The sequence below is a fragment of the Roseateles puraquae genome (genome assembly GCF_002205845.1).
In the GTDB taxonomy this organism is placed as follows: Bacteria; Pseudomonadota; Gammaproteobacteria; order Burkholderiales; family Burkholderiaceae_C; genus Pelomonas; species Pelomonas puraquae.
In genome coordinates, this window is sequence record NZ_NISI01000007.1 from 282,566 (window position 1) to 337,180 (window position 54,615).

Here is a 54,615-nt window from a genome sequence, read left to right on the forward strand (position 1 = left end):
CTGGTTCGTGGCCTACGTGGGTGCGGCCATCGTGCGCGGCCTGGCGGTGGGCACGGGCGTGCTGCTGGTCACGGCCTGGTTTGCGCCGCCGGGGCTGGACAACCTGCTGTGGGTGCTGGTGTTCACCGTGCTCGGTGCCGGCCTGATGGGCACGCTGGGCCTGATCGCCGGCCTGTGGGCCGAGAAGTTCGACCAGCTCGCCGCCTTCCAGAACTTCATCATCATGCCCATGACCTTCCTGTCGGGGGTCTTCTACTCGGTGCACTCGCTGCCCGGCTTCTGGCAGGGCGTGAGCCATCTGAACCCGTTCTTCTACATGATCGACGGCTTCCGGCGGGGCTTCTTCGGCGTCAGCGATGTGTCGCCGTGGCTGAGCTTCGCGGTGGTGGCCTCCGCCTTTGTCGTGACGGCGGGCGTGGCGCTGTCCCTGCTGCAGCGCGGCTACAAGATCCGGTCCTGAAGCGGGCTTTGCGCGACGTCGAAAGGCGGCCGCGCCAACCGTTTCTACAATCACGGGTTTCCCAGAAGGACCCGTGATGGCCGACCCGACTCCCCTCGAAGTACGCGATTTCATTGCCGCAGGCCTGCCCTGCGCGCATCTGGAAGTCGAGGGCGACGGCCGACATTTCTTCGCGACCATCGTGTCGGCGGAGTTCACGGGCCTGACCCGCATCAAGCGCCACCAGCGCGTGTATGCGGCGCTGGGCGACCGCATGCGCGAGCAGATCCACGCGTTGTCGATGAAGACGCTGACGCCCGAGGAGTGGACGCAATGAGCGGCCTCACCCTCGCGCTGTCCAAGGGCCGCATCTTCGAAGAGACCCTGCCGCTGCTGCGTGCCGCGGGCATCGAGGTGCTCGAAGACCCCGAAACCTCGCGCAAGCTCATCCTGCCGACCAACCGCGACGGCGTGCGCGTCGTGCTGGTGCGCGCCAGCGACGTGCCGACCTATGTGCAGTACGGCGGCGCCGACCTCGGCGTGGCTGGCCGGGATGTGTTGCACGAGCAGGCCCTGGCCCAGGGCGGCTCGCACGGCCTGTACCAGCCGCTGGACCTCAAGATCGCCCGCTGCCGCATGAGCGTGGCCACCCGCGCCGACTTCGACTACGCCGCCGCCGTCAAGCAGGGCTCGCGCATCCGTGTGGCCACCAAGTACACCGAGATCGCCCGCCAGCACTTCGCCGACAAGGGCGTGCACGTGGACCTGATCAAGCTCTACGGCTCGATGGAACTCGCGCCGCTGACGGGCCTGGCCGACGCCATCGTCGACCTCGTCTCCACCGGCGGCACGCTGCGCGCCAACAAGCTGGTGGAGGTGGAGCAGATCATGGACATCTCCTCGCGCCTCGTCGTCAACCAGGCCGCGCTCAAGCTGAAGCGCGACACCCTGCGTCCCCTCATCGACGCCTTCGCGGGCGCCGTCGCCGCATGAGCCTCATCCGCCAACTCTCGACCGCTGCTGCCGACTTCCAAACCGAGTTCGAGCGCCTGCGCCATTGGTCGGCCGAGACGGACGCTGCCATCGAAGGCCGCGTGGCCGAGATCTTGGCCGACGTCCGCCAGCGCGGCGATGCGGCGGTGCTCGACTACACCGCGCGCTTCGACCGTCTGACGGTCGACGGCATGGCCGCGCTGGAGATCACGCAGGCCGATCTTCAGGAAGCGTTGGCAGCCATTCCGGCTGCCCAGCGCGAGGCGCTGCAGGCCGCCGCCAAGCGGGTGCGGGCGTATCACGAGCGCCAGCTCGAAGCCTCGGGCCGCAGCTGGAGCTACCGCGACGAAGACGGCACCCTGCTCGGCCAGAAGGTCACCCCGCTGGACCGCGTCGGCATCTACGTGCCCGGCGGCAAGGCGGCCTACCCGAGCAGCGTGTTGATGAACGCCATTCCGGCCCATGTGGCCGGCGTGCAGGAGATCATCATGGTGGTGCCCACGCCGGACGGCGTGCGCAACCCGCTGGTGCTGGCCGCGGCGGCGGTGGCCGGCGTGCACCGCGCCTTCACCATCGGCGGCGCACAGGCCGTGGCCGCGCTGGCCTACGGTACCGCCACCATCCCGCGGGTGGACAAGATCACCGGCCCGGGCAATGCCTACGTGGCCTCGGCGAAGAAGCATGTGTTCGGCCAGGTCGGCATCGACATGATTGCCGGCCCGAGCGAGATCCTCGTCATCGCCGATGGCACCACGCCGCCGGACTGGGTGGCCATGGACCTCTTCAGCCAGGCCGAGCACGACGAGCTGGCGCAGAGCATCCTGCTGAGCCCGGACGCCAGCTTCCTGGCCGCCGTGCACGCCAGCATGGAGCGCCTGCTGCCCACGCTGCCGCGCGAAGCCATCGTCCGCGCGTCGCTGCAGGGCCGCGGGGCGCTGATCCATACGCGCTCGATGGAAGAGGCCTGCGAGATCAGCAACAGCATCGCGCCCGAGCACCTGGAGATCAGCGCCGCCGAGCCGGCGCGCTGGGAGCCGCTGCTGCGCCATGCCGGCGCCATCTTCATGGGCGCCTACACCAGCGAAAGCCTGGGCGACTACTGCGCCGGCCCCAACCACGTGCTGCCGACGGCGAGCACGGCGCGCTTCTCGTCGCCGCTGGGCGTGTACGACTTCCAGAAGCGCAGCAGCCTCATCGAGGTCAGCGAGCAGGGCGCCCAGGTGCTGGGCGGCATCGCGTCGACGCTGGCGCACGGCGAAGGCCTGCAGGCCCATGCGCGCGCCGCGGAACTGCGGCTGAAGTAACAGCTCAGGCCGCGTCCACCGGTGCGGTCTTGAAGGGGCTGCGTTCCGGCGGCTCGTCGTGTTCTGCCGTCTTGGTGAGGGCGGTGGTGATCCAGTTCAGCGCCGACACCCGGTGGCGCACTGCGCAGCTCAGTGGCTCGGGCTTGGCGCCCATCTTGGCTTTGGGTTCGAGCGCGGTGCGGCCAAGGCTCAGACGCGACGAGCCGAAGGCGATCGCATCCTGCACGGTGGATTGCAGCAGGCTCAGGTACAGCGGCGCCTCGGCGTTGGCGGCGCGGTCATAGCCGATGTAGTAGCCGAGCGTCGTGTCGCCGTCGTGCACGCTGGTCACGAACCCCAGCCAGCGGCCGTCTGCGTGCTCCGCCACCCGGCAGCGGAAGCGGGCGCCGAGCGCCTGCGCCATCGCCGGCAGATAGCCCGGTGTCAGCGTGGCCAGGCGCAGGCCCTGGGCGGCGTGCACCTGCCCGTAGAGGGCGTGCAACTCGTCGGCGCGCGCCTGCATCTCTGCGGCGCTGGCCTCGCGCAGTGTGACGCCGGCGGCCGCGCAGTCCTTCAGCAGCTTCTTGGCGGCGCTGCGGTAGCTGGAGGTCATGCTGGCCAGGTAGTCGTCCCAGCTGCGCCACTCGGGCCGCAGCGTGAGCACCATGTCGGGTTCGGTCTCGACGCTGCGGTAGCCGAGCAGGCGCAGCGTAGGCGGCACCGCGTCACCGGGCATGCCCAGGTCCTTGATCAACGCGAGGTCGGACTGGCCATCGAGCTTGTCGGCGCGACGCAACCGGTAGATGGCTTCGCAGATGCCATGCCAGAGCTGCCCGGGGTCGGTGTCGGGCGCCAAGGCCATCGAGCGCGGCCCCCACACGAGCAGATTGCCGCAGACGAGCAGATGCTCCCGCAGCCCCGCCATGGGTGCGGCCACCAGACGCTGGCTGCCCGGCTTGCGCAGCTGCGCGCCGCCCACGGTGACCCGCTGCAGCAGCAAGGCCGCCACCGGGCGGCCGTCGTCGTAGGCCAGGGCATAGCGGGGCTCCAGGTTGTCGGGCGCATGCGCTTCCAACACCCGGAGGTAGTCGCGCGACAGGAAGATGGACTGGGTGGCGAGCTCATCCCAATGCGCCGGGTTCAGGAAGTCCACCCGGTCGGCCAGCGCCAGCTGCAGGCCCGAAGGCCGGCGGCGCGCCGCGCGCCGGGCCTTGATGTCGTGCAGCGCCTGAGCGGGGTGCACTGGCGCCGGCTTGAGCTTGCCCAGCGCACGGCCCGTGCGCTTGAGCTGGGCCGCAGCGGCCAGGAGGGGCTTCTTGACGAGTCGCGATGCGGACATCGATGCGCAGAGAGTGGTGAGACGCGCAGGCTAACCGAGTCTTGGGCTGAGGCTGGGCATTGCACTTGGCAGGCGATCGGCTACGCTGGCGCATGGGTCTGGGTCGACGCCACCTGTTGATCGCCGGGGCGGTGCTGCCTTGCTGGGCAGCCGGTGCCGAGCCGCGCATGTTGCGCATCCCGCAGGTGTCCGCGCGGGCCGAACTGCCGCGCAGCTACCCGGCGCTGCTACTGGAGCAGGCGCTGACCGCGGCTGGGCTGCCTGTGAGCCTGTCGCAGACTCGCGAACCCATTCCGCAGAACCGCGCCTTTCTGGCGCTCGGGCGGGGCCCGGATCGGCTGGACGTTGTCTGGTCGATGACGTCCGTCGAACGCGAGGCCCGGGCGCGCGCCATCCGCGTGCCGCTGTTCAAGGGCCTGTTCGGCTGGCGGCTCCTGCTCGCCCGGCCGGCGATGGCTGAGCGCTTGCGTCAGGTGCAGACGCTCGATGAGCTGCGGGCCTTCGTGATGCTGCAGGGTCAGGACTGGCCGGACACCGCCATCCTGCGCGCCGCCGGCCTGCAGGTCATCGCGTCGCCCACCTACGAGGCGATGTTCAAGCAGCTGCGCCTCGGCCGGGGTGACGCCTTTCCCCGGGCCATCGAGGAGATCTGGTGGGAGCAGGCCTTGCACGGTGAAGGCTTGGTGGTGGTGCCCGAACTGGGCCTTCACTACCCGACGGCGGTCTACTTCTTCGTCGACCGCGGCGACGAAGCGCTGGCCCAGGCGATCGAGCTCGGACTGCAGCGCCTGCGAGCTAGCGGTGCCTTCGACCGGCTCTTTCTCAAGCACCACGGCGACGACATCGTCCGCGCCCAGCTGGACCGTCGCCGCATCTTTGAACTCGCGAACCCGCGGTTGCCGCCGCAGACGCCGTTGGATCAGGCCGAGCTGTGGTTTCGTCCCTAGGGTTAACGTGACACGAAGTTCGTGCAACACGAACTTCGTGATACGCTGCCCGCCATGAAGAACGTGACCGTGTCGATGGACGATGCCGTGGCCGAGTGGGCTCGGCTGGAAGCCGCGCGGCGCAATACCAGCGTGTCGCGCCTGCTCGGCGAGCTGCTGGCCGAGAAGATGCGCCACGACGACGCGTACGAGCGCGCGCTGCAGGACTGGCAGCACCGCGAGCGCACCTGGTCGTCGGACGGCCAGCCCTACCCGGGCCGGGGCGTGCTGTGAGCGATCCGGTCTTCGTCGACACCTCGGTGCTGCTGTTCAGCGAAGACGGCGCCCGCCCTGCCGAGCGCGAGCAGGTGCTGGCCTGGCTGCGCCAGCTGTGGGCGACGCGCACCGGCCGGGTGTCGGTGCAGGTGCTCAACGACTTCTACCTGCTGGCCACCCAGCGCGTGTCGCCGCCCATGCCCCAGGGCGACGTGCGCGCCGAGGTGCGCCGCTACCAGCACTGGCGACCCTGGCAAACCGATCAGGCCACGGTCGAGTCGGCCTGGTCGCTGGAAAGCCGCTTCGGCTTGCCGTTCGCCGACGCCCTGGTCGTGGCCAGCGCCAAGGCCCAGGGCTGCACGCGCCTGCTGAGCCTGTCCCTGCCGCACGACGCTCATTTCGACAGCGTGCAGGTGCTCAACCCTCTGGTGGCCCCCGTGCCCAATGCCGCATGACCGATCGCCTGCAGCAAGCCCTCGCCCGCATCCGTCCCGACGTGCGGGCGGCCCATGCCTACGTCGTGCAGCCGAGCACCGGTGTCGTCAAGCTCGACATCATGGAGAACCCGTTTCGCCTGCCGCCCGAGTTGCAGCGCGCGCTGGGTGAGCGCCTGGGCGCGGTCGCCATCAATCGCTACCCGGCCGAGCGCACCGCCGAGCTGGCCGCGGCACTCAAGGCGCATGCGGGCGTGCCGGCCCACTGCGGCATCACGCTGGGCAACGGCTCGGACGAACTCATCAGCCTGCTGACGCTGGCCATCGCCCAGCCCGGCGCCACGGTGCTGTCGCCGCTGCCGAGCTTTGTCATCTACGAGATGTGTGCCGGCCAGCAGCGGCTGAACTTCGTCGGCGTGCCGCTGCGAGCCGATGACTTCGAGCTGGACGAGGCCGCCATGCTGGCCGCCATCGAGCAGCACCAGCCGGCGCTGGTCTACCTCTCCTACCCCAACAACCCGACCGGCAACCTCTGGGATGCCGCCGTCATCGAGCGCATCGTCGCAGCGGCGCCGGGTCTGGTGGTGCTGGACGAGGCCTACCAACCCTTCGCCTCCCGTGACAGCCTGGACCTGATGGCCCGCCATCCTCATGTGCTGGTCATGCGCACGATGAGCAAGTTCGGCCTGGCTGGCGTGCGCATCGGCTACCTGCTCGGCGCGCGCGAGGTGGTCGACCAGATCGAGAAGCTGCGCCCGCCGTTCAACGTCAGCGTGCTCAATGCGGAGGCGGCCCTGTTCGCCCTGGACCACGCCGAGGTCTACGCCGCCCAGGCTGCTGTGCTGCGGGCTGAACGCGAGCGCGTGTTTGCGGCGCTGCAGGCTCTGCCGGGTGTGCGACCCTGGCCCAGCCAGGGCAATATGATTTTGGCGAGAGTGGCCGATGCAGGCGCCACCTTTGCCGCGCTGAAGGCGCGCGGCGTGCTGATCAAGAACGTCTCGGCCGCCCACCCCTTGCTTGCGAACTGCCTGCGCATCACCATCGGCACGCCCGACGAGAACACCCGCCTGCTGGCCGAACTGCCCCTCTGCCTATGAACACGCCCCGCATCGCCGAAGTCACCCGCAACACCCGCGAGACGCGCATCACCGTGCGCGTCAACCTCGATGGCACCGGGCAGTCCAAGCTGCACACCGGCATCGGCTTCTTCGACCACATGCTCGACCAGATCGCCCGCCATGGCCTGATCGACCTCGACATCCACTGCGAGGGCGACCTGCACATCGACGGCCACCACACGGTGGAGGACGTCGGCATCACGCTGGGCATGGCGATCGCGCAGGCCGTGGGCGACAAGGCCGGCCTGACCCGCTACGGCCACAGCTACGTGCCGCTGGACGAGGCGCTCTCGCGCGTCGTCATCGACCTCTCCGGCCGCCCGGGCCTGCACATGGACGTGAAGTTCACGGCTGGCAGCATCGGCCAGTTCGACACCCAGCTCACCTTCGAGTTCTTCCAGGGCTTCGCCAACCTGGCGCTCGCGACCGTGCACATCGACAACCTCAAGGGCCACAACGCCCACCACCAGGCTGAGACCATCTTCAAGGCCTTCGGTCGCGCGTTGCGCATGGCCACCACGCCTGACGCCCGCTCGGCAGGGGTCATTCCGTCCACGAAGGGGTCGCTGTGAGCCGTCGCGTGGCCGTGGTCGACTACGGCATGGGCAATTTGCGCTCGGTGTCGCAGGCCGTCGTGCATGCGGCGCAGGGGCAGGGCTTCGAGGTTGACATCACCTGCGATCCGGCCGTCATCCGCGCGGCCGACCGCGTCGTGCTGCCGGGCCAGGGCGCGATGCGCGACTGCATGGCCGAGCTGGCCGCCTCGGGTGCCAAGGAGGCCGTGCTGGAGGCGGCCGCCACCAAGCCGCTGCTGGGCGTGTGCGTGGGCATGCAGATGCTGCTGGACCACAGCGAGGAGCAGGACACGCCGGGCCTGGGCCTCATCCCCGGGCGCGTGCAGCGCTTCCGGCTGGAAGGCCGGCTGCAGGAAGACGGCAGCCGCTTCAAGGTGCCCCAGATGGGCTGGAACCGCGTGCACCAGCCGCGGCCCCATCCGGTGTGGGATGGCATTCCGGACGAGAGCTGGTTCTACTTCGTCCACAGCTTCTACGCGACCACCGCGCAGCCGGAGCACAGCGCCGGCGAGACCGACTATGGCCTTCGCTTTACCTGTGCGGTGGCGCGGGATAACATTTTTGCCACCCAATTCCACCCCGAGAAAAGTGCTGCGCTGGGCCTCGCCCTGTACCGCAACTTCCTGCACTGGAAGCCTTGACCGACCCGTCCCGGTCCGCACCTTCTCGACCCCTTTCTGACCCTCACCACCGGCCATGCTGCTGATCCCTGCCATCGACCTCAAAGACGGTCGCTGCGTCCGCCTCAAGCAAGGCGACATGAACGACTCGACCACCTTCGGCGAGGACCCGGCCGCCATGGCCCGGCGCTGGCTGGATGCCGGCGCGCGCCGCCTGCACCTGGTCGACCTGAACGGCGCCTTCGCCGGCAAGCCGGTCAACGAGCCGGCCATCAAGGCCATCATCAAGGAGCTGGGCGACGAGATTCCCATCCAGCTGGGCGGCGGCATCCGCGACCTCGACACCATCGAGCGCTACCTGGACGACGGCCTGTCGTACGTCATCATCGGCACGGCCGCGGTCAAGAACCCCGGCTACCTGAAAGACGCCTGCAGCGCCTTCGGCGGCCACATCATCGTGGGCCTGGACGCCAAGGACGGCAAGGTGGCGACCGACGGCTGGAGCAAGCTCACCGGCCACGAAGTCATCGACCTGGGCAAGAAGTTCGAGGACTACGGCGTCGAAGGCATCATCTACACCGACATCGGCCGCGACGGCATGCTGACTGGCATCAACATCGAGGCCACCGTCAAGCTCGCCCAGGCGCTGACCATCCCCGTCATCGCCTCCGGCGGCCTGTCCGACATCGCCGACATCGAGCGCCTGTGCGCCGTCGAGCGCGAGGGGGTCGAGGGCGTCATCTGCGGCCGCTCCATCTACACCGGTGCGCTCGACTTCGCCGCCGCGCAAAAGCGCGCCGACGAGCTGCTGGCCGAGTCCTGACGTGCTGGCCAAGCGCATCATTCCCTGCCTGGACGTGACCGCCGGTCGCGTCGTCAAGGGGGTCAACTTCGTCGGCCTGCGCGACGCGGGCGACCCGGTGGACATCGCCGCCCGCTACAACGAGCAGGGCGCCGACGAACTCACCTTCCTCGACATCACCGCCACCAGCGATGGCCGCGACCTCATCCTGCACATCATCGAGGCGGTGGCCTCGCAGGTGTTCATCCCGCTGACGGTGGGCGGTGGCGTGCGCTCGGTGGCCGATGTGCGCCGGCTGCTCAACGCCGGGGCCGACAAGGTCAGCTTCAACTCCGCCGCGGTGGCCGACCCTGAGCTCATCCGCGCGGCCAGCGATCGCTACGGTGCGCAATGCATCGTGGTGGCCATCGACGCCAAGCGCCGCCAGGGCGAAGACCTCGCGGCGCGCGGCCCGGGCTGGGATGTCTACACCCATGGCGGCCGCAAGAACGTCGGGCTCGATGCCGTGGCCTGGGCGAAGCAGATGGCCGAGTTCGGCGCCGGCGAGATCCTGCTCACGAGTATGGACCGCGACGGCACCAAGAGCGGCTTCGACCTCGAACTGACCCGCGCCGTGAGCGACGCGGTGCCCGTGCCCGTCATCGCCTCGGGCGGTGTCGGCGGCCTGGACGATCTGGCCGACGGCATCACCCAGGGCGGCGCCGACGCGGTGCTGGCGGCCAGCATCTTCCACTTCGGTGAGTACACGGTCGGCCAGGCCAAGGCGCTGATGGCCGAGCGCGGCATTCCCGTCAGGCTTTGAGGTGGGAGAGGTCCGCATCATCGGCGGGCAGTGGAAGCGCTCCAAGCTGCCCGTGCCCGATGCTCCCGGCCTGCGCCCCACGTCCGACCGCATCCGCGAGACGCTGTTCAACTGGCTCGGCCAGACGCTGACCGGCTGGCGCGTGCTCGATGCCTTCGCGGGCAGTGGCGCGCTGGGCTTCGAGGCTGCCTCGCGCGATGCCGCGGCAGTGGTGCTGGTGGAGCGTGATGCCAAGCTCGCCGCCGGCCTGCGGGCTAGCGCGCAGCGGCTCAAGGCCACCACCGTGCAGGTGCAGCCGGCCGATGCGCTGGCCTGGATGCGCAGCCAGCCGCCCGGCGGCTTCGACCTCATCCTGCTGGACCCGCCATTCGCTGCCGACGTCTTCGACCGGGCGCTCGCGGCGGCCCTGCCGCTGCTGGCCGAGGGCGGCCTGATTTACCTGGAGTCGCCCCGCGAGATCGCCCCGCCGGCCGGATTCACCGCCTGGCGCCAGGGCCGCGCCGGTGCCGTGCACTACCAGCTGCTGCGCCGCGACGACAATTCAACGCCATGACGTCTCGCACCACCATCACCGCCGTCTATCCCGGCACCTTCGACCCCATCACGCTGGGCCACGAAGACCTCATGCGCCGTGCCGCCGGCATGTTCGAGCGCCTGGTGCTGGCCGTGGCGGTCGGCCACCACAAGAAGACGCTGTTCTCGCTGGACGAGCGCCTGGCCATGGCGCAGGAGGTGGCCGCACCGCTGGGCAACGTCGAGGTAATCGCCTTTGACGGCTTGCTGCGCGACTTCGTGCGCGCCCACAACGGCCGTGTCGTCGTGCGCGGCCTGCGCACCGGCGGCGACTTTGAATACGAGTTCCAGATGGCCGGCATGAACCGCAAGCTCATGCCGGAGGTGGAGACCATCTTCCTCACGCCGGGTGAGCATCACCAGTACACCTCCAGCACCTTCGTGCGCGAGATCGCGACCTTGGGCGGCGAAGTGGCTGAGTTCGTGTCGCCGGGCGTGCTGGCGCGGCTGAAGACCAGGACGGCGAAATGATGTTGCGGGGTTTTGCACGGACCATGGCCACAGAGGCACGGAGGCACAGAGGCGATGGACCTTCAGACGCCAGCCGCTCTGTGGCTCTGTGCCTCTGTGGCCGCGTGCCTGGGAGGCCGACATGGCTCTGATGATCACTGACGAATGCATCAACTGCGACGTCTGCGAGCCGGCCTGCCCGAACCATGCGATCTCGATGGGGGCGGAGTACTACCAGATCGACCCGGCCAAGTGCACCGAGTGTGTCGGTCATTTCGATGAGCCGCAGTGCGTGACGCTTTGCCCGGTGGCCTGCATCCCGGTCAACCCGGCGCATGTCGAGACGCGCGAGACCCTGATGCAGAAGTACGAGCGCCTGACCGCCGCGCCCGCGGCCTGAGGCGCATTGCAGTGGCGCAGGCCTAACGTCGCTCCACGTAGCTTTCACCGTCCAGCCAGAGCACGCCGCCCGGCTTGGCCGGGTCTGTGATCAGCACTCGCTGCTCGTGCTCGCCGTTGTCGTAGCCGATGCGCAGCAGCAGGCCATCCACGCGGTAGCGGCCACTGCGCTCGCCCGGCCCGCCGCGGGTCACCACGCTCGTGCCCCCAGCCTGCGCGGTGCTGCCCACGGCGCCGGTGCGCACCACGCGGCCATCGGGGCTGAACCGGTACTCGTCCACCACCGTCACCGACTGCTGGCCGCCCACCGCCACATTGCCCACGCCGCTGGTGCTGCGAAAGCGCCCGGACAGGCGCAGGTCGGCCGGCAGTTGCGCATAGGTGTTGTCGAAGGGCAGCTTCTCCCAGCGGCCGTCCTTGCGCACCTGTACCTGGCCACCCTGGCGCCGCCACTGGCTCCACTGCTCGGGGTGGGCCGCGCGGTGGGCGGCCAGGCCGCGTGCGTCGCGCAGGCCCTTCACCTCGGTCAGCAGTTCGCCGCCCTTGAACAGCACCACCGGGTAGATGTCCAGTGCGATGAAGCCGCCCAGGCCCATCTTGGGCCGGGTGTCGAACGCAAAGCTGTCGATGCGGGCCAGCACGTCGGCCGGCACGGGGGCTGAGGTCGTGGCCTCCACCGTGGCGGCACCGGGGCTCGGCGGAGGCGGCTGCGTGGGCAGTGCCGGCGCCTCGGCAGATCGGGCCAGGCGCGCATCGGGCAACTGGGTCAGCGAGGCGGCAGCCGTGCAGGCGTTGGCGCCCTTGTCGCGCGCCATCTGCTCGATCTGCTGCGCGGCCCGATCCAGTTGCGCGGCCAGCCGCGGCTGAGCCCGCAGCGCCGGCAGCTGGGTGCGCACGGCCGCGAGGTCGTTCTCGCGTGCCCAGCGCTGCACCTGGTCCCGCTGCGGCGGCGTGTAGGCCCCGGCGCAGGTGGCATCGAGGCGGTCAAAGCTGGTCACGATGACGGCGGCCTGCAGCAGGGCGCGATCGGGCGTGTCGGCGAGGGCAGGCAAAGCGGCAGCGATGGCGAGCAACAGGGCAGGGCGCATGCCTTGCAGTGGAGCGTCGCCTTGGCCGTTCAGCCAAGCCCTAGTTCAGTATGGCCTTCAGCAACTGCGCCAGCCCAGCGCCGGCCCGCGTCAGCTGCTCGCGCTTGATGGCATCCGCCCGGGCGCTGTAGCCCGGGGGCAGCACCACGTTCCAGTGCGCGCCCTGCCGGGGGGAGATGACCAGGCCGTCGAACGCGAGGCGCGCCTGTTCGAGGGATTGCGTCGCCCAGCGTTCGGCCCAGTCGGCGGGGTCGTCGGCGTCGGTTGGCAGCTGGCGTGCTTCGGCCAGCCAGGCAGCATCCACGCGTTGGGGCCTGAGTGCGTCCGGCACGCTGTCCCACAGGGTGTGCAGCTTCAACGGAGCCGCACCGGTCGTGACGGGCGCAGACGGTGATCGAGCCGCCCGGGTCGCCTGGGGCGCCGCGACGACCCACAGGCTGTTGCCACCCACCGTGAAGCTGGCCGGGTCCAGCCCGGCCTTGTCGGGGTCGACCCGGTGGCCCTGGGCGTCGAGGTAGAGGGCCCCCACGTGCAGCGGCTGGTGGATGTCGCCCACCAGATGCACCAGCACCAGCAAGGCTTCGCGCTTGCTCTTGAACTGCGGTGGCCCGGCGGCCGGCTTGCCTTGCAGCACCCGAACGGCGGTGCGCAGCGCGCCCGCCACGTCATCCGTTCGCGTGCCGATGAAGCCCAGCGCATAACGGCTGCGTTGGACGGCCACGTCGGTGTAGTGCGCCTGGCGGTGGCAGCTGTCTTCGTCAGGGCCGATCTGGCACTGCCTGTCGTTGCGACGCACGTAGTCGGCCATCTCGGCCATGCGCGCCGGTGTTTCCAGCGGTGCGCACTCGGGGTACTTGCCCGGCGAGGGATAGCGGTATTGCTGGGCTGGCGACACACCCTTGGCGCAGTCGGCCCAGAGGCTCGCCAAGGGCAGCGAGATGTCGCCCAGCAGTTCGGTCACACGGGCCTCGGTGGGCGTGCCCTGGATCAGGCGCGCCGCGATCGTGGCGACGGTCTGGTGGCCATCGGGCCCCCAGGCGTGGGTCACCAGTGGCAGGGTGAGCAGGGCAGGGAAGAGGACGTGGCGTCGCAAAGGCATGGGATGGGCATGGTGCGAGTGAACTGGCGCCAGCGTAGCGCGTGGGCTTGATGACACCGTTCGTCATCGCCCTTGCCTTGGCCTTCGGTTAGGCTGCGTCGGTCACTTCAAGTTCAATCAGGGGGAAAGGATGGGTGCCTGGTCGCACGAACCCTTCGGCAACGACACCGCTCTGGACTGGGCCGCGGAGCTCGCCACGGTCAAGAACCTGGCCGTCATCGAGGCCGCCTTTGATGCGGTCAACGAAGACGGCGAGGACTATCTGGATGCTTCAGCCGGCGAGGAAGCCGTGGCCGCCGCCCAGGCGCTGGCGGGTCTGATGTCGCCTGCCATCCTGGCAAACGCATGCCCCGAGTCCGTTCAGGACTGGGCGCGCCAGATGGCCGAGCAGCCCAACCCGGCCTTGAAGCGCAAGGCCCGGCAGGCCCTCCAGCGCGTGCTGTCCGAGTCTTCGGAGCTTCGCGAGCTGTGGGAGGAGACCGACGACTTCGCGGCCTGGCAGGACAGCCTCCGCGGCTTGCAAGCTGTCATCGGCACCTGAGCCTGCTGGCGATTTCAGTCGATCAGGCTGGCCAGCCGCCCCGGCTGGAAATGCAGGTCGATGAAATCCGCCAGTCCGTCGAACACCATCTCCAGCGGCCGCCCCGCCTGGCCGAACAAGGCCCGCAGCACCGCCGGCTGCTCGAACAGCCCGTGCGCGTACAGCCCGAGCACCTGGCCGGATTGCCAGCCCACCGCCTCACCCTTGGCATTGCGCAGCGCGACCTGGGGCGGCGGCAGGCCCGCATGGGCCTGGGTGCGGCCGTGGCGGATTTCGTAGCCGGCGGCCTGCACGCCGGCCAGGGCCTGCCAGGGGCCTTCGAGGGCCGTGTCGAACTGAAAGCCAGTGCTGCGCAGCAGCTTGTCGCGCTCGAACACCGTCACCAGCGGCAGCAGGCCCAAGCCCGGCGCATTGCCGTCCAGGCCGTGCGGGTCGATCAGTGCCTCGCCCAGCATCTGCAGGCCACCGCAGATGCCGAGCACCGGCCCGCGGTGCTGGTTGATGGCAGCGTCGAGCTTTTGCGCGCGCAGCCAGGCGAGGTCGGCTGCGGTGGCCTTGGAGCCGGGCAGGATGATCCAGTCCACCCCGGCCAGGTCGCGTGGCTCGCGGGCCCACGACAGCCGCACGCCGGGCAGCTGGCGCAGGGGCTGGAACTCGTCGAGGTTGGAGATGCGCGGATAGGCGATGACCGCGATGCGCAGCCCGGTGCCGCTGCCGGTCGCGCTGTCGTCGAACACGCCGTCCTCCTCGGGCAGGCCGTGGCCGCGCCACATGGGCAGGGTGGCGATGGTCGGCACGCCGGTCAGGTGCTCCAGCTGCTCGGGGCCGGGCGCGAGCAGGCCGGCGTCGCCGCGGAAGCGGTTCAGCACGAAGCCGCGCACCAGGCCGCGCACGTCCGCCGGCATGAGCTGGTGGGTGCCGTACAGATGGGCGAAGGCGCCGCCGCGGTCGATGTCGGTCACCAGCAGGCAGGCAGCCCGCGCATCGCGGGCCGTGCCGAGGTTGACATGGTCGGTGGGCGCGAGGTTGATCTCGGCCGGCGAGCCGGCGCCTTCGATGACCACCACGTCGTTCTCGCGCAGCAGCTCATGCAGCGCCGCGCGGGCACGGGGCTTGAGGAGGGCACTGCGCTCGCGCCAGGGCATGCGGGAGAGGGCTTCGTCCACCTCGCCCATGACGACCACCTGGCTCTGCGTGTCGGCCTCGGGCTTGAGCAGGATGGGGTTCATGCGCACCTCGGGCACCCGGCGCGCGGCCAGGGCCTGGAAGTACTGGGCGCTGCCGATCTCGCCGAGGCCTTCGTTCAGGCCCGGAACGACACGCGCGTTGTTGCTCATGTTCTGCGCCTTGAATGGCGCCACCTTCAGCCCCTGGCGGGCATACCAGCGGCACAGCGCGGTGGCCAGCCAGCTCTTGCCGGCGCCACTCGTGGTGCCCAGCACCATGACGGCCTTGCCTCGGCTCATGCGTCTTCTCCCTGAATGTCGATCAATGCGAGTTGCAGCGCCTGCTGCGCGGCTGGCGCCTGGGCCGAGACGCGCACCCAGCCCGGCAGGCCGAAGGAGGTGGCGTCGCGCAGGCGCAGGCCGCGCTCGCGCAGGCGGGGCAGCAGGTCGGGCCGCGGCGGGCGCGCCAGCCAGAAGTGGGTGCAGCTGTCGTGCTGCTGCCAGTCGAGGCCGGCCAGCAGGCGGCGTTGGTCGGCCACCCAGCCGCGCAGCGTGACGCGCGACTCAGTGAGCCAGGCCTGCGTGTCGGCGTCGAGGCTGTGCGTCAGCATCGCCACGCCCTCGGCCGACAGCACCCAGCTCGGTGCCAGCGACTGCGCCTGCGCCCAGACGGCATCGGCCTGCGGCGCGATGGCATAGCCGGCGCGGATGCCCGTCAGCCCGAGTGCCTTGTTGGGGCAGATGAGCTGCCAGGCGCCCGGCGGCAAGGGCGGCGCCTCACCCTGCAGGCGCAAGGGCTCGTAGGCGCGGTCGACCACCACCAGCGCCTCCAGCGTCTCCAGCGCCGGCCAGTCGGCACTGCTGGTGCCCGTGGGGTTGCAGGGTTCGCAGATCCACACCAGGGCCACGCCGGTCGGGCGGATGTCCTGCGGCTGGGCGTAGGGGCGCACTGCCATCTGCAGCGCCTGGGCGGCCAGCGCGTAGTCGCCGAAGCCGGGCTGCGGCACCCACACCTCGCGGCGGCCGGTGAGCCAGGCGGCCAGGGTCAGCCGGCGGATGCCTTCCGCGCCGCCCGCGGTGGGCAGGACGAGGTCCTCATCGCCGAGCAGGCGGCGCAGCGCGCGGTATTGCGGGTCGGGGTAGCGGCTGCGGTCGGCCTGCAGCACCGCCTGCAGCAGCGCGGGCGGTGGGCCCAGCGGGTTGGCATTGGTGGAGAAGTCGTGCGTGATCGGCAGCCCATCATCGGGGCCGCCGTGCTCGGGCAGCAGCGGCGTGTTCATGCGTGCAGGGCCCCCGCGAGAGCCGCGATGATCACGCCGCCAACGGCCACGGCGCGGCTGGCGATGCGGCACGCCTCGCCCACGTCGCCAGCGCGCACCGCCTGGCCCTCGGCATGCAGCCGGTAGACGCCCGGTTTGGCGAGCTGGCGGTCCAGGCGCAGGGCCATCGCGGCCATGGGCCAGCCGCTGTTGGGCGAAGGCGTGCGGCGGGCCTCGCGCCACAGGCGCTGCGCGCGGGGCGGCCACAGCAGCAGCGCGGTGAGCCGCGCGGGCAGCCACGACAGCACGTCATCCGCACGTGCCGCCCACTTGCCACACCATTCGCGTTCGTCCCGGTAGCCCCACATCGCATCGGCCGTGTTGGCGAAGCGGTAGACCGCCGCACCCGGCAGGCCGAACAGCGCGAACCAGAACAGGGGTGCGATGACCGAGTCATTGAGGTTCTCGGCCAAGGTCTCGATGGCGGCTTCACGAACCTCGGTGGCACTGAGCTGCGTGGTGTCGCGGCTCACGAGCCGAGACAGTCGCGCGCGGCCCGCGGGCAGCGACTCGGTGAGTGCCGCCTCCACCGCCATGACTTCGTCCGCCAGCATGCGCCAGGCCAGCAGGGGCTTGAGCAGCAGGCCCAGCACCGCGGCGGCCGCGACCAGCCGCAGCGGGGAATCGCCCGGCCTCAGCCCGATCAGCAGCCAGCCGTGCAGCCAGAGTGCGATGAACCCGACGGCCGCCGCGCCGAGGAGCCACGCGAGCGCACCGGCGATGAAACCGGCCGCCGGCGGCAACCGGGTGAGTCGGAACAGGCCGAGGTAGCGCCCCATGCCCACCACCGGATGCGCCCAGGCCGGCGGCTCGCCCCACAGGCGGTCCACCGCGAGTGCGACCAGCAGCGACAGTGGCAGCAGCCAGGCCATGTGCGCGTTCAGCGCAGCGGCGGCAGGCGCGCCACGAGGCCGGTCTTGAGCCGCTCGGGCCGGCGGTCCCAGGGCAGCAGGCCCTCGCCGGGCTCGGCATGCTGGCCGGCCACGGCCAGCAGCGCGTCCACGCAGGCCTCATCGGGTGCGAGCTGCCCGAACACATAGCTGTGCTTGCCCGCACCCTGCAGGGCCACGGTGCAGCTCTGGCGGCAGGCGGCGAGGCAGGCCTGGCCCTGGATGGCCAGCGGCAGGTCGCGCGCCAGCGCCTCGTTCTCGACGGCCTCCAGCAAGGCCTGGCCCCGCCCGTCGGCGCAGGTGGTGCAGATGATGAGTGCGCTCAATCCTCGATCCCCCGCTGGGCGGGCACCCCGGCCTTGAAGTGGTGCTTGACCATCTGCATCTCGGTCACGGTGTCGGCCAGCTCGATCAGCTCGGCCGGCGCGCCGCGCCCGGTCAGCACCACATGCACATGCGGGGGCCGTTCGCGCAGGCAGGCCAGCACGGCGTCGAGCGCGATCCAGCCGTAGCGCAGGGGGTACATGATCTCGTCCAGTACCACCAGGAAATGCTCGCCGCCACGGATGGTGGCCTCGGCCCGGGCCCAGCCCTCGCGCGCGAGGTCGGCGGAGTGTTCGAGGTCCTTGCTCTTCCACGAGAAGCCATCGCCCAGGCCGATGATGGGCACGCCGAGCTGCTCGAAGACGCGGTGCTCGCCGAAGCGGGCGCTGGGCACCTTCATGAACTGGTAGATCAGCACCGGCTTGCCGCGGCCATGGGCCCGCAGTGCCAAGCCGAAGGCCGCCGTGCTCTTGCCCTTGCCATCGCCCGTGTGCACGAGCACGAGGCCGCGGCGCTCGCCCGTGGGCACGATGCGTTCGCGATGGACCGGGGGAGATTCGATTTCCATGACAGTCACTCAGGGGTTGGCAGCTGGCCCGTCGCTCGGCCGCTGAAGAATGCAGCGACCGCCTCGGGGTTGGAGGGAAAGTAGTGGTGCACGTAGCTCGCCCGCAGCCCGCCGTGCTGGTACAGGGCCTCGGCGGTGCGGCCGCCGTTGGGGTTGGTTGCCGTGGCCAGCGCGGGCAGCGGGGTGTCGAGCGTGGAGAAGTGAAAGCTGTGGCCCCGCAGCGGCCCCTCCGGCCAGTCGATGGCCTGCAGGCCGAGGGCGGCCAGACGTGACTGCAGCTGGGCCCGGCCCGGCATCAGGCCGGCCATGCGGTGGGGCGTGCCGTCGACCTCGTTGAGCTGGTCCAGCAGTGCCAGCATGCCGCCGCATTCCGCCAGCACCGGCTTGCCCGCTGCCAGATGCGCGCCGAGGTCGGCGGCGAGGGTGGGGTGGGCGGCCAGTGTTGCGGCATGCAGCTCGGGGTAGCCGCCGGGCAGCCAGACGGCGTCCGAGGTCGGGAGCGGCTCGTGTCGCAGCGGCGAGAAGAAGTGCAGTTGCGCCCCCATCGCCCGCAGCAGATCGAGGTTGGCCGGGTAGATGAAGCCGAAGGCGGCATCGCGTGCGATGGCGATGCGTCGGCCGGCCAGCAAAGCAGGCAGGGGCGGCTCGGCGATGTCGACGATAGGCACCGGCGTGAACGCGAAGCCGGGTCGCAACGCCGCATCCCAGGCGTCGGCCCAGGCTTCGAGCTGCACGTCCAGATCCGGCTGCTCCAGCGCCTGCACCAGGCCGAGGTGGCGCTCCGGCAGGCTGAGCGCCGGGTTGCGGGGCAGCGCTGCGATCAGCGGCAGCTCGTCGGGCAGGCCTTCGCCCAGCATGCGGCCATGTGCCACGCTGCCGATCCGGTTGGCGATGACGCCGGCATGCCGCAGCGTCGGGCGGAAGTTGGCCAGGCCCGTGGCGAGCGCCGCGAAGGTCTGCGCCATGGCCGAGGCGTCGATGACGCACACCACCGGCAGGCCGAAGGCGGCGGCCAGGTCGGCGCTGCTCGGGTCGCCGTCGAACAGGCCCATCACGCCTTCGACGAGGATCAGGTCGGCTTCGCGTGCCGCCTGTGCGAGCAGGCTGCGGCAGTGTTCGAAGCCGCCCATGAAAAGATCCAGCTGGTAGACCGGCGTGCCGCAGGCCCGGGCCAGGATGCCGGGGTCGAGGAAGTCCGGCCCGGTCTTGAACACCCGCACGCGCTCGCCGCGCCGCGCATGGCTGCGTGCGATGGCGGCGGTGATGCTGGTCTTGCCCGAGCCGGAAGAGGGCGCACTGATGAACAGCGCGGGGCAAGCGTGTGTGGAAGGGCTCATAGCGGCAAGGCCACCCAGCGGCCATCGAGCTGGGCGATGTGAAGGCGCGGGCCGAAGACGGCCCGCAGCGCGGCGTGGGTGGCGGAGTCGGCCGGGGCGCCGGTGTGCACGATGCGGCCATCGGCCATCAGCACGACATGGTCGGCCTGCAAGGCCAGATGCAGTTCGTGCAGCACGCTGACCACGCCGTGGCCGGCCGCCACGCGCTCGCGCACCAGCGCCATCCAGTCGGCTTGGTGGGGCGGGTCCAGGTGGGCGAGGGGCTCGTCCATCAGCATCATGGGGGCCTGCACGGCCAGCACGCGGGCCAGCAGCACGCGCTGGCGCTCGCCGCCGGACAGCGACCCCAGACGCCGCTCACGCCAGGCCCAGCTCTGCGTGGCCTGCATGGCGGCCTGCACAGCGGCATGGTCAGCCTGCGCGGGCGGTGCCAGCCAAGGCCGGTGAGGCAGGCGGCCGAGCTGCACCACGTCCTCTGCGGTGAGATCGTCGGCGCCGCTTTCGTGCTGGCCCATCCAGGCCAGGCGTTGGGCGCGTTCGCGGGCGGGCCAGTCCTGCAGGGCTCGGCCGTCAAGCATGACCTGGCCCTCGCAGCGTTGCAGGCCGGCGATGGCGCGCAGCAGCGTCGACTTGCCCGCACCGTTGGGCCCGACGATGGCCGTCCAGCGGCCACGGGTCAGCGTGAGGTCGATGCCGTGCACGAGGTCGCGTCCGTCGATGCGGACGCGGTCGATGCGAGCGTGGAGCGAGCTCATCGCCTGGGCCCCGCGCGCCGGTGCATCAGCACGAGCAGATAGAGGCCGCCGAGCAGGGCCGTGACCAGGCCCACCGGCAGCTCCTGCGGCCGGATGAGGGCGCGGGCGAGCACGTCGGCCGCCAGCAGCAACGCACCACCCGCTGCGGCAGACAGCGCAATCAGCCAACCATGCAACATCGGGCACAACGCGCGCACCAGATGCGGCGCGACGAGCCCGACGAAAGCGACGATGCCCGTCTGCGCCACCGCCGCGCCGGTGGCCAGCGCGAAGGCGCCGATCAGCAGCAGCCGCGCCAGTCCCAGGCGCACGCCGAGGGAGGCCGCCGTCGATTCACCCAGGGTCAGCGCATCCAGCGCAGGGCTGCCGAGCAGGCCGACGAGGCCGGCCGTGATGCCGCAGACCGCCATCACCCACACGCTGTTCCAGCCCAGCAGGCCGGTGTTGCCCAGCAGGAAGGCCTGCATGGCCCGCAGGATGTCCGGGGCCCAGAGCGTGGCCAGGCCGGTGAACGCATTCAGCACCACGCCCACCACCACGCCCGCCAGCAGCAGCCGCAGCGTCTGCTCCACGCCACGCGCCAGCACCAGGGTCAGGCCCACGCCCACGAGCGTGCCAACGAAGGCGATGCCGGTCAGGCCGATGCGGTCCAGCAGCGAGGACGTCTGCGGCGACAGACCCGTGAGTGCCAGCGCCAAGGCCACGGCCAGGCCGGCGCCCGAGGCGCTGCCCAGCAGATAAGGGTCGGCCAGCGGATTGCGGAACAGGCCCTGCGCCATCGCGCCGGCCATGCCCAGCAGGGCGCCGGCCCACCAGGCGCCCAGCGAGCGCGGCAGGCGGATCTCCCACAGGATGACGCTCATGTTCGCGTCTTGCAGGTCAGCCCAGCCGGTGCTGCCGATGAGCACGCCCGCCACGATGCCGGCCCCGCCGAGCACCAGCAGCAGCGCGAGCAGCAGGCCAGGGCGCAGGTTCATATGTTGGTGCTCCGCGCAGACACGGGAACACCGCCACAGAGGCACAGAGGCACAGAGAGACCGGGCGTGGTGATCGAGGCGACGGACCCCTGCGGGAGCACGGAAAGCCGAAGGCGTGCAATCCCGAGATGAGCCCGAGCGCCTCTGTGGCTCTGTGTCTCTGTGGCCATGTGCCGTGCGCGTGTCATGCGCCAGCCTTCTCTCGCAGGCAGCGCGCCATGATCTGCGCGGCCTCGGCCATGCGGGGGCCGGGGCGGGACAGGATGTCGCCTTCCTCCGGCTTGAAGACGCAGACACGGCCGCGCCGGATCGCATCGATGCGGTCCCAGCCCGGCCTCGTGGCGAGTCCTTCGGCGCTGCGGGTGCCGATCATGATCAGCCCCGGGTTGGCCTTCACGACGTACTCGGGGTTGATCTTGGGGAAGGGGCCGAGCTGGGCCGGGATGATGTTGCCGGCGCCGAGCCGCGTGAGCGTCTCGCCCATGAAGGACGACTCGCCCGCCGCCCACAGGCCGCTGGCCACCTCGTAGTACACGCGGATGCCCCGAGCGGAGGGCGGCACGCTGGCCGCGGCGGCCGAGACGCCGGCATCGATGTAGCGCCACACGCGCTGGGCATCGCTCACGCCCAGCACCTGGCCGAGGGTGTTGAGCACGCGCTGCACGTCCTTGTAGGAACGCGGCTCCAGCGCGATGACCTTCAGGCCGAGCGCTCGCAGCCGTTCGGACACCCGCGAGGCGGTGGCCAGCAGCACCACGTCCGGCTTGAGTGCCGCGATCATCTCGACATTGGTGTCGTCCAGCCCGCCCAGCTTGGGCAGGGCGTTCACGCTGGCAGGGAAGTTGGAGTAGCGGTCCACGCCCACGAGGCGGGCGCAGGCGCCGAGCTCGCAGACCGTCTCGGTCAGCGACGGCAGCAGGCTCACCACGCGTTGCGGCGGGGCCGCCAGCGTGGTGATCTGGCCGAGGTCGTCCTTGATCTCGATGGCACCGGCCGGCAGCGCGAGCGCCGCGGTCAGCGCCAGCAGCCAGGGGCGAAGCAACTCAAGCATGGGTCATGTCCTCCACGGGTCGGCTCCAGGCCTGGCCGGCCACCATCAGGGTCAACTGGCCGCAGCGACGGGCGATGTCCTGGTTGAGCCGGCCGAGTTCGTCGACATAGTGCCGCGCCTCCCGGCTCATCGGGCTCACGCCCCAGCCGACCTCGTTCGAGACGAAGATCACCTGCGCACGCAGGCGCGGCAGCACATCGAGCAACGCGGCGCGCTCGGCCGCCCAGCCGGCGAGGTCGGGCTCGCCGTCCATGGGCATCAGCCAGTTGACGAGCCACAGGGTCAGGCAGTCGACCACGAGCAGATGTTGTGCATCGTCGGCCGCTTGCAGCGCGGCGCTCAGGGCCAGCGGCGCCTCCAGGGTGTGGAAGTGCGCCGGCCGCATCGCGCGGTGATGTTCGATGCGGGCCCGCATCTCGTCATCGGCGGCCAGCGCGGTGGCGACCACGCTGACCCGGCCGGGCCAGCGCAGCGCCAGCGCCTCGGCTTGCCGCGACTTGCCGCTGCGCTGACCGCCGACGATGAGGTGGTGGGCGCTCATCGAGACGACCTCAGAGCTTGGGGCTCCAGCGCAGCGACACCAGGGCGGTGCGCGGCGCCGAGGCGTAGCCATAGGCGGTGCTGGTCTCGCGGTCGAAGGCGTTGTCCAGGTTCAGCTGCAGCTTGAGGTCGCGGCTGAGCGCGTATTGCGCGTTCAGGTTGACGAGACCGTAGCCGCCCAGGCGGCGGGTGTTGGCGGCGTTGTCGAAGCGCGGGCCCGAGGCCTGCACACCGGCGCCCAGCACCCAGTTGCCCAGGGCGGTGTCGGCGTTCAGCGTGGCCAGGCGCTTGGCGCGACGGGCCAGCAGCAGGCCGGTGCTGGCATCGGTGGGCTTCTGGAAGTCCATGGTCGCGCGCAGATTCACGCCGACGACTTGCGTCGCGCCGGCCAGGCTCAGGCCTTGCAGCTTGGCCTGCGACACGTTCTGGTAGCAGCCGAAAGCACTCTGGCAGGTGCCTGCCGCGCCGAAGATGATGAGGTTGCTGACGCGGTTGCGGTAGGCCGTCGCGCTGAGTTCGCTGCGGGCGTCGTTCCACTTGAGGCCGAACTCGACATTGCGGCCCCGCTCGGCCTCCAGCGGCTTCACGCCGGGCTTGCTCAGGTCCGGGCCGTAGACGGTGCCTTGCTGATAGATGGTGGGCGCGCGGAAGGCATTGCCCACCGAGCCCACCACGCGCAGCCCGGGCGTGATCTCGTAGCCGGCCAGCAGCGTGCCGGTGTCGACGCCGCCGAACTGGCTGTCGTCGTCATGGCGCGCGTGCGCCTGCAGGCTCCACGGGCCGGCGCTGAAGAGATAACCCGCACCCACCGCGTTGCGGTGGCGCTTGCCGACACCGGCCGTCACCAGGCCGCTGTTCTGCAGTTCGTCCTCGATGCGTTCGCCTTGGAAGTTGACCTGCTGGCCCGCGGCGATCTTGTAGGAACCGGTCAGCGCCAGGTTCTTGACCTTGGTGATGGTGAGGTAGGGCGAGGGCGAGGTCTCGTAGCGGTCGCGCGACTGGCCGTAGCTCAGCTGGGTCTGCAGGGCGGGCGACCATTGGGCCGTCCAGGCCAGGCGCGTGGCGTCGGTGTCCTGCACGGTGTGGTCGTCCACCAGCGGGCGGGACTTGGAGGCGTCGTACTGGCCATTGATGTGGTTGCGGATCAGGATCAGCTCGGCGCGGTGGCCCGGTGCCAGGTCCGCGCCCAGGCGTGCGGTGCCCTGGTATTTGCGCCAGCCGTCGCGGTCGGGGATGTAGCTGAAGGAGCCGGGCACGTCGAGCGTGCTGTTGAAGCCGTCGCTTTCTTCGCCCGCCAGCGTGAAGGCGAAATCGACGACGCCCAGGCTGCCGAACAGGCCGCCGTCAGCCTTGTGGGTCGACTGCGTGCCGAGTGCGACACCGAAGTCCGCGCTGAGCGCACCGCCGGCCTTGCGGGTGAAGATCTGCACCACGCCGCCAATGGCGTCGGAGCCATAGATGGCGCTGGCCGGGCCCTTGAGCACTTCCACGCGCTCGACCTGGGACACCGGGATGCCCTGCCAGCTGGCGCCGCCGGTGGATTGCGAATCCATGCGCACGCCGTCCACCAGCACCAGGGTGTGACGGGAGTCAGCGCCGCGCAGGAAGAGGCTGGTGGTGGCCGACGCGCCGCCGTTGCGGACCATCTCGGCGCAGCCGTTGTTGCGCAGCAGGTCGGCCACGCTGGAAACGGCCTGGCGCTCGATGTCGGCGCGGGTGATGACGGTCAGGTCGGCCAGCACTTCCGACAGGCGCTGGGGCGTGCGGGTGGCGGTGGTGACGACGGTGTCGAGCTTGTTCTGGGCGTGCGCAGAAGCCGCCAGGGCCAGCACGGACAAGGCGAGCAGCGGCCGACGGACCGCAAGGAGAGCTTGGGACATGAATGGAACGGAAACGATCACTCAGCCCCGCTGACCCCCGCAGCGTGGCTGAAAAACGGTCGCCGGCTCATCGCCTGCAACCCCGTCGTTGGCCGGTATCCGGGCTGGTGGAGCAACATTCGAGACCTTCCCAGCCCGAGGGCCAGTGGTCGTGGATCGAACGCGGAGGCCTAGGGGGCCTCGTCCACTTACCGTTGCGGGGACAGCTCAGGTTAGGTTCGCAGCGTGGCCGCTCGCCCTCCTGATTCCCGTTGAACTGCAGCCGCCATGACAACGGCTGCGAGCACCAACGCCGGGCATTCTAGTGGCCCGCGGTGCTGGCGGCCTTCGCGCCCGGCTCGGCGGTGGAGGGCTTGGGAGCTTTGGGTGCCTTGGGAGCTTTGGCAGCCTTGACCGGCTTCGGCGCCTTGTGCGGTCGGGTGTGGCGCGCCGGCTGGGCCTGGGGCAGTGGCGCACTGGCAGCAGCGGGCCGCGTCGGCACCGTGAGTTGGCCGGTGCGCTGGCGGCTGGCCTCGACGTCGCTGGCGCGGCGCGCCGCCGCCAGGGCGGTCGCCTCCCGCGCGTCGGCGAGATGACGCTGGCGTGCCGCACGGGCGTCGGCTTCGCTCGGTTCGTCGTAGTCGATGCGTTGCGGTGCGCTGGGCGGGTGCGCGCCAGGGCAAGGGGAATCGCGCAGATCGCGGCCCTCGGGGCCGCAGCGGTAGACCTGGGCCTGGCGCTGCACCGTCTGGGCTGGCACGGCGGGCGCCAGCAGGAGAAGGGCAGAGCACAGGGCCAGGGCGCGCGTCATGATGACGGCGGAGTCTGCTCGCCCGTGGCGGGCTTGGGCAGGGCCTCCCCGGACTGGGGAGGCTTGGGCGTCTCGGCCGGCTTCGGCGGCTTGGGCCGGGGCGGCTTGGCGTGGATCTTGGCCAGCGCCTTGTCCATCTCGCCGCGCAGCATCAGCTCCACCGCGCCATAGCTCTTCTCGATGCAGTCTTCCACGGCCTGGCGCTCGGCCAGCGGCGGCTTGCGCAGCACGTAGTTGGCCACCTCGGCCTTGTGGCCCGGGTGGCCGATGCCCAGCCGCAGGCGCCAGAAGTCGCCGCTGCCGAGCTGGGCCTGCATGTCCTTCAGGCCGTTGTGGCCGCCGTTGCCGCCGCCCTTCTTGAACTTCATCTCGCCGGGGGGCAGGTCCAGCTCGTCATGCACCGCCAGGATCTCGTCGGGTGCGATCTTGAAGAAGCGCGCCAGCGCCGCCACCGACTTGCCCGACAGGTTCATGTAGGTCATGGGCTCGAGCAGCCAGATCGGGCCGCTGGCGCCGGGGGCGTGGTTCACTCGAGCGACCAGGCCGTGATAGGCCTTGTCGGGCGTGAGGCTGACCTTCAGGCCGCGCGCCAGGCCATCGATCCACCAGAAGCCGGCGTTGTGGCGGGTATCTTCGTATTCAGGCCCGGGGTTGCCCAGGCCGACCATCAGCTTGATCATGAACGTGATCGTAGCTTTGGCCGCCAGCAACGCTGTAGCTACATTGGCCCAGCAACATGGGCTGCACGGAGTGAACTCGAATGCAGAACAATGACTTCCGGCAGGGGCCCATGAGCGGCGCTGCCAAGGTGTGGGTGCTGACGGCCGTGGCCGTGGTGGCCGTGGGCCTCGGGGCCTGGTGGTGGCAGGGGCGCAGCGCCGGTGCTGCGGCCGACGGGCCTGGCGCCGCGGCGTCGGCAGCCTCCGGTGCGGCCGGCGCGAGGCCGGCAGGCGGCCGCTTCGGTCGCAGCGGGCCGCAGCCCGTATCGGTCGGCGTGGTGCAGCGGCGCGACATGAACGTCGTCATCGATGCCATCGGCAGCATCGCGTCGGCCAACACGGCGGTGGTGCGGGCCAAGGTCAGTGGTGAGCTGAAGGCGCTGTACTTCCACGAGGGCCAGCCGGTGAAGGCGGGGCAGTTGCTCGCCCTCATCGACCCACGGCCCTACGAAATCGCACGCGACCAGGCCCAGGCCGCGCTCGCGCGTGACCAGGCCCAGCTGGAGAACGCCCGCGCCGATCTCGCCCGCTACCAGGACCTCGTCGCCAAGGAAGCCGCACCCCGCCAGCAGCTCGACACCCAGAAGGCCTTGGTCCGCCAGCTGGAGGCCACCGTGCTGTCCGACCAGGCGGCGCTCGACAACGCCCGGCTGCAGTTGTCCTACACGCGGGTGACGGCACCCATTGCCGGCCAGGCGGGCCTGAAGCAGGCTGACCTCGGCAACAACATCACCCCGAGCGATGCCAACGGCCTCCTCAGCATCGCCCAGACCCAGCCCGCCGCGGTGGTGTTCGCGGTGCCCGATGCGCGCCTGGCCCGCATCCGCCAGCAGCTGGCCGACAAGCAGCCCCTGGCCGTGCAGGCCTGGGACCGCGAGCGCCGCCAGCTGTTGGCTGAAGGCCAGGTGGCCAGCACCGACAACGCGATCGATGCCACCACCGGCACCATCAAGGTCAAGGCGCTGTTCCCGAACAAGGACGGCGGCCTCTTCCCCAACCAGTTCGTCAATGTGCGGCTGCAGCTGGATCGCCTCAAGGACGTGCTGGTGCTGCCCACCGCGGCTGTGCAGCGGGGCGCGCCGGGCACGTTCGTGTATGTGGTGGTCGACGGAACGGTGGCGCTGCGCAAGGTGCAGGTGCTGACCACCGACGGCGACAACACCGCCGTGCAAGGCGAGGTCAAACCCGGCGACCAGGTCGTGACCGACGGCGCCGACCGCCTGCGCGATGGCGCCAAGGCCGAGGTCATCAAGCCCGCGGCAGGCGCAGCCTCAGCGGCAGGCGGGGGGCGTGGTGAACGCGGCCGGCATCGTGGCGCGGGCGCCTCGGCGCCGGTGTCGTCCGAGGGACCTGCGTCCGCGGCCTCACGATGAATCCGTCGCGCCTTTTCATCACGCGGCCGGTCGCGACCTCGCTGCTGATGCTGGCCATCGTGCTGGCCGGCGCGCTGGCCTACCGGCTGTTGCCGGTGTCCGCCTTGCCCGAGGTGGACTACCCGACCATCCAGGTCACCACGCTCTACCCCGGCGCCAGCCCGGACGTCATGACCTCCTCGGTCACCGCGCCGCTGGAGCGCCAGTTCGGCCAGATGCCGGGCCTGGCGCAGATGTCCTCCACCAGCTCCGGCGGGGCCTCGGTCATCACGCTGCGCTTCGAGTTGAGCCTCGCGCTGGACGTGGCCGAGCAGGAGGTGCAGGCGGCCATCAATGCCGGCAGCAACCTGCTGCCCAGCGACCTGCCCATGCCGCCGGTCTACAGCAAGGTCAACCCGGCGGATGCGCCGGTGATGACGATTGCGGTGTCATCCAGCTCGCTGCCGATCACGCGGGTGCACGACCTGGTGGAAAGCCGGCTCGCGCAGAAGATCTCGCAGGTGCCGGGCGTGGGCCTGGTGGGCATTGCGGGCGGGCGGCGGCCGGCCGTGCGCATCCAGGCCGACCCGGGTGCGCTGGCCACGCTGGGCCTGTCCATCGACGATGTCCGCACCGCCATCGGCGCGGCCAACGTGAACCAGTCCAAGGGCAGCTTCGACGGCCCATTGCGCGCGTCCACGCTGGATGCCAACGACCAGCTCAAGAGCGCCGCGGAGTACGCCAACCTCGTCATCGCCTACCGAGGCGGCAACCCGGTGCGCCTGAAGGACGTGGCGCGTCTGGTGGATGACGCCGAGAACCTGCGCCTGGCCGCCTGGGCGGGCCAGGCCGGCGAGCCTGCGGTGTCGGCCGTCATCCTGAACGTGCAGCGCCAGCCCGGCGCCAACGTTATCGAGACGGTCGACCGGGTGCGCGCGGTGCTGCCGCAATTGCAGGCCAGCCTGCCCGCGTCGCTGGACGTGCAGGTGCTGAGCGACCGCACCACCACCATCCGCGCCTCGGTGCGGGATGTGCAGCACGAGCTGATCTTTGCCATCGTGCTGGTGATCGGCGTGATCTTCGTGTTCCTGCGCAGCCTGCCCGCCACCTTCATCCCGGCGGTGGCCGTGCCGGTGTCGCTGGTGGGCACCTTCGGCGTGATGTACCTCGCCGGCTTCTCGATCAACAACCTGACGTTGATGGCGCTCGTCATCTCCACCGGCTTCGTGGTGGACGATGCGATCGTGATGATCGAGAACATCGCGCGGCACATGGAGGAGGGCGGCGAGGGCGTGAGCGCCTTCCAGGCGGCGCTGTCGGGCTCCAAGCAGATCGGCTTCACCATCATCTCGCTGACCGTGTCGCTGATCGCGGTGCTCATCCCGCTGCTCTTCATGGGCGACGTGGTGGGGCGGCTCTTTCATGAGTTCGCGATCACGCTGGCCGTGTCCATCCTGATCTCGGCCTTCGTGTCGCTGACCCTCACGCCCATGATGTGCGCGCGGCTGCTCAAGCACGAGCATGAAGACCAGCACGGCCGGTTGTGGCGGGCGGTAGGCCGGGCCTTCGACGACACCATCGCCGCCTACGGTCGGATGCTGACCTGGGTGCTGGACCGCTCCGGCGCGACGCTGGTGGTGTTTGTGGCGACCCTGGTGCTGACCGGCGTGCTCTACCTGCTCGTGCCCAAGGGCTTCTTCCCGCTGCAGGACACGGGGCAGATCCAGGGCATCACCGAGGCGGCGCAGTCGACCTCGTTCGGCGCCATGGCCGAGCACCAGCAGCACCTGGCCGAGCGGGTACTGAAGGACCCGGCGGTGCAGAGCGTGTCCTCCTTCATCGGCGTGGACGGTGGCAACACCACGCTCAACCAGGGCCGGCTTCAGATCAACCTCAAGCCCAAGGAAGAACGTGGTGAGAGCGCGGCCGACGTGGCCCGCCGCATCAACGACGCGGTGGCCGACGTGCCCGGCATTGCGCTGTACCTGCAGCCGGTGCAGGACCTGACCATCGAGGACCGCATCGCCAAGACGCAGTACCAGTTCACGCTCAGCTCGCCCGACTCGGCCGAGCTCAGTCGGGCGACAACGGCGGTGCTGGAGCGCCTGCGCGGCGTGCCGGCCCTGGCCGATGTGGCGAGCGACGCGCAGGAGCAGGGGCTGCAGGCCTATGTCGACATCGACCGGGACGCCGCCGGCCGGCTGGGCGTGAGTGTGGCCACCATCGACAGCGCGCTCTACAGCGCCTTCGGTCAGCGGCTCATCTCCACCATCTTCACGCAGAGCAACCAGTACCGCGTGGTGCTGGAGGTCGCGCCTGACTTCCGAGCGGGCATGGATGCGCTGCGGCGCCTGTACGTGCCGGGCACGGGCGGCACGCAGGTGCCGCTGAGCTCGGTGGCTCGCTTCAGCGAACGGGTCGCGCCGCTGGCGGTCAACCATGTGGCGCAGTTCCCGTCGTCCACCATCTCCTTCAACCTCGCGCCGGGCGCGTCGCTGGGCGAGGCGGTCAAGGCCATCCGCGCCGAGGTCGATGCGCTGCAGTTGCCGCTCAGCGTGGAGACCCGCTTCGAGGGCGCGGCGCTGGCCTTCCAGGCCTCGCTCACCAGCACGCTGCTGCTCATCCTCGCGGCCATCGTCACGATGTACATCGTGCTGGGCGTGCTCTATGAGAGCACCATCCACCCGCTGACCATCCTGTCCACGCTGCCCTCCGCCGGCCTGGGGGCGTTGCTGGCGCTGCTGGCCTTCCGGCTCGACCTGGACATCATCGCCATCATCGGCATCGTGCTCTTGATCGGCATCGTCAAGAAGAACGCGATCATGATGATCGACTTCGCACTGGAAGCGGAGCGCGACCACGGCAAGACGCCGCGCGAGGCCATCCATGAAGCCTGCCTGCTGCGGTTCCGGCCCATCCTGATGACGACCATGGCCGCGCTGCTCGGCGCGCTGCCGTTGATGCTGGGCACCGGCGTGGGCAGTGAGCTGCGCCACCCGCTGGGTGTCGTGATGGTGGGCGGCCTGATCGTGAGCCAGCTGCTCACGCTCTTCACGACGCCGGTCATCTATCTGGGCTTCTCGGCGCTGGCCGCACGGCTCAAGCGCGGCCGCCGCCCTGTGGAGGCTGCGGCGTGAACCTGTCGCGCATCTTCATCGAGCGCCCCATCGGCACGGCGCTGATCACGTGCGGCGTGGCACTGGCCGGCGCGATCGCCTATTTGCTGCTGCCGATCGCACCGCTGCCGCAGGTGGAGTTCCCGACCATCTCCGTCAGCGCGTCGCTGCCCGGCGCGTCGCCCGACACCATGGCCGCGACCGTGGCCACGCCGCTGGAGCGTTCGCTGGGCAGCATCGCGGGCGTGACGGAGATCACCTCGTCGTCGTCGCTCGGCAGCACGCGCATCACGCTGCAGTTCGACCTCAGCCGCAGCATCGATTCGGCAGCGCGCGAGGTGCAGGCGGCCATCAACGCCTCGCGTGCGCTGCTGCCCACGGGCATGCCGAGCAACCCGACCTATCGCAAGGTCAACCCGGCGGACGCGCCCATCATGATCGTGGCGCTGACGTCTGACACGCTCACGCGCGGCCAGATGTACGACGCCGCCTCCACCGTGCTGGCCCAGCGCCTGTCGCAGGTTGACGGCGTCGGCCAGGTCAGTGTGGGCGGCGGTGCGCTGCCGGCGGTGCGCATCGAGCTGGACCCGAACAAGCTCTCCTCGCAGGGCATCAGCCTGGAGCAGGTGAGGGCGGCGGTGGTGGCGACCAATGCCAACCGGCCCAAGGGACAGCTGGAGGACGGGGCCCGCAGCTGGCAGATCGGCGCCAACGACCAGGCCCGCCGCGCGAGCGACTACATGCCCGTGGTGCTGAGCTACCGCAACGGCGCTGCCGTGCGCCTGGGTGATGTGGCCGACATCAGCGACAGCGTGCAGGACGTGCGCAACGATGGCCTGGCCAACGGCCGCCAGGCGGTGCTCCTCATCCTGAACAAGGCGCCGTCGGCCAACATCATCGAGACCGTGGACACCGTGCGGGCGTTGCTGCCGCAGCTGCGCGCGTCGATCTCGCCGGCCATCAATGTCGACGTGGTCATGGATCGCACCGCCACCATCCGCGGCAGCATCGTCGAGGTGCAACGCACGCTGGTGATTGCCTTCGGCCTGGTCATCGTGGTCGTGTTCATCTTCCTGCGGCGTTTCCGGGCGGCGCTGCTGCCGGCCGTGGCCGTGCCGGTGTCGCTGGCGGGCACCTTCGGCGTGATGTACCTGCTGGGCTACAGCATCGACAACCTGTCGCTGATGGCCATGACGGTCGCGACCGGCTTCGTGGTGGACGACGCCATCGTCGTGCTGGAGAACATCTCGCGCCACATCGAGCGCGGCATGAGCCCGCGCGAGGCGGCCTTGCGCGGCGCGTGGGAGATCGGCTTCACGGTGGTGTCCATCTCGCTGAGCCTGATCGCGGTGTTCATTCCCATCCTGGCGATGGGCGGCATCGTCGGGCGGCTGTTCCGCGAGTTCGCGGTGGTGTTGTCGGTGTCCATCCTGGTGTCGATGGTGGTGTCACTCACCACCACGCCGATGATGGCGGCGACGCTGCTCAAGCCGCACGAGGCCGCGCGGGCCCCGGGGCGCATCGGCCGCTGGCTTGCCCGGCTGCAGGGCAGGCTGATGCGCGGCTACCGGCGTTCCCTGCGCTGGACGCTGCGCCACCAGCCGTTGGCGCTGTTGGCGCTGGCTGGGGTCATCGCGCTCAACGTGCACCTGTACATGACCATCCCCAAGGGCTTCTTCCCGCAGCAGGACACGGGGCTGATGATTGGCGGCGTGCAGGCCGACCAAGCCAGCTCCTTCCAGTCGATGCAGCAGAAGCTGCGCACTTTCCACGACATCGTGCGCGCCGATCCCGCCGTGGCCAACGTGACCGGCTTCACCGGCGGCGGCCAGCGCAACAGTGCCAACATGTTCATCAGCCTGAAGCCGCGCAGCGAGCGCGAGGAGAGCGTGGACGACGTCATCAACCGCCTGCGCGGCAAGCTGGCCAAGGTGCCGGGGGCCAACCTCTTCCTGGCGCCGGTGCAGGACATCCGCATCGGCGGCCGGCAGGCGAATGCGTCCTGGCAATACACCTTGCAGGCCGATGAACTGGCCGACCTGCGCACCTGGGAGCCGCGCATCCGCCGGGCGCTGACCGAGGTGCCCGAGATCACCGACGTCAACACCGACCAGCAGGACAAGGGCCTGCAGACCTCACTCGTGGTCGACCGTGATGCGTTGGCCCGCCTCGGCCTGACGATGAGCGCGGTGGACAGTGCGCTGAACGATGCGTTCGGCCAGCGCCAGGTGGGCGTCATCTACAACCCGTTGAACCAGTACCGGGTCGTGATGGAACTCGCGCCCGAGTGGCTGCAGAGCCCGCAGACCCTGCAGCGGCTGATGCTCACGGGCAGCAACGGCCAGCAGGTGCCACTGGCCAGCGTGGCCCGGGTGGAGACGACTGCCACGCCGCTGGCCGTCAACCACCAGAGCGGCACGCCGGCCAGCACGATCAGCTTCAACCTGTCGCCGGGCGTGTCGCTGTCCGATGCGGTGGCGGCCATCAATGACGCCGTCGCCCAGACCGGGGCGCCGGTGTCGGTGCGCGGCAGCTTCCAAGGCACGGCCCAGGCCTTCCAGAGTTCGCTGAAGTCGCAGCCGCTGCTCATCCTCGCGGCCATCATCACCATCTACCTGGTGCTAGGCATGCTGTACGAAAGCCTCATCCACCCGATCACGATCCTGTCCACGCTGCCGTCGGCCGGCGTGGGCGCGCTGCTGGCGCTGATGGCCTTCAAGACGGACTTCACCATCATTGCGCTGATCGGCGTGATCCTGCTGATCGGCATCGTGAAGAAGAACGCCATCATGATGCTGGACTTCGCCATCTCGGCCCAGCGCGAGGCCGCCGAGCGCGGCCGGCAGCTTGGCGCGGGGGCCGCCATCTATCGCGCGGCCCTGCTGCGGCTGCGGCCCATCCTGATGACGACCGTGGCCGCGGTCTTCGGCGCGGTGCCGCTGGCCCTGGGCCATGGCGAAGGCGCGGAGCTGCGCGTGCCACTGGGCATCTCCATCGTTGGCGGCTTGCTGCTCAGCCAGCTGCTGACCCTCTACACCACGCCGGTCGTGTTCTGCGGCATGGACCGGCTGCGCCGCAAGCGTGGCCGAGCCCTGCCGGCACCGGCCGCCGAGCCCGCGACCGCGACTTGATCCTGTGCCCGACCCCATGAAACCTGTCGCCCCTACCCCCCGGCCCTTGGCCTTGATGCTGGCCTTGCTGCTGGCGGGCTGTGCCGTCACGTCACAGCGACCGCCCACCGAGCCGCCGGCACCGGCCGCCTTCCAGGGCTCGTCTGACTGGCAGCGCGTACCGGCCGATGTGCAGGTGCCCGAGGCCTGGTGGACCCTGTTCAAGGACCCGGTGCTCGACCGGCTCCAGTCCGAGCTCATCGTCGGCAACCAGAACCTCGCCTCGGCCTTGGCCCAGGTGCGTTCGGCACGCGCGGTGCTGGCGGCCAGTCAGTCGGCCATCTTCCCGACGCTGTCGCTGGGCGCGGGCACCACGCGCTCGGCCACCGCCGAGAACGCCAACGGGCAGCGCACCGTGGCCACCTCGAACTCGCTGACGGCGAACGCGTCGTGGGAGATCGACCTCTGGGGCCGGCTGGCCGAGGGCGTGAAGGCCGCCGGCGCCAGCTACCAGGCCAGCGAGGCCGATCTCGCAGCACTGCGCCTGTCGGCGCAGGCCACGCTGACGCAGAGCTATTTCTCGCTGCGCACGGCCGAGGCCCAGCAGGCCCTGCTGGAGCGCACCGTGGCTGCCACCCAGCGCACGCTGGAGTTGACCCAGGCGCGCTATGCCAGCGGCGTGGTGGCGCAAAGCGATGTGCTGCAGGCACGCACCCAGCTGCGCAGCGTGCAGGCTCAGCTGAGCGACCTGCGCACCCAGCGGGCGCAGCTGCTGCATGCGCTGGCGGCGCAGCTGGGGCAGTTGCCCGGGCAGTTCCAGTTGCCGGCGAGTGCCGCGCTGCCCGAGTTGCCGCCGGTGCCGATGCTCGTGCCGTCGCTGGTGCTGGCGCAGCGGCCTGATCTGGCAGCGGCGCGGGCTCGCCAGGTGGCGGCCTATGCGCAGATCGGCATTGCCGATGCGGCCTTCTTCCCGAGCGTGGACCTGTCCGCCAGCGCGGGCTACCGCGGGGCCTCGTGGTCCAAGCTGGTATCGGCGCCGAATCTGGTGTGGTCGCTGGGGGCGGCGCTGACGGCGCCCCTGTTCGACGGCGGCCAGCGGCAACTGGCGTCCACCCAGGCGCGCGCGTCGGCCGACGTGGCCACCGCCAACTACCGCCAGGCCGTGCTGACGGCCTTCCAGGAGGTGGAGGACAACCTGGTGCAGTTCTCGGAGTCTGGCGAGGCGGTGGCCTTGCAGCGCGACGCCTACGAGGCCGCAAGCCGCAACCTGGCGTTGGTGCTGGAACAGTACCGCGCGGGCACGGTCAGCTACCTGAACGTCAGCACCGCCCAGGCGTCGGCGCTGTCGGCCGAAGGCAATGTGCTGTCGGCCCGCAACCGCCAGTTGGTGGCGGCCAGCGTGCTGCTGAAGAACCTGGGCGGGCGCCTGCCGGCTTCGGTCACGACGGCTGCGCGCCCATGAAAAAAGGGCTCCTTGCGGAGCCCTTCTCGTTGGCAGAAGCCGGCAGGAATTACTTCTTGCCCTTCTTGCCCTTCTTGTCGTCGGCGGCCGGCGCGGCGGCCACGACGATTTCTTCAGCCTTGGGCTCGACCGGCGTCGCGATGACGGGGTTCGGCTTGCCATGGGTCACGACCTTGATGCCGGCGGGCAGCTTGATGTCGTTGACGTGCAGCGAGTGACCCTTGGTCAGGTTGGACAGATCCACCTCGATGAACTCGGGCAGTTCCTTGGCCAGGCAGGTGATCAGCAGCTCGGTCACGACGTGGGTGACGGTGCAGTGGTCGGTCTTGACGGCCGGGGAGACGTCTTCGCCGATGAAGTGCAGAGGCACCTTCTTCGTGATCTTGGTCGTGCCGTCCACGCGCTGGAAGTCCACGTGCAGGACTTGCGGCTTGTAGGGGTGCATCTGGAAGTCACGCAGCAGCACTTGCGTGTTGGTGCCGTTCAGCTCCATGTCCAGCAGCGAGCTGTGGAAGGCTTCCTTCTTGAGGGCGTGGAAGAGCGCGTTGTGATCGAGTTCGATCATCGTCGGCTCGCCGGCGCCAAAAACGATACCCGGCACCTTGCCGGCCACACGCAGGCGGCGGCTCGCTCCGGTCCCCTGCAACTTGCGCTCGAAGGCGACAAACTTCATGGTTTTCTCCAAAAGAGAACGGCACCCGCGACCAGGCACCGTTTGAAAAAGGCCGCCTTGCGACGGCCATGAAATCTCGGTCAGAAGTTGTTGTTCTGTTCCGAGAAGAGACTGGTGACCGACTCGCCATCCGAGATGCGGCGGATGGTTTCGGCGAACAGGAAGGCCACCGACAACTGGCGGATCTTCTTGCAGGCCTTGGCGGCGTCGGTCAGGGGAATGGTGTTGGTGATGACGACTTCGTCGAGCTGCGAGCTCGAGATGCGCTCGATGGCCGGGCCCGACAGGATGGGGTGGGTGCAGTAGGCGAAGACGCTCTTGGCGCCCCGGGCCTTCAGCACCTCGGCGGCCTTCACGAGGGTACCGGCGGTGTCGATCATGTCGTCCATGATCACGCAGTTGCGGCCTTCGATCTCGCCGATGACGTGCATCACTTCAGACACGTTGGCGGCGGGGCGGCGCTTGTCGATGATGGCCAGGTCGCAGCCGAGCTGCTTGGCCAGCGCGCGGGCACGCACCACGCCGCCCACGTCGGGCGAAACGACCACGAGGTCGCTGTAGTTGCGGGCCTTCAGGTCCGACAACAGCACCGGCGAGGCGTAGATGTTGTCGACCGGGATGTCGAAGAAGCCCTGGATCTGGTCGGCGTGCAGGTCCATGGTCAGGACGCGCTCGACGCCGACGGTCTCCAGCAGGTTGGCCACCACCTTGGCCGAGATCGGCACGCGGGTGCTGCGGGGGCGGCGGTCCTGGCGGGCGTAGCCAAAGTAGGGGATCACGGCGGTGATGCGGCGGGCGCTGGCACGCTTCAGGGCATCGACCATGATCAGCAGTTCCATGACGTTTTCGTTCGTCGGTGCGCAGGTGGGCTGCACGACGAAGACGTCACGGGCGCGGACGTTCTGCTGGATTTCGACGGTCACTTCACCGTCGGAGAAACGGCCGACCACGGCCTTGCCCAGCTCGAGGCCGAGATGGGTGGCAATTTCGTGGGAGAGAACCGGGTTCGCGTTGCCGGTGAAGAGAACCGTGTTGAGCAGCACTGGGAGCCTCTGGTGTATCAGTGGCCCGCTGATAGCCGAGCCGGTTCAGCGAAACGAAAGAATTTGGCAGGGGAGGAAGGACTCGAACCCTCGCATGTCGGAATCAAAATCCGATGCCTTAACCAACTTGGCGACTCCCCTACACAGGACACAGCAGAGCTGCTGCACCCTACAACCTTTTCAGTCGGCCCATCCGCGAAGCGGGTGCTGAGCCAAGCTGTGGCAGATTCGACCGGTCCATCCTTCACGCCCCCCATGTTGCTGAGCCTGAAGCAATGTCGCCAGGGACTGATCGTCCTTGCCATCTTTTCCATCCCCGGCGAGCACGGAAAACACGGCAGCTCCTGAGCCCGTCATCCGGGCGTTGCCAAATTGCTTTGACAACAGAGCCAGCGCATCGCGTACTTCACTGCTGATCGCTTCTGCTGCGCGCTGGAGGTCGTTTCGACCGGTTCCAACTGCACTGCTGATTTGTTCTGCAGTTCCTGCCGAGGCGGGAAAGCCCGCGACTATAGCCAGCTTTTCGGACCTTGCCAAGAGATTGCTCGAAAAAATCTCCTTGGTCGCCAGGCCGGCCGGCCCCTTGAGCACCGCAAAGCGCTGCGCGGGCAGCGTGATCGGGTTCAGGACCTCGCCGATGCCCTCGACGAAGGCCGGGCCGCCGCCAAGGAAGAAGGGCACGTCGGCGCCGAGCTTCAGGCCCAGGGCCAGCAGGCGCGACAGCGGCAGGCGAAGGTCCCACAGGCGGTTCAGGGCCAGCAGCGTGGTGGCGGCGTCGGACGAGCCGCCGCCCATGCCGGCACCGGCCGGCAGGCGTTTCTCGAGATGGATGTCGGCACCCAGCGTGCAGCCGGTCTCGGTCTGCAGCAGTCGCGCGGCGCGCAGGCAGAGGTCGTCGGCCGGCAGGTCGCCGCCGAGCACGTCGTGGCGCTGCAGGCGGCCATCGCTGCGGCACTCCACATGCAGGGTGTCGGCCCAGTCGATGAGCACGAAGACCGACTCCAGCAGGTGGTAGCCGTCCGGCCGCTTGCCGACGATGTGCAGGAAGAGGTTCAGCTTGGCCGGCGCGGCCAGGTCATGGAGTGCCTTCATCGGGCCCTTCCAGCTTCGCTCTCAGAGTGACGACGGGAGCCGCCAGGCGTGTGGCCACCAGCGACGGCAGCCGGGGCTCGATGCGCCAGCCGAGCTGCTCGAAGCCATTGGCCGTCTTCTCGTGCGGCGCGGCCGGCCAGGGGCGGGCCTGCAGCCAGTCGAACAGCGCGGCCACCGGCACGGGCTCACCGAGCAGCTCGCGCGTGAGGGCGTCGAGGTTGTCGAAGCGGCGCTCGTCATTCGGCGTCTGCAGCGTGGCCTGGCCCGGCTGCCAGCTCGCACGGGCCACCAGCGAGCCCAGTGGCGAGGTCAGCTCCAGCCGGCCCGCCTGCGGCCCGCCGAAGAGCTCGAAGCTCGCCGCGCCGCCGGTGCCGCGGTTGTGCACGTCGCCCGCGATGGTCACGCTGATGCGGCCGCTCAGGCGCGATTCAGCTGTGGCCGGCGCAGGCGTCTTGGGCAGCTGGGCGCACCCTGCGAGGGCGAGTGCGAACGTCAGCAGGGCAGCGGCCGCGCGCATCAGGGCTTGACCTTCAGGCGGTCGAGCACCTCGCGCAGGGCTTCGTTGTCAGGGTCGCGCTGCGCCGCTTCGGCAAAGATGCGCCGGGCTTCGTCATGCGCCCCCTGGGCCCACAGCACTTCGCCCAGGTGCGCCGCGATCTCGGCATCGGGCCGGCCGGTGTGGGCCTGGCGCAGCAGGCGCGCGGCCTCGTCGAGGTTGCCCAGGCGGAACTCGACCCAGCCCAGGCTGTCGACGATGAAGGGCTCGCCCGGGGCGAGCTTGAGGGCCTTCTCGATCAGTTCCTTGGCTTCCGGCAGGCGCAGATTGCGCTCGGCCAGGGAGTAGCCCAGCGCGTTGTAGGCGTGGTGGTAGTCGGGCTTGAGCTCGATGACCCGCCGCAGCAGCGTTTCCATGTCGTCGAACTTGCCGACCTTCTCGGTCATCATGGCCTGTTCGTAGATCAGGTCCGGGTCGTTCGGAAAGCGTGCCACGGCGGCCTTCATGGCGGCGAGTGCGCCCGCGTAGTCGCGCAGCTCGCGCATCAGCTGGGCTTCGGCCAGCAGGCTGGCGCGAGTCTCGCCGTCGCTCGCGTCGGCCGCGGGTTTGAGCAGCTTGCGGGCGTCGGCCACCTTGCCTTGCTTGGCGAGCAGCACGGCGCGCCGGTAGCGCACGTCCAGGCCGGCGCCATCCACCTTCTGCAGCGCGGCTTCCGCGGCCTTGAAGTCGCCGCGCTGCTCGGCCGCCTGCGACAGCATCAACCAAGCCTGCTGGCGGCCTTCGGCGCGGCCCTTGATCTCGGCGTCGGTGCCCGCGGCCGGTGTGTCCAGGCGCTTGAGGCCTTCGCGCAGCGCAGCTTCCGCCGCGGCGGGATGTTTCAGTTCGAGCTCGATGGCGCCCAGCGCCAGCCATGGCGCCGGGTTGTCGGGGGTGGACTGGGTGAGCGCGCGGAACTCACGGGCCGCCTCGGCCGGGCGCTGCGCCTTGATCAGCGCTCGGCCATAGGCCTGCCGCAGGGCGGGCTGGTCGGGCTTGAGCCGCAGGCGCTCGGTGATGAGGGGCTCGGCCTGGGGTTCGCTGGGCATCAGGTCCAGCGCGAGCTGCATCGCATCGTCGTTGTCGGGGTCGGCCTGGTTCAGCTCGCGGGTCAGGGCCAGCGCGCGGGCGTTCTCGCCGGCGTTGATGGCCAGCTTGGCCTCGGTGTAGAGCGCCGGCGGGCGCAGCGGGCCGGCCTGGGCCTTCAGCACCGGGGCCAGCGCGGCCAGCACCGCCTTCGGTTCGGGCGAGCGCTGGAAGAGCCGTGGCAGCGACAGGATGTAGCCCGGGCGCTGCGGTGCGGGCGCGATGCGCAGCAGCGTGGCCAGCGGCTGCGCGATCTCGGCGGGCTTGTTCATCAGCGCCAGAAGCTGCACCACGCTTTGCAGCGCATCGGTGGAGGTGGGTACGGTGTCGGCCCAGGCGCGGGCGGCGAGCAGGGCCTGGTCGCCAGCGCGGGCCTGGATGGCGATGTTCACCACCCGCTTGAACAGCGCCTCGTCGGCGGTGCGCCGTGCCGCATCCAGCAGCACCTGGAAGGCCACGCCCGGCTGGCCGTTCTGCAGCTCGATCTCGCCGATGAGCAACTGGTAGAACAGCGGCGCGTCCATCAGCGAGTGCGTGGGCGGCTCGTCAGGAACGGCCGAGGCGGCATCCGCGGGCGGCTGCGGGGCGGTGGGTGTGGAGGCCGCGGGGGCGGGTTCCTGGGCGTGGGCTTGCAGTGCGGCCAGCAGGGCGGCAGCGGTGATCACGCGGTGGAGGGGCAAGGGCATTCGAACTCCAGGGGCAGGGGCTCATTATGATTTCCGACCCATGCCCGAGTTGCCTGAAGTCGAAGTCACCCGCCGCAGCTTTGCCGATGCCATCCGCGGGGCCCGGGTGACCGGTCTGCGCCTGGGAAAACCCCTGCGCTGGCCCCTGGGTGTCGACCCCGAAACCCTGCTTGGCACCGAGGTCGGCGCCGTGCAAAGACGGGGTAAATATTTGTGGCTTCCGTTGCCGCCGCGCGGTGGCCTGCTGATGCACCTGGGCATGTCGGGCTCGCTCGCCTTCCTGGACACCACCCCAGCCGCCGGCAGCCACGATCATTTCGATCTGCACACCGACCGCGGCCTGCTGCGCCTGACCGACCCGCGGCGCTTTGGTGCGGTGGTCTGGGCGCCGGCGATGGAAGCTGAGCCTGTGGCCACCTTGCTGTCGGGCCTGGGCCTGGAGCCCTTCGACGATCGCTTCGACGGCCTTCATCTGCACGCGGCGCTGAGCGGCCGGCGCGTGGCCATCAAGCAGGCGCTGCTGGCGGGCGACATCGTGGTGGGGGCGGGCAATATCTACGCCTGCGAGTCGCTCTTCATGGCCGGCATCGACCCGCGCCTGGCCGCAGGCAAGGTCAGCCGGCCACGCGCCGAGAAGCTGGCGGCGGCCGTGCGCCAGGTGCTGGGCCAGGCGCTGGAGGCGGGCGGCACCACGCTGCGTGATTTCCGCGATGCCCATGGCGTGGCGGGCAGCTTCCAGATGCAGGCCCAGGTCTACGGCCGCGAGGGCGAACCTTGCCGGCGCTGCGCCACGCCCATCCGGCGCATCGTGCAGGGTCAGCGCTCCACCTTCTTCTGCCCGCAATGCCAGAAACGCTGACCCCGCCGGCGCTGGCTGCCGACTTTGGCAAGACGGTGGTTGCATGGCAGCGCCGCCACGGCCGCCACACCCTGCCTTGGCAGAACACGCGAGATCCGTATCGCGTGTGGCTGTCGGAGGTGATGCTGCAGCAGACCCAGGTCACCACGGTGCTGGGCTACTACGAACGCTTCCTCGCCCGCTGGCCGCGTGTGACCGACCTGGCCGCCGCCTCGCTGGACGACGTGCTGGCGCAGTGGGCCGGCCTGGGCTACTACAGCCGGGCGCGCAACCTGCACGCCTGCGCGCGGGCCGTGGCGGCGCTGCATGGCGGCGAGTTCCCTCAGTCGGCCGCCGGGCTGCAAACCCTGCCGGGCATCGGCCGTTCGACCGCGGCGGCGATTGCGGCCTTCTGCTTCGGTGAGCGTGTGGCCATCCTGGACGGCAACGTCAAGCGCGTGCTGGGCCGCGTGCTGGCGTTTGAAGGCGATCTCGCCAGCAGCGCGGCCGAGAAGCGCCTGTGGGACCTCGCCACGGCCCTGCTGCCCGAGCAGGACATGGACCGCTACACCCAGGGCCTGATGGACCTCGGCGCCACCGTCTGCACCGCGCGTTCGCCCAACTGCCTGCTGTGCCCGGTGCAGCCGCTGTGCCTGGCCCAGCAGCAGGGCGACCCGACCCGCTTCCCCATCAAGACGAAAAAGCTCAAGCGCGGCCGCCGTGAGAGCTGGTGGCTATGGCTGGAGCGCGAAGGCCGGGTGCTGCTGCAACAGCGCCCCGCCACCGGCGTGTGGGCGGGGCTGTGGACGCTTCCGCTGTATGACGACGAGGCCAGCGCCCGCGCCGCGTTGCCGGGGGAGGTGCTGCACACGCTGCCGCGCATCCAGCATGCGCTGACGCACTTCGACTGGGTGCTGCACACCCTGCGCGCCGAGCCCGCCGCCGACGCAACGCCACCCGGCACCTGGGTGGCCCGGGAGAAACTCGCCGACTACGCGCTCCCCGCGCCCCTGAAGAAGATGATCGAGGAAGGATGACGCATGCAGGCCCAGGTCTAGAAGAGCTTTGAGTACGCGGTCATCACGCTGCTGGTGTGCGGCTTTTGCCTGTGGCAGCTGATCAGCAGCACGCAGGACGGCGAGCCGCCCGCGGGCAAGCTGGCCGTGCTGGGCCTCGGGCTGCTGATCACCGGCGTCATGCACTGCGTGTTCATGATGCAGATCGTGCAGCGCACCGGCCGCAACGTCGGCGCGTGGTTCGTGGCCATCGTCATCTTCATGCCCATCGGCTCGGCCGTGCTGCTGGCCTTGCTGCTGGCGGACGGTGACGACGCCCAGGCGTGAACGTGTGCAGTCTGCACGCCCCGCGGCGTTGCCGGGCGTGATCAGAAGGGGCACAGTCTCCAGCAGAACAACAACTGGGGGCAGCGATGGCTTTCCTGAACAATCTCCGGGTCGGGGTGCGACTCGGTCTCGCCTTCGCCTTGCTGCTGGCCTTGCTGCTGGCGATGGCCGGCACGGGCGCGCTGCTGGCGAAGTCCATCAACTATTACGCTGACTACTACAGCACCGACATCGTGCCGTCGCTGCGCATCGTGCGCGGCATCGACAGCGCCATCTCCGATGCCCGGCGGCTGGAGCAGCAGCATCTGCTGACGGACGACGACAAAGAGAAGAAGACGCTGGCGGATCGCATCGCCAAGGCGCGTGTCGAGTTCGACCAGTCCATCAAGAACTACGAGCCGCTGGTGTCGGATGACCGCGACGGCGCCTTTCTCAAGAAGGTCGCCGAAGGCGGTCGCGCCTACTTCGAGGTCAGCGCCAAGGTGCTGAAGACCTCCGACGAAAGCGCGGCCGACCCCACCCAAGCGACTGCCGCCAAGGTGATGACCTTCGGCCCAGCGCGCGACACCTACCGTGCGGTGCGCGACGACATCCAGAAATGGTGGACCTACAACGAGGAGGTCGCCAGTGAAGCGACGGCCGCCGCGGCGGCAGCCTACAAGCGGGTGCTCGGCATCTTTGCCGTAGCCTGCGTCGTGGGCCTGGCCGTGGGCATTGCAGCCGCCTTCACGATCACGCGGTCCATCACCCAGCCGCTCGCGCAGGCCTCGGTGGCCGTCAAGGCGGTGGCCGGGGGCGACCTCACGCAGCGCCTGCAAAGCCGCTCGCGCGACGAGCTCGGCCAGTTGCTGTCGATGCTTGACGACATGACCCAGAACCTCGCCCGCATGGTGTCGGGCGTGCGCCAGGGCTGCGACCAGCTCAACGTGGCCGCTGCCGAGATCGCCCAGGGCAATGCCGACCTCTCGGCCCGCACCGAGAGCCAGGCCTCCAGCCTGGAGGAGACGGCGGCGTCGGTCGAAGAGATGGCCTCGCAGATCAAGGCCAATGCGGACAACGCCCGCCAGGCCGACCAGCTCGCCCACCATGCCTCCGAGGTGGCCGGTGCCGGCGGGGTGGCGGTGGGCCAGGTGGTCGAGACCATGGACGCCATCTCGGCGTCCAGCCGCAAGATCGGCGACATCATCGGCACCATCGACGGCATCGCTTTCCAGACCAACATCCTGGCGCTGAATGCCGCGGTGGAAGCCGCGCGCGCCGGCGAGCAAGGCCGCGGCTTTGCGGTGGTGGCGGGTGAAGTGCGGCTGCTGGCGCAGCGCAGTGCCGAGGCCGCCAAGGAGATCAAGAGCCTCATCGGCGACAGCGTCACCAAGGTCGAGAGCGGCAGCAGCCAGGTGCTGGCTGCGCGCGAAACCATCGGCCAGATGGTCAATGAGGTGCGCAAGGTGACCGACCTGGTCGGTGAGATCACGGTGTCCAGCCGTGAGCAGTCCGAAGGCGTGGGTCAGATCAATGCGGCGGTCAGCCAGCTTGACCAGGCCACGCAGCAGAACGCCGCGCTCGTCGAGCAGACGGCCGCCGCCGCCGAGAGCATGCGCATGCAGACGGCCAAGCTGGCCGAGGCCGTGGCCGCCTTCCGCGTGGACGCCTCGCTGGCGCCCGCCACCCCGCGCAGCAGCCCGGCGCCCAGGCAGGCCGCACCTGCCCCGGCGCCCAAGCCGAAGGCGAGCGCATCAGCCGCACCCACCGCGCCCCGCAACCCCGTGAAGGCGGCCGGCGCGCCCGGCCCGTCGGCGCTCAAGCCAGCCCCTGCCAAGGCCGAATCCGTCATGGCGCCTCCCGCACCCCGGCCGGCGCCTGCGCCTACGGCCAGCGCCGAGGGCGATTGGGAGACCTTCTAAGGCCTCAGAACAGGCTGGCGAGGCGCCGGACGGCGTCTTCGCTCTGCTGGCGGTCAGGTCGCAGGTCGCTGCTGCCGAAATCGTGTTCGCCCATCGCGGCCACCAGCAGCCCGTCGCGGCGGGGCAGGGCCACGCAGTTGTGGGCGCGGTAGATCAGTGCGTAGTCCACCTCGGGCTGTGGAATCAGCCGGGCCGTCTGGCCGCGCACCGGGGTCATGTCGGCGTCGGCGCAGAGGGTGCGGGCGCCGTCGCCGGTGCAGTTCACGATGAGCCGCTCCGGCAGGCGCGCAAAGTCCCGCGGGCTGCGGAGCTCGCGTTGCACCAGCTCGCCGCCGTCCCGCGCAAAGTCGTCCAGCAACAGGCGCTGGTAGGCCGGGATGTTGAACACCAGTTGCGTGAAGCGGCGCACATGCGGCGAGCGGAAGGGATGCTCGGCCGGCGACAGCGCCCGGCCGGCCGGACGCAGGTCGGCGATGCGGTCATACAGGTCGGGGTAGTCGGGCTCGCCAGCGTGGCCGGGCAGGGCTGAGTCGAAACCATCGTCGGACACGACATAGCCGTCATGCCATTCGACGGGCCCGGACGGCAGGCCGAGGTAGCTCTGGTGCACCTTGAACGAATCGCGCGCCATGGCCTCCCAGCCGCTGACCCAGGCGTCGGTGGCGTGGGCCTGGGCGATCAGGCGCGAGTCCGGCGTCCACAGGCCGGTCGCGGCGCTGGAGTGCACGCGAGGCGGGCGGTCCTTCGCATAGAGCCGCACCCGATAGCCGGCCTGCTGTGCCGTGCGCGCGGTCGTCAGCCCGATGGCACCGCAGCCGATGACGGCGATGCGCTCGCCAGGGCGCACGCCGCTGGCCTGCACCAGCGCGAGCGCCCGCTGCGCCGAGCCCCACGACAGCGACCAACCGCTGCCACCGTGGCCGTAGTGATGCACGACCGTCTTGCCGTGCAGGTGCTGCGCCTGCAGCCGCGGGCCGTGGGCGCGGAAGGGCCGGATGCCCACCGCGATGTCGATGATGCGGTCGATGCTGGCGCGAATGGCGGCTGGCGCGGGGCGCGGCGCGAAGTCCATCGCCGGCACTGGCAGCGCGAGTGTGGCGCTGCCGGCCGCGAGCAGCTGGCGGCGCTTCACGAGGGCTGGCGCGCGAGCGATTTGCGGATGAGCGCAGCGTCGCGCAGGCGCTGGGCCGAGCCGTCGGCGTCGAGCAGCACCACCGTGACCGGCCGCTTGCCGTTCAAGATGCGCATGGCAAGGCAGCGGCCGGCTTCTTCGGTGTAGCCCGTCTTGGAGACACGGATGTTCCAGCCCTTGGCGCCGACCAGCCGGTTGGTGTTGCGGATCTCGCGCGGCTTGCCGTCCACCGGCACCTGGGCCTTCTTGACGCTGGTGATGCGTTCGATCTGGTCGTAGCGCGCGGCTGCGGCGGTCACGCGGGCCATTTCGGTGGCGGTGGAGGTGTTGGCGGGTGACAGGCCCGTGGGGTCGCTGATGGCGGTGTGCTTCAGGCCCAGCGCATGGATCTTGGCTTGCATGGCCTTGGCAAAGCCCGCCTCGCCGCCGGGGAAGGTGCGCGCCAGCGCAGCCGCTGCGCGGTTCTCGGACTCCATCAGCGCCATCTCCAGCGCCGCCTGGCGGCTCATCTGCGTGCCCACACGCACGCGGGAGCGGCTGTGCTTGAGGGTGTCGACATCGTCGCTGGTGATGCGCAGCTTCTCGTTGGGGTCGAGCTTGGCGTCGAGCACCACCATCGCCGTCAGCAGCTTGGTCAGCGACGCGATGGGCACGACGGCATCGGGGTCGCGGGCCATCAGCACCTTGCCGGTCGCGTCGTCGACGACAACCACATGCTTGGCATTCACCGGCAGCTTGAGTTGCTGCGCGGGCGGCGTGTCGGCGGCGGCGGCGGTGGCCGCCACGGGCTCGGGCGGTGGCGTGTCCTTGGCGTCCTTGGACTTGGCCTGCACCACGAAGCTGGTGGCAGCGATCAGCAGGGCCGGCAGGGCCAGCTTCCAGCCGGTGGCTTGCGGGCGAGGTGCGAGCAGGCGCTCGATGCGGTGCAGCAGGTCGCCGCCGCGGGCGGCGGGCGCGAGAGGAGGGGTCATGGGCGTGTGATCCAGTTCGGACAGGGCGTGCAGGGCCAGCGCCAGGCGACGCGAGTCGCCCAGGGCCTGGGCCGAGAGGTCGTCGGCGACCAGCTCGCGCTCCGCGCGCAGGCGGGACGAGAGCCACCAGACGATGGGGTGGAAGAACAGCAGGGCCTCAACGGCGCTCTGCAGCAGGTTGGCGAGGTAATCCCAACGCCGCACATGGGCCAGCTCGTGCGCGAGCAGCGCTTCGAGCAGGTCCACGGGCAGGCGGGTGAGCAAAGCCGCGGGCAGCAGCACGCAGGGCTTGAGGGTGCCCAGCGCGATGGGCCCCGCGAGTTCGGGCAGCAGGCGCAGCCGCACCGGCCGGGTCAGGCCCAGGCGGCGGGCCAGGGCATCCAGCCGCGCCTGCCACTCGGCTGGCGCGGCGGTGCTGCGGCGGTGGGCGCGGGCCACCCATGCCAGGCCGAGGGCGAGGCGGCCGAACATCAAGCCGGCGCCCAGGGCCCAGGCACCCACCAGCGCCGGCATTTGCTCGGCCAGGGGCGAGAGTTCACCGATGAGGTCGGTGTCGCTGGGGGCCACGTCCAGGCATTGCACCAGCGGCAGCAGCAGGCACAGCGCCAGGCTGAAGGCACACACCGCATAGCGCCAGCGGGCCGGCGCGCCGCGCAGCAGGGCCAGCAGCAGGGCGGCCACCGCACCGATGACGAGGCCCTGCCAGATGAAGTTCAACAGCGCCCAGCCCCAGGCGCTGATGAAGAGGGTGACGAGTTGCTCGGTGCTCATGCGTCGTCACCGCCCTTGGCCAGCAGCTGCCGGATCTCGGCCCGCTCCTTGGCACTCACGTGGCTTTTCAGCGCCGCCAGCACCAGGGCCTTGCCCGAGCCCGCGAAGGCCTTGGCGATGAAGTCCTTCACCAGCGATTGCTGCAGCTTGTCCTGCGCCTGCACGGGGGCGTAGAGGTGGGGGCGCTGGTCTTCGTCGCGGGTGAGCAGGCCCTTGCCGTGCATGACCTGCAACTGGCGCAGCACGGTGGCGTAGGTGGCCTCGGGACGGTCGGGCAGCAGGGCCTCGTGCACCGCCTTGGCGTCGGCCGGGCCCAGGCGCCAGAGCACCTGCAGCAGGTCGAGCTCGGCGGCGGTGGGCTTGAGGGGAGGCGTGGCGCCGGTGGCGGAAGGCATGTGTTCAGAATAACTGTTCTAGAACGTCGTGTCTAGAACAATTGTTCTGAAATTGGCGGCCGCGCTCAGCGCGCGTCCAGCTCGCGGTGCCGCTTGAGCACGTGGCCGTGGTGGCTGAACTGCCGGGCCAGCATCTCGACCAGGTACACCGAGCGGTGCTGGCCACCCGTGCAGCCAATGGCGACGGTGAGATAGCTGCGCTGGTCGGCTGCGAAGTTGGGCAGCCAGCGCGACAGGAAGCCCGCGATCTGGCCCATCATCAGCCCCACCTCGGGCTGCGCGGCCAGGTAGGCGGCCACTGGTGCGTCGCGGCCAGTCAGTGGGCGCAGCTCCCGGTCGTAGTAGGGGTTGGGCAGCACGCGCACGTCGAACACGAAGTCCGCGTCGCTGGGCACGCCGTGCTTGAAGGCGAAGCTCTCGAACACCAGCGTCAGCTTGGCCCCGGCGTTCGGCCCCACCAGGTCGGCCAGCCAGGCGCGCAGCTGGGCCGGGCGCAGCTGGCTGGTGTCGATGACGGTGGACTCGGCCTTCAGCCCGCCGAGCAGCTCGCGTTCGAGCTTGATGGCGTCCAGCAGCAGGCGGTGGCTCTCGTCGGCGGAGTTGTCCAGTGCGCCGAAATTGGTGTCGCGGTCTTCGCGCAGCGGGTGGGGGCGGCGGGTCTCGGAGAAACGCCGCATCAGCGCCTCGTTGCTCGCATCCAGGAACACCGAGCGCACCGCCACGCCCTGCGCGCGCAGCTGCTTGAGCAACGGCAGCAGCAGCGGCAACGAGCTGGCGGAGCGCACGTCCACCGCAATCGCGACGCGCCGCTCGCCGCGTTGCTGCTCCAGCTTCAGGAAGTCCAGCAGCAGCTCGGCCGGCAGGTTGTCGACGCAGAAGTAGCCCGCGTCTTCGAGCGCATGCATGGCCACCGACTTGCCACCACCGGACATGCCGGTCAGCAGCACCACGTCGCCCAGATGATCGGTGTCGTGGCTCATGAGCGGGCCTTGCGCGCCGGGGCGGCGGTGGCGGTGGAGGCGTCGAGCATCTCCTGCGCGTGCGCCAGGCTGGTGGACGACAGGCGCTCGCCGCCGAGCATGCGGGCCACCTCGGCCACGCGCGCCTCGCCGGCCACGGGGCTGACGGAGCTGACAGTGCTCTTGCCCTGCAGGGCCTTGGCCACGACGAGGTGGCGGTCCGCACAGGCGGCCACCTGCGGCAGGTGGGTGACGGCCAGCACCTGGCGTTCGCGGCCGAGCTGCTTCATCAGCCGGCCCACGGTCTCGGCCACGGCGCCGCCGATGCCGACGTCGATCTCGTCGAAGATCAGCGTGCCCGGCGCACTGCCGGCGCTGCTGCGGCTGGCGGCCTGGCTGGTGGTCACCGCAATCGCCAGCGCAATGCGCGAGAGCTCACCGCCCGAGGCCACCTTGGCCAGCGGCCGCGGCGTGCTGCCGGCATGGCCCGCCACCAGGAACTCGGCCGATTCCACGCCAAAGCTCTGCGGCCCGTCGGTGGGCTGCAGCGCGATGCCGAACTGACCGCCGGCCATGCCCAGCTGCTGCATCGCCGCGGTGACGGCAGCGGCCAGTTGCGGCGCGGCCTTCTTGCGGGCGCGGCTGACGGCGTCGGCTTGCGCGTCGAACGCCTTGCGCGCGGTGGCAAGGGCGGCTTCGAGCTGCGCCGGGTCGCTGGCGGCGTCGAGCGCGGCCAGTTCGGCGCGCCACTGCGCCAGCAGCGCCGGCAGTTCCTGCGGCTGGCGGCGGTAGCGGCGGGCCAGCGTCATCCAGGCCGACACGCGTTCATCCAGCTCGGCCAGTCGGCCGGGGTCGAGATCGGCCTTGTGCAGATAGGCCGACAGCGTGTGGCTCGCGTCCTGCAGCTGGGCCTGCACATCGCGCAGGGCCTGCACGGCGGGCAGCAGGCGCGGGTCATGGTCGAGCACGCGCTCCAGCTGGTCGAGCGCGCTGCCGGCGAGCGACTGGGCGCTGGGCTCGGCCTGGTCCAGCGCGTCGAGCGCGTGCTGGGCCGCGTCGATCAGCGACTGCCCGTGCGACAGCCGCTCGTGCTCGGCATTGAGCTCGTCCCATTCACCCTCGGCGGGCGCCAGGCGGTCCAGCTCGGTGATCTGCCACGACAGGCGCTCCCGTTCGCGCTGCGCATCGGCCTGCAGGCCCTGGGCCTTGGCCAGGGCGTCGGCGGCCTGCTTCCAGGCGGCATGGGCGCGGGCCACGGGGGTGGTGTCCAGGCCAGCGAAACCGTCGAGTAGGTCGCGCACCGCGGCCGGGCGGGTCAGGCCTTGCCAGGCGTGCTGGCCATGGATGTCGAGCAGGTGGTCGGCCAGCTCGCGCAGTTGCGTCAACGTGGCCGCACCGCCGTTGATCCAGGCGCGGCTCTTGCCCGCGGCATCGATCACGCGGCGCAGCAGCAGGCTCTCGTCCACGTCGAAGCCGGCTTCGTCGAGCCAGCCGCGCAGGTGGGCAGGCAGGTCGAACTCGGCCGTGATCTCGGCCTTGGACGCGCCCTCGCGCACCACGCCGGCATCGCCCCGGCCGCCCAGGGCCAGTTGCAAGGCGTCGATGAGGATGGACTTGCCCGCGCCGGTCTCCCCGGTCAGCACGGCAAAACCGGGCTCGAAGTCGAGCTCCAGCGTCGGGACGATGACGAAATCCTTCAGGCTCAGGTGCCGCAGCATGGGTGAGTCTCTAGGTCAGAGGTACCAGCGCAATTTGCGCCGCAACGTCGCGTAATAGCTCCAGCCTTGGGGGTGCAGGAAGCGCACCTGGTGCTGGCTGCGCCGCACGGTGATGGTGTCGCCGTGCAGCAGGCTGGCAAGGCTTTGCATGTCGAAGTTCACCGAGGCATCGCGCCCGGCGACGATCTCCAGCCGCACCTCGCCCAGGTCCGGCAGCACGATGGGCCGGTTGGAGAGCGTGTGTGGCGCGATCGGTACCAGCAGCCAGCCGGCAATGCTCGGGTGCAGGATGGGGCCGCCGGCCGACAGGGCGTACGCGGTCGAGCCGGTGGGCGAGGCCACGATGAGGCCGTCCGCCCGCATATTGGCCACGAACTGTTCGCCCACTTCGATCTTGAGCTCCACCATGCCCGCCGTGGCGCCGCGGCTCACCACCACGTCGTTGAGCGCCAGCCCGGTGTAGATGACCTCACCGTCGCGCCAGACCTCGCCTTCGAGCATGGCGCGCGGCTCCACCTCGTAGTCGCCCGCCAGCACCGGGGCGAGGGACTCGCGCCAGCGCTCGATCGGGATGTCGGTGATGAAACCCAGGCGCCCCTGGTTGATGCCCAGCAGCGGAATGCCGTAGGGCGCCATCTCGCGGGCGAAACCCAGCATGGTGCCGTCGCCGCCGATGACCACGGCCAGGTCGCAGGCGCGGCCGAGTTCTTCATGCGAGAGGGCGTCGTAACCCGTGAGGCCGGTGTTCAGGGCCGTGTCGGCCTCCAGGGAAACATCCAGGCCGCTGGCACACAAAAACTGGGCGATTTCCTCCAGCACCGGCCGGATGCCTGGCGCCTGATGCTTGCCCACGATGGCGACATGTCTGAAGCGCTCGGCCATGCGGCAAATTACACCACACGGGTTTTGCCTTCCCAGGGGAAACCGGGGCATTTCCTAGAATGCCGGCATGCTGGACGAGCGCTCGAAATCCCTGCTGAAGACCCTGGTCGAACGCTATATCGCCGACGGGCAACCCGTGGGCTCGCGCACGCTGTCCAAAGCGTCGGGCCTGGAACTGAGCCCGGCCACCATCCGCAACGTGATGGCCGACCTCGAAGAGCTCGGCCTGATCGCCAGCCCCCACACCAGCGCCGGCCGCATCCCGACGCCGCGCGGCTACCGGCTCTTCGTCGACACCATGCTCACCGCCCAGCCCGGGCTGATCGACGTCGAGACCGCCAAGCTCCAGCCCGACCAGCCCCAGCGCGTGATCGCCAGCGCGGCGCAGATGCTGTCCAACCTGTCGAGCTTCGTCGGCGTGGTCACCGCGCCGCGCAAGCCCAGCGTCTTTCACCACATCGAGTTCTTGCGCCTGGGCGAGCGCCGCGTGCTCGTCATCCTGGTCTCGCCCGACGGCGACGTGCAAAACCGCGTCATCTTCACCGCGCAGGACTACAGCCAGTCCGAACTCGCCGAAGCCAGCAACCGCCTGAACGCCGGCTACGTCGGCCTCACCCTCGAAGCCGTGCGCGAGCGCCTGCGCCACGAGGTGGACGCGCTGTGCGGCGAGATCGGCCAGCTGATGAGCGCCGCGGTGGAAGTGGGCACCGAGGCCATGAGCAAGGAAGAAGAGCGCGTCATCGTCTCCGGCGAGCGCAACCTGCTCACCGTGCAAGACTTCAGCAACGACATGGGCAGCCTGCGCCGCCTGTTCGACCTCTTCGAGCAGAAGACCCAGCTCATGCGCCTGCTCGACACCTCCAGCCGCGCCGAGGGCGTGCGCATCTACATCGGCGGCGAAAGCCAGGTCGTGCCCTACGAAGAGCTCTCCATCGTGTCCGCACCGTATGAGGTCGACGGCCAAGTGGTGGGCACCTTGGGCGTCATCGGCCCTACCCGCATGGCCTACGACCGAATGATCCAGATCGTGGACATCACCAGCCGCATGGTCGGCCAGGCGCTGAGCCAGCGCTGAGGGGCGGGCCGCCTGGCCCCGGGTACCTGTCTAGAATCCGCCGCTCCTCCCGGGGGGCCGTTAGCTCAGTTGGTCAGAGCAGAGGACTCATAATCCTTTGGTCATTGGTTCAAGTCCAATACGGCCTACCACTTGAAGAACAAGCGCAGGACGGAGTGTGAGCGTTCGCTTCAGGCGTTCGCGGTCCGCCGATTGGCGCGCGGTTGTTGCCGCAACGTTGCCGTTGCTCGTGGCAACCGGCCTCAGGAGCACGGTGCGTATGGCAACGAACCAGTTAGAAGCGGAGGCGCTTCAGTCCGCGGTCAAACCTCGGGACTTCCAAGTTCGATCCCGTTCGAACCGGGCCAAGGCGAGCTCCCTGATCCCGGATTGGATGGTTCCAGGTGATGCCCCCATGCCATGGCGCGTGGACGGTCGGACAGTCGAAATATTCCGAAGAACCGAGGTTGCCGACCTTCGGGAGCTGGTGTCCTTGCGGTGTGGGTTCGACCCTGACCAGTTCCTCGAGCCGGTCTCGTTCGAAAAGGCGTTGGCTGCTTGGCGAACACAGGCAGATCAGGCGGAGCCCTCTATCCAGGTGTTCATTGACTGTCTAGACCGAGCGGAAGAGGCTGTCCGCTCGGGGGAGCTACAAATTCTTGACGGCCTCGCCGATCCATTGCACGCCACGGCGGTCGACGTGCGGGACTTTATCGACTGGGCTGAAGGAGTGCATTTAATGAAAGTGCCCGATCCGCGAATAGCACGAACGCCGTGGGGCACATACAGCACGCCGATGCTGGATATGCTCGCGGTAGTTTTAAACCACCACTATCGTTACCGTGTTGATGGCGGTACCTATCAGTTTGAGGACGCAGCGACTCACCCGCTCCCTGAGGATGTCAGGGATACGCTGCGCAAGGCAATTCACGCGGCTGTTCGCGCAGGCGTACCGGATGCTGCAAAACTTAACACGGCAGCGGTTAAGGACGCCATATCAAAGATTGCACGGGATCCGAGGATTCCTGTGGGGCGACGGCCAAGAGCTAGATAGCCCCCGACGATCAAGGAAACCACTCGTACGGCGACAGGCAGGGACTTGAAGTGACTCAACGCACCTGCCTCAGTCGCAATGGGCTTCAACTTTGACGTCAATTGGCGCACGTCCCTCCACCCAGACACGGTGAGTTCCGGAGTGGGGGCGTAGCGCCACATTAATCCCCCGATTATCTTGGCCTCGATAATCGATTCGTATCGGACGAGTGCAGAGCCCATTGCCTTTTTCAGCGGTGCCACTCGAATCTCCCCTGACCGACGCAGTTCGAAATTCGCACGGGTTAACTGAAGTCGTCGCTGCGGATGCTGTCCGACCAGTCCGCGATTGCTCTAAGGTCGTCCATGCTGCCACTGGACGTGCGCTTTAGGGCCGGTTCGCCGCCGCAAATGTCTCGGGCTGTCGTACCCAAGCATTCGCACGCTCTTCGATTGGCATCAAGACCTTGAGCTCCGCAAAGACATTCAGGATTTGGCTCAACGGCTCAAGCGTGCCAGCTGGGAGGGGCGCTGGAAACGGAGATCGAACGCTCGTACATCAGCAGACTTGAAAGAAGGCTGAGCCAGCCAACCATACTCGCTCTTCTCAAGCTGGCAAAGGGGCTCGGCTGTGATGCGGCTGAGCTGTGCCTGAACCCGCCAGGCCACATCCGGCGGATCCTCATGCGGTTCCTCATCTAAGCGCGTGCCTGCAGCTGTCGCCTGCTGAGGCAGGCGCGCCTCGGCAACGCGCCGCAAGTTTTACCCCCCGACTATCGTGAATCGGATAATCGCTTCGCGGCTGGGAAAGGGTCATTGCTGTCACTTGCCGGCCGGCCGCCGACCCATTTGCAGACGTCCCTTCCAGAGGGCGAGTACAGCTGCCCCACAGACTCGCGGCTAAAACGACCAACCTGTGCGTGTTTGCGTAGACATTGCTTGCGGTACTCATGATGGTCTCCCATCGAGTTGAGGGCCACAAAGGATGCGCCTGCAGGACGTCTGGCGGCAACCCCATTGCCGGCAATCAGGCGGAGTGCCTACTCGTCATGAAAGGCGGCTTCCTGGTGGTTCCGCGGAAGGGCACTCCCGGCCATCTGCAGACGTTCAGTACCGGCAGCATTCGGGCACATCATTGAGCTGCACCACGCGGCGCCGATCAGGCACGTGCACGCAACTCCCTCACGCCGCGGCCCAGCTTGCGTCGCAACAGGTTGCGAAGGGTCACACCGTCGGAATAGCCGATCTGTGCGGCGATTTGGTCGACGCTCTCGCTGCCGGTTCGCAGCAGATGCACCGCACGCTCGACGCGCAGATCCTGGAAGTACGAGAGGGGTGTCTTGCCCAATACGCTTTGCACGCGCCGCGCCAAGGTGCGTTCACTGGCGCCCGCT

At 69.6% G+C, this 54,615-nt stretch carries 55 protein-coding genes, 2 tRNA genes and 1 riboswitch (2 of these 58 only partly in view); of the genes, 28 read left to right on the top strand and 29 right to left on the bottom strand.

Annotated elements, in window-relative coordinates; translation table 11 throughout:
• The 4 genes from CDO81_RS18485 to hisD form a co-directional block, all read left to right on the top strand.
• On the top strand, positions 1-460 hold the 3' portion of the coding sequence (locus CDO81_RS18485; RefSeq protein WP_088484698.1) for an ABC transporter permease. It extends 296 nt beyond the left edge of the window; the window shows 460 of its 756 coding nt (coding positions 297-756); its start codon lies off the left edge, out of view; its stop codon occupies positions 458-460.
• A gap of 76 nt (positions 461-536) precedes the next feature.
• Positions 537-776, top strand: coding sequence for a BolA family protein (locus tag CDO81_RS18490; protein WP_088484699.1), 240 nt, complete (start codon positions 537-539; stop codon positions 774-776).
• Complete coding sequence (gene hisG / locus CDO81_RS18495) at positions 773-1,432, top strand: ATP phosphoribosyltransferase (RefSeq protein ID WP_088484700.1); 660 nt, start codon at positions 773-775, stop codon at positions 1,430-1,432. Before CDO81_RS18490 ends, hisG begins: the two co-directional genes overlap by 4 nt.
• The gene (gene hisD / locus CDO81_RS18500) at positions 1,429-2,736 is read left to right on the top strand and encodes a histidinol dehydrogenase (RefSeq protein ID WP_088484701.1); all 1,308 of its coding nucleotides are present in this window, start codon (positions 1,429-1,431) and stop codon (positions 2,734-2,736) included. Before hisG ends, hisD begins: the two co-directional genes overlap by 4 nt.
• 4 nt (positions 2,737-2,740) lie before the next feature.
• On the opposite strand, the gene CDO81_RS18505 is transcribed toward hisD, so the two are convergent.
• Positions 2,741-4,054, bottom strand: a complete 1,314-nt coding sequence (locus CDO81_RS18505; protein ID WP_088484702.1) for a GNAT family N-acetyltransferase — start codon at positions 4,052-4,054, stop codon at positions 2,741-2,743.
• A gap of 92 nt (positions 4,055-4,146) precedes the next feature.
• Between CDO81_RS18505 and CDO81_RS18510 the strand changes: the two genes are divergently transcribed.
• From CDO81_RS18510 to CDO81_RS18555, 11 genes are all read left to right on the top strand, one after another.
• A complete protein-coding gene (locus CDO81_RS18510; RefSeq protein WP_088484703.1) occupies positions 4,147-5,001 on the top strand; it encodes a substrate-binding periplasmic protein in 855 nt (284 codons plus the stop codon).
• A 54-nt stretch (positions 5,002-5,055) separates the two neighbouring features.
• The gene (locus CDO81_RS27700; protein ID WP_144397303.1) at positions 5,056-5,274 is read left to right on the top strand and encodes a CopG family transcriptional regulator; all 219 of its coding nucleotides are present in this window, start codon (positions 5,056-5,058) and stop codon (positions 5,272-5,274) included.
• Positions 5,271-5,711 (top strand): PIN domain-containing protein, encoded by a 441-nt coding sequence (locus CDO81_RS18515; protein WP_144397304.1) that lies wholly within the window; start codon positions 5,271-5,273, stop codon positions 5,709-5,711. The genes CDO81_RS27700 and CDO81_RS18515 overlap by 4 nt, the downstream gene beginning before the upstream one ends.
• On the top strand, positions 5,708-6,787 hold the full coding sequence (hisC, locus tag CDO81_RS18520; RefSeq protein ID WP_088484704.1) for a histidinol-phosphate transaminase: 1,080 nt from the start codon (positions 5,708-5,710) through the stop codon (positions 6,785-6,787). Before CDO81_RS18515 ends, hisC begins: the two co-directional genes overlap by 4 nt.
• Positions 6,784-7,380, top strand: a complete 597-nt coding sequence (gene hisB / locus CDO81_RS18525) for an imidazoleglycerol-phosphate dehydratase HisB (protein WP_088484705.1) — start codon at positions 6,784-6,786, stop codon at positions 7,378-7,380. The genes hisC and hisB overlap by 4 nt, the downstream gene beginning before the upstream one ends.
• Complete coding sequence (gene hisH, locus CDO81_RS18530; RefSeq protein WP_088484706.1) at positions 7,377-8,024, top strand: imidazole glycerol phosphate synthase subunit HisH; 648 nt, start codon at positions 7,377-7,379, stop codon at positions 8,022-8,024. The genes hisB and hisH overlap by 4 nt, the downstream gene beginning before the upstream one ends.
• 55 nt (positions 8,025-8,079) lie before the next feature.
• A complete protein-coding gene (gene hisA, locus CDO81_RS18535; RefSeq protein ID WP_088484707.1) occupies positions 8,080-8,826 on the top strand; it encodes a 1-(5-phosphoribosyl)-5-[(5-phosphoribosylamino)methylideneamino]imidazole-4-carboxamide isomerase in 747 nt (248 codons plus the stop codon).
• Between the two features lies 1 nt (position 8,827).
• The gene (hisF, locus tag CDO81_RS18540) at positions 8,828-9,607 is read left to right on the top strand and encodes an imidazole glycerol phosphate synthase subunit HisF (RefSeq protein WP_088484708.1); all 780 of its coding nucleotides are present in this window, start codon (positions 8,828-8,830) and stop codon (positions 9,605-9,607) included.
• A 1-nt stretch (position 9,608) separates the two neighbouring features.
• Complete coding sequence (gene rsmD, locus CDO81_RS18545; protein WP_088484709.1) at positions 9,609-10,160, top strand: 16S rRNA (guanine(966)-N(2))-methyltransferase RsmD; 552 nt, start codon at positions 9,609-9,611, stop codon at positions 10,158-10,160.
• Positions 10,157-10,651, top strand: coding sequence for a pantetheine-phosphate adenylyltransferase (gene coaD / locus CDO81_RS18550; protein WP_088484710.1), 495 nt, complete (start codon positions 10,157-10,159; stop codon positions 10,649-10,651). The genes rsmD and coaD overlap by 4 nt, the downstream gene beginning before the upstream one ends.
• A 121-nt stretch (positions 10,652-10,772) precedes the next feature.
• Entirely contained in the window at positions 10,773-11,030 is a 258-nt protein-coding gene (locus tag CDO81_RS18555) for a YfhL family 4Fe-4S dicluster ferredoxin (protein ID WP_088484711.1), read from the top strand.
• Positions 11,031-11,052: 22 nt separating this feature from the next.
• On the opposite strand, the gene CDO81_RS18560 is transcribed toward CDO81_RS18555, so the two are convergent.
• Positions 11,053-12,117 carry a hypothetical protein gene (locus CDO81_RS18560; RefSeq protein ID WP_088484712.1) on the bottom strand — a complete coding sequence of 355 codons (1,065 nt, stop codon included), beginning with the start codon at positions 12,115-12,117 and terminating at the stop codon, positions 11,053-11,055.
• A 40-nt stretch (positions 12,118-12,157) separates the two neighbouring features.
• A complete protein-coding gene (locus CDO81_RS18565) occupies positions 12,158-13,216 on the bottom strand; it encodes a S1/P1 nuclease (RefSeq protein ID WP_088484713.1) in 1,059 nt (352 codons plus the stop codon).
• A gap of 130 nt (positions 13,217-13,346) precedes the next feature.
• Between CDO81_RS18565 and CDO81_RS18570 the strand changes: the two genes are divergently transcribed.
• Positions 13,347-13,757 carry a DUF4259 domain-containing protein gene (locus CDO81_RS18570; RefSeq protein ID WP_088484714.1) on the top strand — a complete coding sequence of 137 codons (411 nt, stop codon included), beginning with the start codon at positions 13,347-13,349 and terminating at the stop codon, positions 13,755-13,757.
• Positions 13,758-13,771: 14 nt separating this feature from the next.
• Here the strand turns inward: CDO81_RS18570 and CDO81_RS18575 are convergent, their stop codons facing one another.
• From CDO81_RS18575 to pth, 13 genes are all read right to left on the bottom strand, one after another.
• Positions 13,772-15,223: a cobyric acid synthase gene (locus CDO81_RS18575; RefSeq protein ID WP_241517057.1), complete on the bottom strand. Its 1,452-nt coding sequence runs from the start codon at positions 15,221-15,223 to the stop codon at positions 13,772-13,774.
• Entirely contained in the window at positions 15,220-16,203 is a 984-nt protein-coding gene (locus CDO81_RS18580; RefSeq protein ID WP_088484715.1) for an aminotransferase class I/II-fold pyridoxal phosphate-dependent enzyme, read from the bottom strand. The genes CDO81_RS18575 and CDO81_RS18580 overlap by 4 nt, the downstream gene beginning before the upstream one ends.
• On the bottom strand, positions 16,200-17,114 hold the full coding sequence (gene cbiB / locus CDO81_RS18585) for an adenosylcobinamide-phosphate synthase CbiB (RefSeq protein WP_088484716.1): 915 nt from the start codon (positions 17,112-17,114) through the stop codon (positions 16,200-16,202). Before cbiB ends, CDO81_RS18580 begins: the two co-directional genes overlap by 4 nt.
• A gap of 8 nt (positions 17,115-17,122) precedes the next feature.
• A complete protein-coding gene (locus CDO81_RS18590) occupies positions 17,123-17,458 on the bottom strand; it encodes a DUF1636 family protein (protein WP_088484717.1) in 336 nt (111 codons plus the stop codon).
• Positions 17,455-18,024, bottom strand: a complete 570-nt coding sequence (gene cobO / locus CDO81_RS18595) for a cob(I)yrinic acid a,c-diamide adenosyltransferase (protein WP_088484718.1) — start codon at positions 18,022-18,024, stop codon at positions 17,455-17,457. The genes CDO81_RS18590 and cobO overlap by 4 nt, the downstream gene beginning before the upstream one ends.
• Before the next feature lie 5 nt (positions 18,025-18,029).
• Positions 18,030-19,361 (bottom strand): cobyrinic acid a,c-diamide synthase CobB, encoded by a 1,332-nt coding sequence (locus CDO81_RS18600; protein ID WP_088484719.1) that lies wholly within the window; start codon positions 19,359-19,361, stop codon positions 18,030-18,032.
• On the bottom strand, positions 19,358-20,116 hold the full coding sequence (locus tag CDO81_RS18605; RefSeq protein ID WP_088484720.1) for an ABC transporter ATP-binding protein: 759 nt from the start codon (positions 20,114-20,116) through the stop codon (positions 19,358-19,360). The genes CDO81_RS18600 and CDO81_RS18605 overlap by 4 nt, the downstream gene beginning before the upstream one ends.
• Complete coding sequence (locus tag CDO81_RS18610) at positions 20,113-21,093, bottom strand: FecCD family ABC transporter permease (protein WP_088484721.1); 981 nt, start codon at positions 21,091-21,093, stop codon at positions 20,113-20,115. The genes CDO81_RS18605 and CDO81_RS18610 overlap by 4 nt, the downstream gene beginning before the upstream one ends.
• A 184-nt stretch (positions 21,094-21,277) precedes the next feature.
• Positions 21,278-22,144, bottom strand: coding sequence for an ABC transporter substrate-binding protein (locus CDO81_RS18615; RefSeq protein WP_193466516.1), 867 nt, complete (start codon positions 22,142-22,144; stop codon positions 21,278-21,280).
• Entirely contained in the window at positions 22,137-22,685 is a 549-nt protein-coding gene (cobU, locus tag CDO81_RS18620) for a bifunctional adenosylcobinamide kinase/adenosylcobinamide-phosphate guanylyltransferase (RefSeq protein ID WP_088484722.1), read from the bottom strand. Before cobU ends, CDO81_RS18615 begins: the two co-directional genes overlap by 8 nt.
• A gap of 10 nt (positions 22,686-22,695) precedes the next feature.
• Entirely contained in the window at positions 22,696-24,564 is a 1,869-nt protein-coding gene (locus CDO81_RS18625) for a TonB-dependent receptor plug domain-containing protein (RefSeq protein ID WP_088484723.1), read from the bottom strand.
• A gap of 73 nt (positions 24,565-24,637) precedes the next feature.
• Positions 24,638-24,870: riboswitch (cobalamin riboswitch) on the bottom strand.
• Positions 24,866-25,354 carry a hypothetical protein gene (locus CDO81_RS18630; protein WP_088484724.1) on the bottom strand — a complete coding sequence of 163 codons (489 nt, stop codon included), beginning with the start codon at positions 25,352-25,354 and terminating at the stop codon, positions 24,866-24,868. It overlaps the preceding riboswitch by 5 nt.
• On the bottom strand, positions 25,351-26,034 hold the full coding sequence (gene pth, locus CDO81_RS18635; RefSeq protein WP_088484725.1) for an aminoacyl-tRNA hydrolase: 684 nt from the start codon (positions 26,032-26,034) through the stop codon (positions 25,351-25,353). The genes CDO81_RS18630 and pth overlap by 4 nt, the downstream gene beginning before the upstream one ends.
• Positions 26,035-26,114: 80 nt before the next feature.
• On the opposite strand from pth, the gene CDO81_RS18640 reads away from it, so the two are divergent.
• The 4 genes from CDO81_RS18640 to CDO81_RS18655 are packed head-to-tail and all read left to right on the top strand — an operon-like array spanning position 26,115 to position 35,113.
• Positions 26,115-27,446: an MdtA/MuxA family multidrug efflux RND transporter periplasmic adaptor subunit gene (locus CDO81_RS18640; RefSeq protein WP_088484726.1), complete on the top strand. Its 1,332-nt coding sequence runs from the start codon at positions 26,115-26,117 to the stop codon at positions 27,444-27,446.
• On the top strand, positions 27,443-30,562 hold the full coding sequence (locus CDO81_RS18645) for an MdtB/MuxB family multidrug efflux RND transporter permease subunit (protein WP_088484727.1): 3,120 nt from the start codon (positions 27,443-27,445) through the stop codon (positions 30,560-30,562). The genes CDO81_RS18640 and CDO81_RS18645 overlap by 4 nt, the downstream gene beginning before the upstream one ends.
• On the top strand, positions 30,559-33,672 hold the full coding sequence (locus CDO81_RS18650) for a multidrug efflux RND transporter permease subunit (protein ID WP_088484728.1): 3,114 nt from the start codon (positions 30,559-30,561) through the stop codon (positions 33,670-33,672). The genes CDO81_RS18645 and CDO81_RS18650 overlap by 4 nt, the downstream gene beginning before the upstream one ends.
• Before the next feature lie 16 nt (positions 33,673-33,688).
• On the top strand, positions 33,689-35,113 hold the full coding sequence (locus CDO81_RS18655; RefSeq protein ID WP_088484729.1) for an efflux transporter outer membrane subunit: 1,425 nt from the start codon (positions 33,689-33,691) through the stop codon (positions 35,111-35,113).
• A 49-nt stretch (positions 35,114-35,162) separates the two neighbouring features.
• Here CDO81_RS18655 and CDO81_RS18660 read toward each other — a convergent pair whose 3' ends face one another.
• From CDO81_RS18660 to CDO81_RS18685, 6 genes are all read right to left on the bottom strand, one after another.
• Positions 35,163-35,786, bottom strand: a complete 624-nt coding sequence (locus CDO81_RS18660) for a 50S ribosomal protein L25/general stress protein Ctc (RefSeq protein ID WP_088484730.1) — start codon at positions 35,784-35,786, stop codon at positions 35,163-35,165.
• Positions 35,787-35,866: 80 nt separating this feature from the next.
• A complete protein-coding gene (locus tag CDO81_RS18665; protein WP_088484731.1) occupies positions 35,867-36,829 on the bottom strand; it encodes a ribose-phosphate pyrophosphokinase in 963 nt (320 codons plus the stop codon).
• A 64-nt stretch (positions 36,830-36,893) separates the two neighbouring features.
• A tRNA-Gln gene (locus CDO81_RS18670) sits at positions 36,894-36,970 on the bottom strand.
• A 39-nt stretch (positions 36,971-37,009) separates the two neighbouring features.
• Positions 37,010-37,921 carry a 4-(cytidine 5'-diphospho)-2-C-methyl-D-erythritol kinase gene (ispE, locus tag CDO81_RS18675; protein WP_088484732.1) on the bottom strand — a complete coding sequence of 304 codons (912 nt, stop codon included), beginning with the start codon at positions 37,919-37,921 and terminating at the stop codon, positions 37,010-37,012.
• The gene (locus CDO81_RS18680; protein WP_088484733.1) at positions 37,905-38,438 is read right to left on the bottom strand and encodes an outer membrane lipoprotein LolB; all 534 of its coding nucleotides are present in this window, start codon (positions 38,436-38,438) and stop codon (positions 37,905-37,907) included. Before CDO81_RS18680 ends, ispE begins: the two co-directional genes overlap by 17 nt.
• Positions 38,438-40,225 (bottom strand): tetratricopeptide repeat protein, encoded by a 1,788-nt coding sequence (locus CDO81_RS18685; protein ID WP_088484734.1) that lies wholly within the window; start codon positions 40,223-40,225, stop codon positions 38,438-38,440. Before CDO81_RS18685 ends, CDO81_RS18680 begins: the two co-directional genes overlap by 1 nt.
• 40 nt (positions 40,226-40,265) lie before the next feature.
• On the opposite strand from CDO81_RS18685, the gene mutM reads away from it, so the two are divergent.
• The 4 genes from mutM (at position 40,266) to CDO81_RS18705 (ending at position 44,307) form a co-directional block, all read left to right on the top strand.
• The gene (gene mutM, locus CDO81_RS18690) at positions 40,266-41,084 is read left to right on the top strand and encodes a bifunctional DNA-formamidopyrimidine glycosylase/DNA-(apurinic or apyrimidinic site) lyase (protein WP_088484735.1); all 819 of its coding nucleotides are present in this window, start codon (positions 40,266-40,268) and stop codon (positions 41,082-41,084) included.
• Positions 41,069-42,100: an A/G-specific adenine glycosylase gene (mutY, locus tag CDO81_RS18695; protein ID WP_088484736.1), complete on the top strand. Its 1,032-nt coding sequence runs from the start codon at positions 41,069-41,071 to the stop codon at positions 42,098-42,100. Before mutM ends, mutY begins: the two co-directional genes overlap by 16 nt.
• Positions 42,101-42,154: 54 nt before the next feature.
• Positions 42,155-42,406, top strand: coding sequence for a hypothetical protein (locus CDO81_RS18700; RefSeq protein WP_088484737.1), 252 nt, complete (start codon positions 42,155-42,157; stop codon positions 42,404-42,406).
• Positions 42,407-42,492: 86 nt separating this feature from the next.
• Positions 42,493-44,307, top strand: coding sequence for a methyl-accepting chemotaxis protein (locus CDO81_RS18705; RefSeq protein WP_088484738.1), 1,815 nt, complete (start codon positions 42,493-42,495; stop codon positions 44,305-44,307).
• 4 nt (positions 44,308-44,311) lie between these two features.
• Here CDO81_RS18705 and CDO81_RS18710 read toward each other — a convergent pair whose 3' ends face one another.
• From CDO81_RS18710 to CDO81_RS18735, 6 genes are all read right to left on the bottom strand, one after another.
• Positions 44,312-45,439: an FAD-dependent oxidoreductase gene (locus CDO81_RS18710; RefSeq protein WP_206602130.1), complete on the bottom strand. Its 1,128-nt coding sequence runs from the start codon at positions 45,437-45,439 to the stop codon at positions 44,312-44,314.
• Positions 45,436-47,181, bottom strand: a complete 1,746-nt coding sequence (locus CDO81_RS18715; RefSeq protein ID WP_088484739.1) for a M56 family metallopeptidase — start codon at positions 47,179-47,181, stop codon at positions 45,436-45,438. Before CDO81_RS18715 ends, CDO81_RS18710 begins: the two co-directional genes overlap by 4 nt.
• Positions 47,178-47,576 carry a BlaI/MecI/CopY family transcriptional regulator gene (locus CDO81_RS18720; RefSeq protein ID WP_088484740.1) on the bottom strand — a complete coding sequence of 133 codons (399 nt, stop codon included), beginning with the start codon at positions 47,574-47,576 and terminating at the stop codon, positions 47,178-47,180. Before CDO81_RS18720 ends, CDO81_RS18715 begins: the two co-directional genes overlap by 4 nt.
• 65 nt (positions 47,577-47,641) lie before the next feature.
• Positions 47,642-48,556 carry an RNase adapter RapZ gene (gene rapZ, locus CDO81_RS18725; RefSeq protein ID WP_088484741.1) on the bottom strand — a complete coding sequence of 305 codons (915 nt, stop codon included), beginning with the start codon at positions 48,554-48,556 and terminating at the stop codon, positions 47,642-47,644.
• Positions 48,553-50,253: a DNA repair protein RecN gene (recN, locus tag CDO81_RS18730; protein ID WP_088484742.1), complete on the bottom strand. Its 1,701-nt coding sequence runs from the start codon at positions 50,251-50,253 to the stop codon at positions 48,553-48,555. Before recN ends, rapZ begins: the two co-directional genes overlap by 4 nt.
• A 15-nt stretch (positions 50,254-50,268) precedes the next feature.
• Complete coding sequence (locus CDO81_RS18735) at positions 50,269-51,135, bottom strand: NAD kinase (RefSeq protein ID WP_088484743.1); 867 nt, start codon at positions 51,133-51,135, stop codon at positions 50,269-50,271.
• Positions 51,136-51,202: 67 nt separating this feature from the next.
• Between CDO81_RS18735 and hrcA the strand changes: the two genes are divergently transcribed.
• From hrcA to CDO81_RS29300, 4 genes are all read left to right on the top strand, one after another.
• A complete protein-coding gene (hrcA, locus tag CDO81_RS18740) occupies positions 51,203-52,210 on the top strand; it encodes a heat-inducible transcriptional repressor HrcA (protein ID WP_088484744.1) in 1,008 nt (335 codons plus the stop codon).
• 54 nt (positions 52,211-52,264) lie between these two features.
• Positions 52,265-52,341, top strand: a tRNA-Ile gene (locus CDO81_RS18745).
• A gap of 128 nt (positions 52,342-52,469) precedes the next feature.
• The gene (locus CDO81_RS27705) at positions 52,470-53,243 is read left to right on the top strand and encodes an early set domain-containing protein (protein WP_144397305.1); all 774 of its coding nucleotides are present in this window, start codon (positions 52,470-52,472) and stop codon (positions 53,241-53,243) included.
• Between the two features lie 521 nt (positions 53,244-53,764).
• Positions 53,765-53,923 carry a helix-turn-helix domain-containing protein gene (locus tag CDO81_RS29300; RefSeq protein WP_373714764.1) on the top strand — a complete coding sequence of 53 codons (159 nt, stop codon included), beginning with the start codon at positions 53,765-53,767 and terminating at the stop codon, positions 53,921-53,923.
• A 457-nt stretch (positions 53,924-54,380) separates the two neighbouring features.
• On the opposite strand, the gene CDO81_RS18755 is transcribed toward CDO81_RS29300, so the two are convergent.
• Positions 54,381-54,615: the 3' end of a GlxA family transcriptional regulator gene (locus CDO81_RS18755; RefSeq protein WP_088484745.1), read on the bottom strand. Its footprint extends 728 nt past the window's final position; the window shows 235 of its 963 coding nt (coding positions 729-963); the start codon falls outside the window, past its right edge; its stop codon occupies positions 54,381-54,383.

Excerpts from the sequence above, each read along its gene's own strand:
- CDO81_RS18490 (WP_088484699.1), top strand. The coding sequence starts at position 537 with ATGGCCGACCCGACTCCCCTCGAAGTACGCGATTTCATTGCCGCAGGC.
- hisG (WP_088484700.1), top strand. The coding sequence starts at position 773 with ATGAGCGGCCTCACCCTCGCGCTGTCCAAGGGCCGCATCTTCGAAGAG.
- hisD (WP_088484701.1), top strand. The coding sequence starts at position 1,429 with ATGAGCCTCATCCGCCAACTCTCGACCGCTGCTGCCGACTTCCAAACC.
- CDO81_RS18505 (WP_088484702.1), bottom strand. The coding sequence starts at position 4,054 with ATGTCCGCATCGCGACTCGTCAAGAAGCCCCTCCTGGCCGCTGCGGCC.
- CDO81_RS18510 (WP_088484703.1), top strand. The coding sequence starts at position 4,147 with ATGGGTCTGGGTCGACGCCACCTGTTGATCGCCGGGGCGGTGCTGCCT.
- CDO81_RS27700 (WP_144397303.1), top strand. The coding sequence starts at position 5,056 with ATGAAGAACGTGACCGTGTCGATGGACGATGCCGTGGCCGAGTGGGCT.
- hisC (WP_088484704.1), top strand. The coding sequence starts at position 5,708 with ATGACCGATCGCCTGCAGCAAGCCCTCGCCCGCATCCGTCCCGACGTG.
- hisB (WP_088484705.1), top strand. The coding sequence starts at position 6,784 with ATGAACACGCCCCGCATCGCCGAAGTCACCCGCAACACCCGCGAGACG.
- hisA (WP_088484707.1), top strand. The coding sequence starts at position 8,080 with ATGCTGCTGATCCCTGCCATCGACCTCAAAGACGGTCGCTGCGTCCGC.
- coaD (WP_088484710.1), top strand. The coding sequence starts at position 10,157 with ATGACGTCTCGCACCACCATCACCGCCGTCTATCCCGGCACCTTCGAC.
- CDO81_RS18555 (WP_088484711.1), top strand. The coding sequence starts at position 10,773 with ATGGCTCTGATGATCACTGACGAATGCATCAACTGCGACGTCTGCGAG.
- CDO81_RS18560 (WP_088484712.1), bottom strand. The coding sequence starts at position 12,117 with ATGCGCCCTGCCCTGTTGCTCGCCATCGCTGCCGCTTTGCCTGCCCTC.
- CDO81_RS18565 (WP_088484713.1), bottom strand. The coding sequence starts at position 13,216 with ATGCCTTTGCGACGCCACGTCCTCTTCCCTGCCCTGCTCACCCTGCCA.
- CDO81_RS18570 (WP_088484714.1), top strand. The coding sequence starts at position 13,347 with ATGGGTGCCTGGTCGCACGAACCCTTCGGCAACGACACCGCTCTGGAC.
- CDO81_RS18575 (WP_241517057.1), bottom strand. The coding sequence starts at position 15,223 with ATGAGCCGAGGCAAGGCCGTCATGGTGCTGGGCACCACGAGTGGCGCC.
- CDO81_RS18580 (WP_088484715.1), bottom strand. The coding sequence starts at position 16,203 with ATGAACACGCCGCTGCTGCCCGAGCACGGCGGCCCCGATGATGGGCTG.
- cbiB (WP_088484716.1), bottom strand. The coding sequence starts at position 17,114 with ATGGCCTGGCTGCTGCCACTGTCGCTGCTGGTCGCACTCGCGGTGGAC.
- cobO (WP_088484718.1), bottom strand. The coding sequence starts at position 18,024 with ATGGAAATCGAATCTCCCCCGGTCCATCGCGAACGCATCGTGCCCACG.
- CDO81_RS18600 (WP_088484719.1), bottom strand. The coding sequence starts at position 19,361 with ATGAGCCCTTCCACACACGCTTGCCCCGCGCTGTTCATCAGTGCGCCC.
- CDO81_RS18605 (WP_088484720.1), bottom strand. The coding sequence starts at position 20,116 with ATGAGCTCGCTCCACGCTCGCATCGACCGCGTCCGCATCGACGGACGC.
- CDO81_RS18610 (WP_088484721.1), bottom strand. The coding sequence starts at position 21,093 with ATGAACCTGCGCCCTGGCCTGCTGCTCGCGCTGCTGCTGGTGCTCGGC.
- CDO81_RS18615 (WP_193466516.1), bottom strand. The coding sequence starts at position 22,144 with ATGCTTGAGTTGCTTCGCCCCTGGCTGCTGGCGCTGACCGCGGCGCTC.
- cobU (WP_088484722.1), bottom strand. The coding sequence starts at position 22,685 with ATGAGCGCCCACCACCTCATCGTCGGCGGTCAGCGCAGCGGCAAGTCG.
- CDO81_RS18625 (WP_088484723.1), bottom strand. The coding sequence starts at position 24,564 with ATGTCCCAAGCTCTCCTTGCGGTCCGTCGGCCGCTGCTCGCCTTGTCC.
- CDO81_RS18630 (WP_088484724.1), bottom strand. The coding sequence starts at position 25,354 with ATGACGCGCGCCCTGGCCCTGTGCTCTGCCCTTCTCCTGCTGGCGCCC.
- pth (WP_088484725.1), bottom strand. The coding sequence starts at position 26,034 with ATGATCAAGCTGATGGTCGGCCTGGGCAACCCCGGGCCTGAATACGAA.
- CDO81_RS18640 (WP_088484726.1), top strand. The coding sequence starts at position 26,115 with ATGCAGAACAATGACTTCCGGCAGGGGCCCATGAGCGGCGCTGCCAAG.
- CDO81_RS18645 (WP_088484727.1), top strand. The coding sequence starts at position 27,443 with ATGAATCCGTCGCGCCTTTTCATCACGCGGCCGGTCGCGACCTCGCTG.
- CDO81_RS18655 (WP_088484729.1), top strand. The coding sequence starts at position 33,689 with ATGAAACCTGTCGCCCCTACCCCCCGGCCCTTGGCCTTGATGCTGGCC.
- CDO81_RS18660 (WP_088484730.1), bottom strand. The coding sequence starts at position 35,786 with ATGAAGTTTGTCGCCTTCGAGCGCAAGTTGCAGGGGACCGGAGCGAGC.
- ispE (WP_088484732.1), bottom strand. The coding sequence starts at position 37,921 with ATGAAGGCACTCCATGACCTGGCCGCGCCGGCCAAGCTGAACCTCTTC.
- CDO81_RS18680 (WP_088484733.1), bottom strand. The coding sequence starts at position 38,438 with ATGCGCGCGGCCGCTGCCCTGCTGACGTTCGCACTCGCCCTCGCAGGG.
- CDO81_RS18685 (WP_088484734.1), bottom strand. The coding sequence starts at position 40,225 with ATGCCCTTGCCCCTCCACCGCGTGATCACCGCTGCCGCCCTGCTGGCC.
- mutM (WP_088484735.1), top strand. The coding sequence starts at position 40,266 with ATGCCCGAGTTGCCTGAAGTCGAAGTCACCCGCCGCAGCTTTGCCGAT.
- mutY (WP_088484736.1), top strand. The coding sequence starts at position 41,069 with ATGCCAGAAACGCTGACCCCGCCGGCGCTGGCTGCCGACTTTGGCAAG.
- CDO81_RS18705 (WP_088484738.1), top strand. The coding sequence starts at position 42,493 with ATGGCTTTCCTGAACAATCTCCGGGTCGGGGTGCGACTCGGTCTCGCC.
- CDO81_RS18715 (WP_088484739.1), bottom strand. The coding sequence starts at position 47,181 with ATGAGCACCGAGCAACTCGTCACCCTCTTCATCAGCGCCTGGGGCTGG.
- CDO81_RS18720 (WP_088484740.1), bottom strand. The coding sequence starts at position 47,576 with ATGCCTTCCGCCACCGGCGCCACGCCTCCCCTCAAGCCCACCGCCGCC.
- rapZ (WP_088484741.1), bottom strand. The coding sequence starts at position 48,556 with ATGAGCCACGACACCGATCATCTGGGCGACGTGGTGCTGCTGACCGGC.
- recN (WP_088484742.1), bottom strand. The coding sequence starts at position 50,253 with ATGCTGCGGCACCTGAGCCTGAAGGATTTCGTCATCGTCCCGACGCTG.
- CDO81_RS18735 (WP_088484743.1), bottom strand. The coding sequence starts at position 51,135 with ATGGCCGAGCGCTTCAGACATGTCGCCATCGTGGGCAAGCATCAGGCG.
- hrcA (WP_088484744.1), top strand. The coding sequence starts at position 51,203 with ATGCTGGACGAGCGCTCGAAATCCCTGCTGAAGACCCTGGTCGAACGC.
- CDO81_RS27705 (WP_144397305.1), top strand. The coding sequence starts at position 52,470 with ATGGCAACGAACCAGTTAGAAGCGGAGGCGCTTCAGTCCGCGGTCAAA.